Source organism: Nocardiopsis sp. NPDC006938 (genome assembly GCF_042869555.1).
In the GTDB taxonomy this organism is placed as follows: domain Bacteria; phylum Actinomycetota; class Actinomycetes; order Streptosporangiales; family Streptosporangiaceae; genus Nocardiopsis.
On the sequence record NZ_JBIAGA010000011.1, the window covers coordinates 1 to 57,671 of the forward strand.

Consider the following 57,671-nt stretch of genomic DNA (forward strand, 5'->3'; position numbering starts at 1 on the left):
GCCTCCATCTTCACCATCTTCGAGGGCGCCAGCGAGATCCAGAGACTCATCATCGGCCGCACCGTCACCGGCCTCCCCGTCCGCTGACGCACGGGTGAGACCACGGGTGAGCGGGGAGGCTCAGGGGTGAGGAGGTGAGGCCGGTGTTCGCATGGCCCACACTCGGAGTCCTGGTCGGCATCGCCGTCCCCGTGGCGATCATCCTCCTGGTGCTGGCGATCTTCCGCATCGTCCAGGTCCAGGCGGAGCGGGCCGTCCGCTCACCCGACTACTGGAGACGGCTCCCCGAAACGCGGCCCGACCCGACCGAGGAGGAACGGGACGAGGACGACCGGAACGGGGAGCCCGACGGGGACTCCGCCCGGAGGCGGACCGGCGACGACGAGTAGGCCCCGGCGGCCCGGGAACCGCTCACACGGCGCGCGCGACGGTGACGATGTCGTCCTCGGTGCCGGTGAACGGCCCCCGCGCCGCGTCTGCGTACCTCTCCGCCACCTCGAACCCGGCCCCGGCCAGGAACCGGTCGAGTTCCCCGGCCGGGGTGAAGCGCAGCGCGCCCCGGTCCACCCGGAGCGCGGTCCCGTCCCGGGTGGCGACGGTCTCGGTCAGGGTGACCACCCCGTCCGCCACCGACTCCACGCGGTGCTCCACCCGGAGCGCGCGCCCGTGGTGGTCCACCACCTCGGCTGCGTTGTCGGGGACCCACCGCTCCCAGGCGCGCGCCACCGGGTTCCGTGTACCGAACACGAACCGCCCGCCCCCACGGAGCGCCGAGCGCACCGCCTCCAACGACCGGCGCAGCTCGTGGTCGGAGACGAACTCCTGGAAGGCGTTCCCGCCCATCACGGCGAGGTCGAACTCCCCCCGCCGCTCCAGGTCCACCGCACGGGCCTCGACCCACTCCACGTCCTCCCGGGCCCGCGCTCGGCGCAGGGAAGGACCGTCCGGGTCGATGCCGAGGAGCCGTCCCGCGTGCCCCTCCCTCCGGGCCCGTCGCAACAGCTTCCCGGTCCCGCATCCCACGTCCACCACGGCGTCGGCCGTCATCGCGTGGGACAGGAGGAAGTCGTCACCGGGCGCCCAGGGGTTGAGCAGGTCGTAGAGAGCGGCGAGGTCGTCGTCCGAGTAGGAGCGGGGGGAGGTGGCCATACGGGCGAGTATCGCCGCCCGGCCCGCCGACCGCATCCGGTTTCCGGCGCCCCGCTACTCCTTGGAAGCGGTGGCACCCCACCAGATGTTGACGTCGGAGTCGACCGCCCACCGGTCGATGTCGCGCAGTTCCTCGTCGGAGAACTCCGTGTGCTCGACCGCCCGCAGGTTCTGCTCCAGCTGCTCCACGCTGGAGGCGCCCACGAGCGCCGTGGTGACGGTACGCGGGCCCTGGTCGCGCAGCACCCAGGAGATGGCCATCTGCGCGAGGGTCTGTCCGCGCTCGGCCGCGATCTGGTTGAGCGCGCGGGCCCGGCCGAGCACCTCCTCCGTGAGCATGTTCTCCCGCCAGCTGGGGCGCCCCACCCCGGCCCGCGAGTCCTCGGGCACCTCTCCGCCCAGGTAGCGGGAGGTGAGCAGGCCCTGTGCCAGGGGCGAGAAGGCGACCACGCCCATCCCCTCGTCCGACGCCGCCTCCAGCAGGCCGTCCTCGACCCAGCGGTTGAGCATCGAGTAGGAGGGCTGGTGCACGACCAGCGGTGTTCCGAGATCGCGCATGACGGCCGCCGCGCGGCGGGTCAGCGACGGCCCGTAGGAGGAGATCCCCGCGTACACGGCCCGGCCGGACACCACCGCCTGGTGAAGGGCGCCCATGGTCTCCTCGAGCGGGGTGTCCGGGTCCGGCCGGTGACTGTAGAAGACGTCCACGTGGTCCAGGCCCATCCGGGTGAGCGAACGGTCCAGCGAGGACAGCAGGTACTTGCGCGAGCCGCCCCGCTGGTGCGGCCCCGGACCCATCACCCACCCGGCCTTGGTGGTGATCACCAGCTCGTCGCGATAGGCGCCGAGGTCGCGGGCCAGGGCCCGGCCGAAGTTGGTCTCCGCACTGCCTGCGGGCGGACCGTAGTTGTTGGCCAGGTCGAAGTGGAAGACACCGAGGTCGAAGGCGCGGCGCAGGATGCGGCGCTGCCCCTCCAGGTCCCGGTCGTCACCGAAGTTCTGCCACAGCCCCAGCGACAGCCGGGGCAGGTTCAACCCGCTCCTGCCGCAGCCCCGGTACTCCAGAGAGTCGTACCGGTCCGCGTCCGCCACGTACGTGCCCAAACCCGTGTTCCCCCTCCACCCGCCCGGTCCGCCGTCGGACCGGCTGCGCGGTCGTCGCTAGCCGTCGATCGTGAGCTCGCCCATGCGGTCCCAGCCCTCGCCGTCGACCACGCGGCTGACGATGAGCGGGGTCTCCTTCAACAGCGGCTTCATGGCGGCCAGCCCGGCCCGGAAGTGGTCGCTGTTGACGTGGGCCTCGGCGGCCCCGTCCCGGAACGCCTCGACGAGCACGAACTCGTCGTCGCGCTCGACGCTGCGCGACCACTCGAACCACAGGTTGCCGGGCTCGGCGCGGGTGGCCGCGGTGAAGTCGGCGACCGCGTCGAGGAAACCGTCCACGGCCTCCTCCTTGGCCCGGAACTTGACGACGATCAGGATCATGCCGCATCTCCTTCGTTGTGTGCCACGGGGCGCGCGGTCGTCCCGCGCCCCGGCCCCACTCTCCCAGAGCCCGAGGGCCGGGGCCCCGCCGGGCCGGGCACGGGCGGTGTTCGTCCCCTCACCCCGACCCGTGGCGCGCGCCGCACACGGGATCGGTACCGGGGTCGGGTCGTGCGCGCCGTGCCCGGTTGGATCAGGCGCCGCCGAGGGTGGTGCCGGGCAGGCGGGTGGCGCGCCACTCCCCGTCCTCGTCCTCGCGCACCTCCAGGGAACCGAGTTCCTCCTCGGCGTGGACCATCTCGACGTGGGCCACCAGAGTGTTGCCATCCAGGTCGGTGCTCACGGTGACGTCGCCGACCTCGATGGTCTCCGCGTCGGGCAGTCCGGCCGCGTAGGCGGGGAAGGCCTCGACGCAGTCCTGGCCCTCCTCACCCTGACCGGTGATCGCGGCCTGTGCGCTTTCGTCGGCGAAGGTGCAGGCCAGCTCACCGTCCGAGACGACCAGCGCGGCGACCAGGCCCTCAGCCACGGTCCGGGCGGCCCGGGTGGCCTCGGCCGCCTCCTCCTCGCCGGGCTCGCCGCCGCCCCGGGCCTCCTCCTGGACGGCCGCCTCCTCCACGGTCTCCTCGGCGGGGGCCTCGTCCGCTCCCGAGCAGGCGGTGAGCGCGAGGAACAGGGGCAGGGCACACAACAGGGTGCGTCGCATGGGGGTCGCCTTCCGTGGTCGGACTGGGGCCGTGGGCGCCGGGTCAGGAGCGCTCCGCCCCGCCGCCGTGCCCGTGACGCACCATTGTTACCGCATTCACCCGACCGATGACCACGGGTGTCTGCCCACGGCGCCCCGTCGCGTCCACGACCAGGCAAAGCATGGGCGGAGGCGCGGTTCGGCTTGACCCGGACCGGGGCACTCTCCTGCGGCACGCACCGAGCGAACGGGCGCGTTCACACCGGGTGACCAACGGATAGGGTTCCATGACCAGTCCCGACGACGACCGCACGGCCCAGCGGCGATGGGAGGCCCTGAGCCCCTTCGAACTCAAGGGACACCTGATGGATCTGGCCGGGGACGCCTCGCACAAGAGCGCCCACGCCATGCTCAACGCCGGACGCGGCAATCCCAACTGGACCGCCGCGCCGCCCCGGGAGGCGTTCTTCCTGCTCGGCCGGTTCGCCGTCCTGGAGTCCCGCCGTACCTGGAACGAGTGGCCCGCCGTCGCGGGGATGCCCGCCGCCGAGGGCGTCGGCGAGCGCTTCTCGGTGTTCCTCGACCAGAACGCGGGGGAACCCGGCGCCGACCTGCTCCGCCGCGTCCTCAACCGGGTGGAACCGGGTCGCCGCGACGAGGTCCTGCACGAACTGGTCGACGGCGTCATCGGTGACAACTACCCCGTGCCCGACCGCATCCTGCCGTTCGTGGCCGAGTCGGTGCACGAGTACGTGGTGCGCGCGATGGGCGACCGGGCCCCCGCGACCCCCTACGACCTGTTCGCGGTCGAGGGCGGCACCGCCGCGATGTGCTACGTCTTCGACTCCCTCCAGGTGAACCGGGTCCTGCGCCGGGGGGACCGGATCGCGCTGATGACCCCGATCTTCACCCCCTATCTGGAGATCCCCCGCCTGGACCGCTACGACTTCGACGTGGTCGAGGTCAGCGCCTCGCGAGGCACCGAGGGGGGCTTCCACACCTGGGACTACGACGACGCCGAACTGGAGAAGCTGGCCGACCCGTCGGTGCGCCTGGTGTGCCTGGTGAACCCGAGCAACCCGCCCTCGGTGGCGCTGTCCGAGCGCTCGCTGGAACGCGTCCGCGAGATCGTGGAGCACCGCAACCGCGACCTGGTCATCGTGACCGACGACGTGTACGGCACCTTCGTGCGCGGCTTCTCCTCTCTGATGGAGGTGTGCCCGCGCAACACCCTCGGCGTGTACTCGTTCTCGAAGTACTTCGGGGCGACCGGATGGCGGCTGGGGGTGATCGCCCTCCAGCCGGACAACGTGGTGGACGACCTGATCGCCCGCCTGGACGGTGACGACGCCGAGGCGGTACGGCGGCGGTACGCGTCGCTGTCGCTGGACGTGTCGGGGATGAGGTTCATCGACCGCATGGTGGCCGACAGCCGGTCCGTGGCGCTGAACCACACCGCCGGGCTGTCCACTCCCCAGCAGGTGCAGATGGCCCTGTTCGCCCTGTTCGCGCTCACCCACGCCGACGAGGAGTACCACGCGCCGGTCATGAGCGTCCTGGACCGGCGGCTCGCGGCGCTGTCCGAGGGCCTGGGCGTGCCCCTGCCCGCCAGCGGCCGCCGCGCGGGCTACTACGTCGAACTCGACCTGCTGGCCTGGGCCGAACGCCACTGGGGGGCCGAGTTCGCCGAGTGGACGCGCGCGAACTACGAACCGGTGGACCCCGTTCTGCGCCTGGCCCGGGAGGACGGCGTGGTGCTGCTCAACGGCGGCGGCTTCGACGGCCCGGAGTGGTCCGTGCGGATCAGTCTCGCCAACCTCGACCACGGGGCCTACGAACGGATCGGCCGCGTCCTCCGGGAGATCGGCGAGGAGTACCACCAGAGGTACACCGAGGCCACCGCACGCTGAGGCTCCGACCCGAGAGGAGACCGCCGTGGGCGGCTGGATCACCGACCTGTTCGAGAACACCCCGGAGATCGCGCTCTTCACCGCGCTCGCGCTGGGATACGCGTTCGGCCGGGTGCCGTTCGGACCGATCCGTCTGGGCGGGGTGTGCGGCACCCTGCTGATGGCACTGCTGATCCGCTACCTGACCGGCGCCGAACTCAGCTCCGGAGTGCAGAACCTGGCCTTCGCGCTGTTCATCTTCGCCCTGGGGTTCAGCAGCGGACCGCAGTTCTTCGCCAACCTCAACCGGAAGGGTCTGCGCTACCTGGGTTTCCCGATCATCGAGGTGGTCTCGGTGATCCTCGTGGTGCTGGCGTTCACGGTGGTCATGGGCCTGGACCAGGGCACGGCCGCCGGTCTGACGGCGGGCGGTGCCACGGAGTCGGCCGCGCTGGGGACCGCCAGCGAGGCCATCGGGCGGCTCGGGCTGTCGGAAGCGCAGACGCGCACGCTCCAGAACAACGTGGCGACCGCCTACACGGTCAGCTACCTGTGCGGGCTGGTCACCATCGTGCTGCTCACCAGCCAGATCGCGCCCAGGCTCATGCGGTTCGACCTACGTGCGGAGTCCGCGAGACTGTGGCAACGGATGAGCGGCGGGCACGACGACCAGCCCGGCGAGCAGCCCGCCCTGCCGGACCTGGTGGGCCGGGTCTTCCGGGTGGAGGCCGGGGCCGGGCGCACGGTCGACGACCTCACCCACGCGCTCAACGGCGCGGCGACCGTCGAGGAGCTGCGCCGAGGCGACCAGAACATGCGCCCCGAGGCCACGACCCGAGTTCGGGAGGGCGACCTGCTGACGGTGGTGGGCCGCCGGTCCGCCCTGGTCGGCGCGGAGGGGGTGATCGGCCCCGAGCAGGCCGAGGAGCCCGACGTGCGGCTGCGCTCCCTGGACGTGGTCCTCACCCACCGAAACGCGCACAACCTGCCGTTGAGTGGGATCAGGGACGTGCTCGGGCCGGGGCTGCGCGAGTCGGTCTTCGTGGAGAGGGTGACCCGCACCGAGCGGGAGCTTCCGGCCCTGCCCGGTACCGTGCTCCAGGTCGGCGACGTCCTCACGATCCTGGGGGCTCCCAGCGACGTGGAGGCGGCGGAGCGCAGACTGGGCTACCCGGTGGCGTCGCGGTACACCACCGACTTCGTCTACCTGGGTCTGGGCCTGGTGCTCGGCATCCTGATCGGTCAGATCGTGATCCCCGTGGGCAACGCGGAGCTCACCCTGGGCACGGGCGGCGGAGCCCTGCTGGCCGGTCTGGTCTTCGGATACCTGCGGGCCAGGCGGCCCACCTTCGGGACCCTGCACCCGGCCGCCGCGGGCACGATGAAGGACCTGGGGCTGGCGACGTTCATCGCCGCCGTGGGGATGTCCGCGGGGCCGTCCGCGCTCCAGCTGGTGCAGCACTACGGGGTGATGCTGCCGATCGCCGCAGTGCTGACCACGCTCATCCCGGCGACGGTGTCGATCCTCGTGGGGTGGAAGATCCTGCGCGTCGAGCCGCCGCTGCTCATGGGCGCCGTGGCCGGACAGCAGTGCAGCACGCCCGCGATCAGCCAGGTGCTGTCCACAGCGGGCAACTCGGTCCCGATGATCGCCTACACCATCACGTACGCGATCTCGAACATCCTGCTGCCGCTGACCGGCCCGGTCATCGTGGCCCCGGCCGGGATGGTGGTGTGACCGGGACCGGGGGGCTTGTCGCTGGGGGCCGACCTCTGGTCATATGGGGGAGGGTGACCGGCCTCACGGTATCCACTGGCGCACAGAGCACGCGCGGGCGTGCCACGGGCGGTGCGGCGCACGCGCGGGCGTGCCCGGCACCGGCCCGCCGTGCGTCCGCGCCGGAGGTGACATGTCGTACCGACTTCGCGAGGGCGCCCTCGGCGCCCGCACCACGCCCCTTCCCCCCGCCCTGGGAACGGGACTGCGACCCTTGGTGCCGCTCCTGACGGAGGAGGCCGTGGAGGCCGTGCGGCGCCGGTCCGAGGCCCACTCCCAGCCCCTGGACCACGCCCACGCGGAGTCGGTCCGGACCGTCGTCGGGGCCGCGGCGCACGCCTTCCTGGACCGGATCGAGGACGGCTCCGCGAGCGCGGGCCCGGAGGCCGGGGGTCCCGGCGGGTCCCGGGGGATCGTCCAGACCTTCCGGGAGTTCGGCGCCGGGGAGGCCCGGCAGGGGCGCACCCTGGAGTGCCTCCACACGGGGATGCGCGCCTCCTCCTCGGCGGCGTGGCGACGGCTGTCCCGCGCCGACTCCCTGGACCGGGACCAGGTCGCGGCGCTCGGTGAGGCGCTCTTCGCGTTCCAGGAGGAGATCTGCACGGCCGCCGCAGAGGGGCACGCCCGGGTGCGCGGCGCCGGGGTGGAGGCACTCCGCCGGCGCCGCTCCCGACTGTTGGGCGCACTGCTGGCCGAGTCCGGGCCCGGGCCGCAGGTCCGGGCGCTGTCGTCCCTGGCCGGGGCCGCGCGGTGGCGGATTCCCGAGCACGTCGCGGTGGCGTTGCTGCACCGGGTGGGAGCGGACGACCCGCCGACCCCTCCCTCGGACGTCCTGGTGGACCTGGACCGGTCCGAGCCGTGCGCGCTGGTGCCCGACCCCGAAGGGCCGGGCCGACTCCGGTCGTTGGAGCGGTCCCTGCGCGGGTACCGGGCGGTGCTGGGGCCAACCGTCCCGCTGGCACGCGCCCCGGAGTCGTTGGCGCGGGCCCGTGAGCTCGCCGAGCTGGTCGGCCGCGGGGCGGTGCCGGGCCGGGGGGTGCTGCGGTGGAGCGACCACCTCCCCGAGCTTCTGCTCTCGCGGGACACGGAGCTGGTGGCGGAGTTGACCCGCGTCCGGCTGGCGCCGTTGGAGGGGATGCGGGAGCAGCAGCGGGAACGCATGGCCGACACCCTGTTGGCGTGGTTGGAGTCGGGGTTCAACGCCAACGAGGCGGCCGAGCGGCTCCGCATCCACCCGCAGACCGTGCGGTACCGGATGCGACAACTGGAGGAGCTGTTCGGCGCTGGGCTCCGCGAGCCGGGAGCGCGGTTCGAGCTGGAGCTGGTGCTGCGGGCGCGTCGGCTGTTGGGATCGCTGGACCGGGGACGGCCGTTCCCGGGCTGAGCGGCGGCCCGGGAACGGAATACATACCGAACAGTCGGGATGTCACCCGCGCGGAGGAGCGCGGGAGACGTCCCGGACCGGGCCGCCAAGCGGCGGTGTCAGCCCCGGGGCGCCAGTGCGCGGAGCACGGCGGCCGGGTCCGCGCCGGGCGGTCCGATCGGAGCGATGAGCGGGGTGTCCACCCCCGCCTCCTGGTAGGCCCCGATCCGTTCCCGGCAGTACGCGGCCGGACCGTGCACGACGAGCTCGTCCACCACCGCGTCCGGTACGGCGGCGAGCGCCCCCTTGCGGTCGCCCTCCTCCCACGCCCTCCACATGGGTCCGAGCTCCTCACGGCCGAGCCACTCGTGGAAGGCCCGGTAGACGGGCACGTTCAGGTAGGCGCAGATCGCCCGGCGCCCGATCGCCCGCGCGGTGTCGGGGTCGGTGTCCGGGACGGCGAAGATCCGCGCCACGACCTCCTTCTCCTCGTCGGCCCCCGCCTCGCGCACGATCGGAGCGACGGTCCGCACGTCGCCCGCGGACAACCAGTTGAGGATCGCCCCGTCGGCCTCGCGACCGGCCAGGCGGAGCATGCCCGGACGCAGCGCGGCCACCAGGACCGGCGGGACCCGATCGGGCACGGCGGCGAGCGTGAACCCCCGGACGGAGAAGGTGTCGTAGTCCTCCTGGACCCTGCGTCCCGTGAACGCCTCACGGAGGAAGCGCAGGGTGTCCCGGACCCTCCGGTAGGGCTCCTCGAAGGGGAGGGAGTTCCAGCGCTCGACGATCACGTTCGAGGAGGTGCCCACTCCCAGGACGAACCGGCCCGGCGCGGCGGCGGCCATCGTGGCCGCGCTCATCGCCAGGGTGGCCGGGCCCCGGGTGTAGGCGGGGACGATCGCGGTGCCCAGGCGCAGGCGCGGCGCCCAGACGCTCGCGAGGGCGAGCGGGGTGAACGCGTCCGCGGCGTTGGCCTCGGACGACCAGGCGTCGGTGTACCCGAGGTCGGTCAGGGACTCGAAGAGGGGGCGCTGGTCGGCCAGCGGTACTCCCTCGAACGGAACGGTGATGCCCCAGCGGTCGGTCATGGCGGCTCCATGGGTCGGCGAGCGGGCCGAACCGGATTCGGTCCGGTGTGGCACGACCGTACCCCCGTCACCGTCCGTGCGGGAGGCCCGGCGGCCCTTCCGGGGCGTATGTTCGGTGCGGGGCCCGCGCCCGCGGGCCGCAACGGTCGACCCCGAGAACGAAGGAGGCCATCTCCGTGGCCACGCCACCCTCTCCGTACGACTTCCTGCCCGCCGTCAAGGCGTTCACCCTCACCAGCGACGACCTCAGGGACGGCGGGTCCCTGCCCCGGGCGCAGGTCAGCGGGCTCATGGGCGCCGGAGGCGAGGACGTCTCCCCGCACCTGTCCTGGAGCGGTTTCCCCGAGGGGACCCGCAGCTTCGCGGTCACCTGCCTCGACCCCGACGCGCCCACCGCGAGCGGGTTCTGGCACTGGGCGGTGTGCGACGTCCCCGTCGACGTGACCGAGCTGTCGGCCGACGCGGGCAACGGTTCCGGCCTGCCGGCCGGGGCCGTGACCCTGCGCAACGACGCCGGGAGCCACCGGTACGTGGGCGCGGCCCCGCCCGCCGGGCACGGGCCGCACCGCTACGTCTTCGTGGTGCACGCCGTGGACGTCCCGAGCCTGGGCGTCGACGCCTCAGCGAGCCCGGCGTTCCTCGGCTTCAACCTGTTCACGCACTCCCTCGGGCGCGCGACCCTCACCGCGACCCACGAACAGGTCTGACCCGGGCCCGTGTCGCCGGAGGGCGGGTGGCGAACCGAGCGCGCCACCCGCCCTCTGCCCTTCCTCCCGGGGCCGATGAGTACACGCGCGAGGGGCCCGTTCGGTTCACGTGGCAGCCGCATTCGGCCAATCCCGAGCCGTGGGAGCACCTCCCCGTCTAGGCTCGAACCCCATCCCCCGGCCCACTCGGATCTCGCTCGGAAGGTTCACCCGGTGCCACAGCAGACTTCGAGGAAACCGACCGTCGTGGTCACGACGGCGGGCTCCGCCCCCACGCCCGGAACCATCCTGCGCCTGCGGGAGAGCGGATTCCGGGTGGTGGCCACCGACGTCGACCCGACCGCGCCCGGCCTGTACCTGGCCGACCGAAGCCGACTCGTTCCCCCGGGCGACAGCGAGGCCTTCCTGCCTCGGATGCGCGCCCTGTGCGCGGAGGAGGGCGCCGCCGCCGTCGTACCGCTGGTGGACGAGGAACTGGTCCCGGTGGCGGAGCTGGGCCGGGACGGGGTGGCGGTCCTCCTGCCCCGTCCGGACTTCGTCACCACGTGCCTGGACAAGTACGCGCTGATGCGTGAACTGGAGGACGCGGGGATCGGGGTGCCCCGGACCTGGCTGGCCTCGGAGTGGCCCGCCGAGGCAGCCGACCGCTCACCGGGGGGAATGGTCGTCAAGCCCCGCAGGGGCCGCGGCGGCCGCGGCGTGGTCGTGGCCGAGTCCGCCCGCGACACGGCCCGCGCGATCTCCGAGAGCGGGTACGCCGCCGACGAGCTGATCGTGCAGGAGCGCGTCACCGGCCCCGAGTACACGGTGTCCGTCGTGGTGTGGCGCGACGGCGCCGTGCAGGCCGTGGTCCCCAAGGAGGTCCTGCTCAAGCGGGGGGTGACCCGGTACGCCGTCACCCGGCGCCACCCGGGGGTCGCCCGGACCTGCCGGGCGGTCCAGGAATCGCTGCGCGCGGACGGCCCGTTCAACGTGCAGCTGTGCCTGGACGAGCGCGGACGGCCCCGGGTCTTCGAGATCAACCCCCGGTTCTCCTCCACGGCGGCGCTCACCGCGGCCGCCGGGGTCGACGAGGTCACCGGTCTGCTGCGCCAGGCCGTGTGCGACGGGCCCCGGCTCACCGACGAGTGGCGCGAGGGGGTGGCGATGGTGCGCCGCTGGACCGACGAGTTCATGTCCGAGGAGCGGTTCGCCTCGCACGGGATCTCCCCGGCCCCGGCCGCGCGCGTCCCGGGCCCGTCCGGCGCCGTGCTCCCCGCCCCGCCCGTGGGCGCCCCGGCGCGTGCGCGGTGAGCGGTCGGCACGCGTTGTCGCAGGCGGTGGCGACGGCGGTGGTGGAGGTCGGCGGGCTGCTGCGTGACTGGCGCTCGGACCCGGCCGTGCGCGACGGCGTGTGGGAGGGGAGCCAGTTCAAGGCCGAGGCCGACGCCCGGGCGCACCGGGCGCTGTCCGAGCGGCTCACCCGCATCGACCCGGGTGTCCCCGTGGTGAGCGAGGAGGACCCGGGATCGCTCGTCCGGGAACGCCCGCCCCGCTACTGGCTGATCGACCCCATCGACGGCACCGCCAGCTACGCGCACGGGTTCGACGGGTACGTGACCCAGGCGGCCCTGGTGGTCGGGGAGCGCCCGGAGGTGGCGGCGGTCCACGCCCCGGAGCGGGACACCCTCTACACGGCCGTGCGTGGTCAGGGCGCCCGGCGCGACGGCCGGGACCTGCCCCGGCAGCCGCCCGCCCCACCCGGCCGGGGGATGCTCACCGACAACACCCCGGAGCCCTCGGGGGTGGCCCGGCGCGTGTACGAGCACTTCGGGTACGGCGCCTACCTGGAGAGCGGGAGCATCGCGCTGAAGCTCTGCCGGATCGCCGAGGGGGACGCCCAGTTGTTCGTGAAGGACGTCCCGGTGCGCGACTGGGACGTGGCCGCGCCCGGTCTGGTCCTGGCGGAGACGGGGGGTCTGCTGACCCGTCTGGACGGCTCCGGGTTCACCTACCGGGGGTCCTTCGAGCACACCGGCCTGGTGGGGGCGGCCGACCCCTCCACGGGCCGCTCGGTGGCCCGGTGGCTACAGCTCTGACCTGCGGCGAAACCGCTCCGGCACTGGAGGCCGAGGAGCGGTCGCAACTGGTTCTTCCGATCCCTTTCGCGCGCCGGACCCGGCGCGTATCGTGTGGGAACCAACGCGCCTTTGGGGGTGGCAAGTGGAGGCCCAACGTGTGTCGCCGAACCGGATGCGCGCCTCGGACACCGAGCGGGACCTGACGGTCGACCGCCTCGCGGTGGCGTTCTCCGAGGGCCGTCTGGACCACGAGGAGTACGAGCGCCGGGTGGGTGCCGCGCTGAACTCGGTCCTGGTCGGTGAGCTGCGCTCGCTCACCGCCGACCTCCCCGAACCGGTCGTCCCGGCGCCGAGGGCGCACCGCGAGCGCCGCTCCGTCCCCGAACCGACCGGGGCCCCGGTGCCCTGGGAGGAGTGGGGCGAGGAGTGGCGCTGGTGGTGCGGCGTGGCCGGGGTGCTGACGGGGGTCTGGGGCGTGGCCAGCCTGCTCGGCGGCGAGCTCGTTCCGTACTGGCCGCTGGTGCCCCTGGGCATCTGGGCGGCGGTGCTGCTGGCCTCCGCCATCTGGCCGAGCGAGGAGGGCCCGCCCTGAGCGGGCCCCCGGGGCTCAGCCCACGGCGTGCAGCCACCGCACCGGGGCGCCGTCGCCCGCGTAACGGAAGGGTTCGAGTTCCTCGTCCCAGGGGCGCCCGGTGAGCAGGTCGAGTTCGGCGGCCAGGTCGGTGCCCTCGGCGGCCGCCTTGGCCATCGCCGCGCGCAGTCGGCCCTCGGGCACCAGCACCTCTCCGGCCGCGCTGGTGACGGCGGTGAACACGCCGAGACTGGGCGTGTAGCTGTAGCGCGTGCCGTCGCAGCCGGGCGAGGGCTCCTCGGTCACCTCGAACCGCAGGCGCTGCCATTCGTTGAGCGCGGACGCCATCGCCGCCGAGGTCCCCGGCTTCCCCTGCCAGTTGAGCTCGGCGCGGTGGTGGCCGGGGGCCGCGGTCTGCGCGACCCAGTCGAGTTTGACGGGAACTCCAACGACACCCGCGACCGCCCACTCGACATGTGGGCACAGCGCCGCGGGTGCGGAGTGGACGTACAAGACGCCACGTGCGGACACCGAACCTCCTGATACGAACGAGTGCGCTTCCCCGACGCCCTCGTACCACGAGAAGGTTGCATACCCGCCTGAATGCCTTTTGCCCCATTGTGCCCCAATGGCACCCTGGGAACCATCGCGCACGCTGGTATTTTCCAGCGTTCCCACCGCACCCGAGGCACCCAGTGATTAGCGTGTGCCCCAGGCGGCGACAGGAGTCCGATCATAGTGGGGGCGGATGTGCCAGACCAGACTGACGAAGGCCTCCAACCCCCGGAAACCCCCGACACAAACGCCCATCAATACAGTTCAGGGTACGTTTCTACCACTTCCCTCCCGGTTCCGGCCACAACCGGCCCCGTACCGGCGCCCTCCGCCACGGCCGCGCTCTCGGACGCGGACCTCGTCTCGGGCGCCTGCCGGGGGGACGCCCGCGCGTGGGAGGCCATCGTGGACCGGCACCTGGGCATGGTGAACGCGATCGCCCGTTCCTACCGGCTCCCCGCTCAGGACCACGAGGACGCCGTCCAGACGGTGTGGCTCCTTCTCAACCAGCACCTGCCCCGGCTCCGCCACCCCGAGCGTCTCGGCGCCTGGCTGCGCCGCACGACCAACACCGCCTGCGCCCGCCAGCGGCTGCACCGGCGGCGCTTCGTCCCCACCGACCCCGTGGACATGGACGCCCCCGGCCCCTCCCAGGACGATCCGGAGGACCAGTTCCTGCGCGAGGAGCGCCGCACCGAACTCCGCCGGGCCGTCGACGGCCTCACCGACCCGGTGGACCGCCGGGTCGCGGGGTACTACCTCGACGACTCCCCCGACGCCGGACCGGTCTCCCGCCGGGCCACCCCGAACCAGCGGCGGCACCTGTTCCGAGAGCTCCGCCGCTCCCTCCGACAGCGCACCGATCCGAGCGAAAGGCGTGAGTGAGCCGTGCGGAACGACCCAGACCCCCGACGGCACCGAACCGGACGGACCGCCGCGCTGGCCGCCTTCGACCGTTCCCTGGACGGCGCGCGCGGGGCCAGGACCCTCCGCGACGCTCCCCCCTCACCCGACCAGCCGCCCCAACGCGACGGCCTGGAGGTGGCACCGGCGTTCCTGGCGTTCGACCTGGACGGCGTCCGCCTGGACCTCCAGGTGCGGGCACGCGGTGGCCTGCGCGACCTGTCCGGCCTGTTCCAGGGCGACTTCGACCACGTGGACGCGCGCCTACGGCGCCCCGGGGCCACTCTGTCCCTGATCGTCGGGGTGGACGGCCGCTTCGTCGCCGCCGACCAGCCCCCCGGACCGGTCTGCCTGGTCGTGGATCGTCCCGGGCGACCCCTCACGGTCACGGACTGGTTCACCGTCTGAGCCCTCGGGGGTAACGGGCCCGACCCGAACCGGGTTAGGCCCCGGCACCAACACACCACCTTGTGCCCGCCTTCGCCCCGGTTCGTCATGTTCGGTCACCGATCGGTTGTCCACAGGTTGTCCCGGGCCGCCCCCTCCGGGACGAACGCGCTGCTATCACTGGAGTTGACCGCCCCCCTGGCGAAAGAAGGCTGCCGGACGTGCTCCCCAGCGCAACGCCCGCCCCCGCGACCCCGGGCACTCCCCCGGTCGCGGGCCCACCGTTCCCCGCCACCGGACGCGCACTGCTGGACCAGGTCACCCAAGGCGTCCGACTGGCCCGCACCGGCCGCTTCGAGGAGACCGTCCTCCTGATCGACGACACCCGCAGGCGTCTGCGCGGCCACCCCGTGGCCGAGCTCGACCCGGTGGTGCCCGGAGTCCTGACCGACCTCGGGCTGGCCCAGACGCTGTGCGGCCGCTTCGGACCGGCCGAGGACCACCTCAACGAGGCGCGCTCCCTCGCCGACGCGCGCCGTCTCCCGCTCCTCGCCCTCGTCGCCCGGCACAACCTGGGCTGCCTCGACCTGCACCGGGGCGACCCCGCCGCCGCCATCGCCACCTTCCGCGCACTCGCCCCCCACATGCCCGCCGACCGTCAGGGCCCCCTGCGCGTCGACCTGGCCGAGGCCCTGCTCGCGGCGGGGCTCGTGGAGGAGGCCGGGCGCGCGCTCGCCGAGGCCCCGTGGGGCTCCGATCAGGACGGCGTCGCCCGCGTGCTGGTCCAGGCCAAACTCCGGCTGATGGAGGGCGATCCCACGGGCGCCCTCCACCTCGCGCACAGGGTCCGCGCGGAGCTGGGCCCCGGTTCCCTCTGGTTCGGGCTGGCGGACAGAGTGGAGCGTGCCGCGCGGGGCGCCACCCGCGCCCGGCCACCCGCGCACAGGGCGCGAGACCTCCTGGAACTGCGTCTGCCCGCCGTCTCGGACCCCTCGCCGCCCGGAGCCCTCGGGTCGTTCAGGGCGCTCGCGGACGCGCGCCGGGCGCTGGACCGCCTCGACCGGCACGGCGGCACGGCCCCGGGGCCCTGGCTCGGCGCGGCCGGACACGACCCCCACGTGCTTCGGGCCGGACTGGAGGGCTGCCTGGTCTCGGGAGACCCCGCGACCGCCCTGGAGTGGGCCGAACTGGGCCGCACCTGGGCCGACCGCTTCGTACCGGCACCGGAGAGCGCCTCCGCGCCCAGCATGACCGGGCCCACCGGCCGGTACCGCCGCGCCCTGGACCACGGTTCCGAGGAGGAGGCCCGCCGCCAGGCGCGGATCTGGGAGTCCGAGCACTGGCGGGCCTCCTCGGACGGCCTCGAGGCGCGCGGACACCGGCGCCCGGTGCTGGACACCCTGCTGGGGCGCCTGGACGGCCGCGCGTTCGTGCACTACACCGTGGCGGGCTCGGAGTCGGTGGCGCTGGTCGCGGTGTCCGGTCGGGTGCACGCGCGCGCCCTGGGCCCCCTCGTCCGCCTCCGTCGCGCGCTCGGCCGGTTCTCGCACGAACGGACCGCTCCGCCCTACGGCCGCTCCTCGGCTGTCGCCGGTCCGCCCGGGCCACCGGCCGTCGGCGTGGTTCCGGCACCGCGCTCGGAGAACTCCGGGGCCTTCGCGCGGTCGGCCGACGAGCACCTCTCCTCGCTCCTGCTCGACCCCGTCCTCCCCCTGGTGGGCGACCGCCCCCTCGTGGTCACGGCCGACCCCTACCTGGGCGACCTGCCCTGGGGGCTCCTCCCCGGAATGCGCCAACGCCCCGTACGCCTGGTGTCCACGGCACTGGCCTGGGCCGGTCGGCCCGGCACCCGGCCCGGCTGGGACCGCGTACTGCTGGTGTGCGGGCCCGAACCCCGCAGCGCCCGACTGGAGGTCGCCGACCTGGCCGAGGCGCACCCGGGCGCGCGGGTCCTGGTCGGCGCGGGCCGTGAACGGGTCCTGGACGCCCTGGCCCACTGCGACCTGGCGCACCTGGCCGGTCACGGGCGGGTCGGCGACCGCACCCCCATGCTCGCCTGGTTCGACCTGCGCGGCGGCCCGCTACTGGCCTGCGACCTGACAGCCCTGCCCGCGGCTCCGGCCCTCGCGGTGCTCTCCAGCTGTTGGGGAGGGCGCGGTTTCGGCGAGACGCCGGGGCGGCCCGGCGGGTTCGTGGGCGCCCTGCTGGCCCGGGGCACGCGCACGGTGGTCGCCAGCCCGGTACCGGTGGACGACGAGCGGACCGGACCCGCCATGCGCGCCTTCCACCGCGCGCTGACCGGAGGGGCCGAGGTGTCCGAGGCCGTGGCGCGGCACCTCGGGCACCTCGGCTTCTGCTGCTACGGCCCCTGAGGGCGGGGCGCGGCGGTGCGGTCACCGCCGCGCCCCTCTGCCGTCACCAGCCGCGCTCGCGCCACTGGGCCAGGTGCGGGCGCTCCTCACCCAGGGTGGTGTCGCCGCCGTGCCCGGGGTAGACCCAGGTGTCGTCCCCCAGCGCACCGAAGACCCGCTCCGACACGTCACCGAACAGTGTCTGGAAGTCCGCGTCGGACCAGGTCTTGCCGACCCCGCCCGGGAAGAGGCTGTCGCCGGTGAACAGGTGGGTGTGGCCGTCGGGGTCGTCGTAGCGCAGGGCGATCGACCCGGGTGTGTGGCCGCGCAGGTGGATGACGGTGAGTGCGCAGTCCCCGACCGGGACGGTGCCGCCGTGAGTGACGGGCTCGTCGACCGACACCGGCAGTTCGTCGGCGTCGTCGGGGTGGGCGACCGTACGGGCGCCGGTCTGGCCGACGACCTCGGCCAGGGCCTGCCAGTGGTCCTGGTGGCGGTGGGTGGTGACCACGCGGGTCAGCCGGTCCTCACCGACCAGCTCCAGGATGCGGTCGGGTTCGGCCGCCGCGTCGATGAGGACCGCCTCGCCCGTGCTCCGGCAGCGGAGGAGGTAGGCGTTGTTGTCCATCGGGCCCACGGCCAGCTTGGTGATCGTCAGATGCGGTAGTTGGCGAAGGTCGGCGGGGCCGCCGACCTTGGTATCTCCGGAGTAGCTCACACGACCATTGTGGCCTGTCGCGGGGAGCGTACGCACCCGGGTGGGACACCCGGCGATCCGGGTGTCCCACCCCGGGGGCGGGAGGGGGGTTCCCACGGGCGTCAGCGGGCCCAGCGCGGCGGGCGCTTCTCGAAGAAGGAGGCCCGCCCCTCGGCCGCGTCCTCACCGGCGAAGAACTCGGCGGACAGCTCGCCCATCCGGGTGAACATCTCGGTGCGGCGGTCCGGGGCCGCCTGGGCACCGCCGCCCAGCTCGCCCAGGAGTTCCTTGGTGCGCGACAGCGCGCCCGGCGCCGATCCACGCAGTCCCTGGAGGACGGCGTCCACCGCCTGGTCCATCTCCCGGTCGGGGACCGCCTGCGTGAGCAGTCCCGCCCGGGCCGCCTCGGAGGCGTCGAAGAGCTCGCCGGTGAGGAAGTAGCGGCTGAGCTGGCGCGAGTGCATCCGCGCCGAGACGGGGACGGAGATGATCGCCGGGACCACGCCGATCCGTACCTCCGTGAAGGCGAAGGTGGCGCTCTTGGGTGCGATCGCGATGTCGGCGGCGGCCACCAGGCCGATCCCGCCCGCGCGGGCGGGGCCGTTCAGCACGGCGATCACCGGTTTGGGGCCGCCCATGATCCGCTCGAAGATCTCGGGGAGTTCGGGGGCGGACGGTACCGGCATGCCCCGGAGCGCGGCGCCGACCTCCTTCAGGTCGGCTCCGGCACAGAACACGGGTCCGCTGCCGGTGAGCACGATCCCCCGCACGTCGTCGTCGGCCATGGCGTCGGCGAGGGCGGCGTCGAGCCGGGCGCGCAGCCGGGCGGAGAGCGCGTTGCGGTTGCGCGGTGAGTCGAGGGTGATGGTGGCGATGGCACGGTCGACACTCGACCGCACGAGGGGGGCGTCGTCCGAGGGGTTCGGGGGTGTCGGTTGCTGCGTCATCGCGGGCTGACCTCTCTTGCGTCGAACGCGCGGACCGGCCGCGGGACCCGCGCCTCGCTGGTGGCGGGAGCGCGGCGGCCGCGGCCCGCGCCCACCGTGCCGAGTCTGCCGGTTCCGTGTTACGGGCGGGCGCACTGGTGTTACGTGCACCACACGCTAGCGCTCACGCCGGTCGCCGCCCCCACCCGCCCCGCGCTCGGCGGCCGGCGCGCGGATCGGGCCTTCTCGGGCCCGGACCACCACGGGGCCGGGGCGTCCCGTACGCGGAATCGCCCCGGCCCCGCCGGGTGTGCTCCGGTCCCCGCGTTCAGCGCCGGGTCGTCGCGGCGGACAGCGCGTCCGCGAAGTGCAGCATCGTGGTGACGGCCTCGGCGCCGTCGGCCGCCTCGCTCACCCGCAGGGTGAGCGGCTCGGCGGTGAGCGCGCCGGTGTACCCGTGGTCCAGCTCGCAGCTCTCGTCCGCGCAGGAGGCCGGTTCGAGGTCGATGTGGGCGACCGCGCCCCAGTTGACCGACAGGTTGACGCTCAGCACCAGCTCGCTGGGCAGGCTGCCCGCCGTGTACTGGGCCGGGTTGGGTACCACGCGGGTCAGCGCCACCGACTGGATGTTGCCCAGCTGGATGCTGTCGGTCGTGGTGGAGGCGTGCGAGGTCCCGCCGGGCTCGGTGGGCGGGTGCTCGTCGGTGTGGCAGACCACGAGCCGGGTGGCGGTGAGCAGCATGACGGTGATGTGCCGCCGCATCTCCATGGCCGGGTCGAAGGTCGCCTCGTGGTGCACGATGAACGCCTCGGCGGCCTCCTCGCCCAGGGTGGTCGCGACGGCGTCGATCACCAGAGCCGGGTAGTACCCGCTCCGCTCGATCTCCAGGCGCCAATCCGTGGACACGGCACGTGTTTTCCTCATACCCCTATCCTGCCCCCTTCCGGCGACACTTCGCGACCGTCCGCCGAAACGCGACGCCCATTGCCGGATCAGAACGTCACCCCGCGCAGACGACGCGGCCCCACGTCGGGCCGGACCTCGGGGGCCTCGCGCAACCACATGCGGGCGCCCAGGACGTGCGCTCCGGTGGCGTTGACCAGAACCGGGTCCAGGTCCACGTAACCGATCTCGGGAAACGCCTCCACGAGGCGGGACACCCGGATGAGCAGCTCCTCCAGGGCCTCCACGTTCGGCTGCTCGGACAGCGAGGTGGCACCGGCGGGCAGGCCGAACAGCAGCGGCGCCGCCCGCACCGCGTGGATCAGGTCGGCCGCGTCCATGTCGGTCAGCGGCGCCAACCGGAAGGCGCGGTCGTCGAGCAGCTCGGCGGTGACGTCCGCGAGGCCGAAGGAGACCACCGAACCGAAGGACTGGTTGTCGCCCGCGCGCACCACCGTGGGCACGCCCGGTGCGGCCATCCGCTGCACCACCAGCTCCGCCTCGCCGCCGAACCGGTCCTCCAGGGACAGGTAGGCGCTGCGCACGTCCTCGGGGGTACGCAGGTCGGCGCGCACGAACGTGCCCCCGGCGCGGACCCGCAGATCCGGGGCGTCGGCCTTGACCACGGCGGGGTAGCCGAGCTCACCGGCGGCCACCACGGCCTCCTCGGCGGAGGTGACCCTGATGTCCGGGTAGGCGGCGATGCCGTAGCAGGCCAACAGGTCGCGGGCGTCCTCGGAGGAGATCGCCGTCTCCTCGTCGTAGCGGCGCTCACCACCGAACCAGGCGACGTCCTCCTCGGTCGGACCGGCCTTCTTGAGTGCGCGGCCGATCGTGGCGCGCGCCCGGGCGCGGTCGATGTCCGGCAGTTCCGGGTGGCGACCGGGCTTGCGGTTGCGCCACTGCGCGTACCGGGTGGCGTGGGCGACGGCGCGGACCGCGTCCTCGGGCGAGGAGTAGGAGGGGACCGACCCGTGCAGGGTCTGTCCGAGGTCACCGACGTGCCGCAGCTCCTCGGGGATGCCCTGGCGCGCGAGGTAGGTCGTGACGACGGGCTTTTCGGAGTCCAGCGAACGGGCCCGCAGCACGCGGGCCACGTCGTCGCCGATGGGGTGCAGGGCCGGGACGAAGACCACCACGACGGAGTGCACGTCCTCGGCGGCCTGCGCGGTGCGGATCGCGGTGTCGAAGTCGTCGGCGGTGGCCTGCGGACCCAGGTTCACCGGGTCGTGCGGTTTGAGTCCCTGGCGCACGGCGGCGTCCTTGACCAGCAGTTCCAGGGAGTCGGAGTTGCCGATGATCCCCACCCGCGGCCCCTGGGGCAGCGGCTGGTAGGCGAGCACCTGGGCGGCGTCGAACATCTGCGTGATGTCGTCCACCCGCACCACGCCCGCCTGCTGGAACAGCGACGTGACGGCGTAGTCGGGCAGGGCCAGCCCTCCGGCGGCGTGCCCGGTGGGGGTGGTCTGCGCCGAACCGCCGCTGCGCACGGCGACGACCGGCTTCTGTTTGGCCAGGCGCCGGGCGAGCCGGGTGAACTTGCGCGGGTTGCCCAGGGATTCCAGGTACTGGAGGACGACCTTGGTGGCCGGGTCCTCCTGCCAGTACTGCATGAGGTCGTTACCGGACACGTCCGCGCGGTTGCCCGCGGAGACGAAGGTGGACAGCCCCATGCCGCGTTCGGCCACCCGCTGGAGGATGGCGCGGCCGAGGGCCCCGGACTGGGAGAAGAACCCGATGGGGCCCTGGGGCGGCAGGTCCGGGGAGAGGGTGGCGTTGAGCGAGACGGTGGGGTCGCTGTTGGCGATGCCCAGGCAGTTGGGGCCCACCACGCGCATCCCCGCCGCGCGGGCGGTGCGCACCAGCTCGTCCTGGCGGGCGCGCCCCTCGGGGCCGACCTCGCCGAACCCGGAGCTGACTACGATCAGCCCGTGCACGCCCTTCTCGGCGCACTGTTCGACCACGTCGACGACGGTGTCGGCGCGCACGGCGACCACAGCGAGGTCGATCTGGTCGGGGATGTCCAGGACGGAGGGGTAGGCGCGCACGCCCACGACGGCCTTGGCCTCGGGGTGGACCGGGTAGACCGGGCCCTGGAACTCCCCGCCGAGCAGGTTGCGCAGCGCGGTCTGCCCGATGGTGTGGGCTGTGCGGCTGGCGCCGATGACGGCGACGGACTCGGGGAAGAGCAGGCGGGCGATGGAGCGCGACTCGGCGCGCTGCTCGCGGGCGCGCATCACCTCGGTGGAGTCGTCCGTGGGCTGGATGTCCAGGGTGAGCCGGATGACGCCCTCGTCGAAGGTCTGCTGCGCCGTGTACCCGGCCTCGCGGAAGACGTTGATCATCCGCCGGTTCTCCGGCAGGACGTCGGCGATGAAGCGTCGGACGCCGCGTTCGCGGGCGGCGGCCCCGATGTGTTCGAGCAGGACCGAGGCCAGGCCGCGCCCCTGGTGTCCGTCCTCCACGACGAAGGCGACCTCGGCCTCCTCGGGAGCGACCTTGTCGTAGCGCACCACCGCGACCATGGCGTCGGAGATGGTGGCGACCAGGGCCACGCGGTCCTCGTAGTCGACGGTCGTGAAGCGTTTCACGTCCCGGTCGGAGAGCTTGGGGTAGGGCGCGAAGAACCGGTAGTAGATCGTCTCCGGTGAGAGCCGGGAGTGGAACTCGCGCAGCAGGTCGGCGTCGTCAGGGGTGATGGGGCGCAGGTGCGCGGTGCCTCCGTCGGTCAGGACGACGTCGGCTTCCCAGTGGTTCGGGTAGGACTGCACGACTGCGAGACTAGACGACAATCGGCCGAATTCGGAGAAAGTCCATGCGGGGTCACCGAAATCGACCCCGATCGGCCCTCGCGCGAAGGCGAGCCGCACGCGCTCGGACGGGGCTCGAACGACCCGGTCCGGCGAACCGGAACCGGCGGCCTCCGATCCGTGGGACGGGTCGCGTCGGCCGGGGGCGCCGCGACACGGCTGTTCGGACGCGTGCGGCCCGCCGCCCCGGCCCGCCGCCGAGCCGGGCCGGGCGCGCTCGGCGTCCGAGATCACGCCGAGTGCGGATAGGCTTCCCGGGTGGGTCGAAACCCCCTGGTGCGCGGGGCCTGCCGACCCGCGGCGGCCCCGGCGCGACCGCGTGTCCCGGGCGCTGTCAGTTCGTTACCCGACACTGATCGTTAAGCTGTTAACGTCGTGCGGGCACAGATTCTCAAACCCTCGGTGGTGGCTGGCGAAATGACTCGAGTGGTCGTGATCGGTGATCTGATGACCGATGCCGTCGCGCGTGCGTTCCACCCGTTGGCCCGCGGCAGCGACACCCCGGCGTCGGTGATCATGTACGGCGGCGGTTCCGGGGCGAACATCGCCTCGTGGCTCGCGGTGGAGGGAACCGACACCACGTTCGTGGGCCGTCGTGGCTCCGACATCACCGGCCGCACCCGCGAGATGGAACTCATGGGCTACGGCCTGGACTCGCGCATGGTCATGGACCCTGAGCGCCCCACCGGTACCTGCGTGGTGATGATCACCCACCGGGGCGACCGCACGATGCTCAGCGACCCCGGCGCGAACGCCCGCCTCCAGCCCGAGGACCTGCCCCGCGACGTGTTCGGCCCCGACGGCCACCTGCACGTGTCCGGGTACACGCTGATCAACTCCGACTCCCGCCGCGCGGCCCGGGTGGCCCTGCGCATGGCGCGGGAGAGCGGCATGTCCATCTCCGTGGACGGCGGTTCGCACGCCCCGCTGGAGCGCGCGGGCGCGGAGAACTTCCTGGACTGGACGCAGGGCGCGCGGCTGCTGTTCGTCAACGTCGCCCAGGCCAAGGTGCTCACCGGGCGGGACGAGGCCGAGGCCGCCGCGAAGGTGCTCACCGCCTGGTTCCCCAACGTGGTGATCAAGCTCGGCGAGGAGGGCGGCCTGTGGGCCTCCAAGACGCGCGAGGACTGCGTGAGGGCCCCTGCCGAGCCGGTGGAGCCCTCCCCCGGTTCGGTCGGTGCCGGTGACGCGTTCATCGCCGGTTTCCTCCCGGCCTGGCTGGCCGGACGGCACCCCAAGGAGGCGCTGGGCCGGGCCAGCAGGCTGGCGGCGCGTGCCCTGCACCAGCCGGGGGCCCGCCCGGACCTGGGCGAGGGCGAGCCGGTGCGCAGGGGCGCCCCCCGGGGCCAGCGCCTGCGGTAGACCCCGACGTTCCCACGGGCCCCGCCACCCAGAGGTGGCGGGGCCCGTGGCGTGTGCCCCGGCTCAGCCGCCGGTGGTGGCCAGGGTCAGGGGCAGCACCTCCGGGGCACCGGCCCCGCGGAGCAGGGCGGCGCCCACGGTCAGGCTCCACCCGGTGTCGGCGTGGTCGTCCACCAGCAGGAGGGGGCCGGGGGTGTCCCGTTGGAGTCGGGCCACCCGTTCGGTCAGGTCGGGGTCGGCCACCAGCGCCGAGTACACCTGGCCGAGGCGCATGGCGCTGTTGTGGCGGCGGGGGCCCGGCCCCTCGGGGCCGCGGTACGACAGGGAGCCCAGCGGCGCGAGCCTCCCCAGCTCGGCGATACGGGAGGCCAGGTCGGCCACCAGGGTCGGCCGGGAGACCGAGGGCATCGCGACCACTCCGACGGGTCGGTCCCGCCATCCCCAGGCGGCCAGGACGCGCACGACCCCCTGGAGGAGGCGGTCGTCCACCGGGGCGTCCGGCGCGTCCTCGGCGAGGACACGGCGCAGCTCCGTCCCCCACCCGATGTCGGTGAGGCGGCCCAGCGCGCGCCCCTCCCCGGCCCGCAGGTTCTCCGGGATCTTCCCGGACAGCCCCACGCCGAGCGTGTTCATGCCGGTGGGCCACTGCCGTCGCGGTGCGAGGGGGGTTCCAGGCCGGTCCAGGTGGTCGGCAGCGGCCCGGCGCCGTCCGGAGTCGACGTCGGTGGGCCAGTACTGTCCGGTGCACACGTCGCAGCGGCCGCACGGCTCGGCGGCGGGGTCGTCGAGCTGGCGGCGCAGGAACTCCATCCGGCAGGTGCTGGCGGAGACGTAGTCGAGCATGGCGCGCTGTTCGCGCTCGCGGGCCTGGCTGACCGCCGCGTAGCGTTCGGCGTCGTAGGTCCAGGGCTGGCCGGTCGCGGTCCAGCCGCCGCGCACCCGGCGCACCGCTCCGTCCACGTCGAGCACCTTGAGCATCTGCTCGAGGCGGGTGCGGCGCAGGTCCACCCGGGTCTCCAGGTGGGCGGTGGAGAGCGGCTTCCCGGCCTCCTCGAGCACCTGGAGGGTCTGGCGGACGGTCTCCTCCGGTGGGAACGACAACCCGGCGAAGTACTCCCAGATGCGCACGTCCTCACGTCCCGGCAGGAGCACCACCTCGGCCCGTTCCACACCGCGCCCCGCACGGCCCACCTGCTGGTAGTAGGAGATCGGCGACTGCGGTGCGCCCAGGTGCACCACGAAACCCAGGTCCGGTTTGTCGAACCCCATGCCCAGGGCGCTGGTGGCCACGAGTGCCTTGACCCGGTTTCCCAGGAGGGCGTCCTCGGCGAGCGCCCGTTCGTCGGGGTCGGTCTGCCCGGTGTAGGGCAGCACCTCCAGGCCCTGCTCGGTGAGGAAGCGGGCGGTCTCGGCCGCGGCGCTGACGGTGAGGGTGTAGACGATCCCTGAGCCGGGGATCTTGGGCAGGTGCTCGGCCAGCCAGCTGAGCCGCGCAGTGGGGTCGGGCAGTTCGGCCACGCCCAGGCTCAGGCTCTCGCGCTCCAGGCTGCCGCGCAGGACCAGGGTGTCGGCGCGGTCGTCCCCGGCCTGGAGCTGTTCGGCCACGTCGCGGGTGACGCGCTCGTTGGCGGTGGCGGTGGTGGCCAGGACGGGCACCCCGTCGGGCAGGTCGTGCAGGAGGGAGCGGATGCGGCGGTAGTCGGGGCGGAAGTCGTGGCCCCAGTCGGAGACGCAGTGCGCCTCGTCGATCACGACCAGCCCCGCCCCGGCGGCGAGCTCGGGGAGGACGCGGTCGCGGAACTCCGGGTTGTTGAGCCGTTCGGGGCTGACCAGGAGCACGTCCACCAGTCCCTGGGAGACCTCGGCGTAGGTGGACTCCCAGGCGGTGGTGTTGGAGCTGTTGATGGTGCGGGCCCGGATGCCCGCGCGTTCGGCGGCGGCGATCTGGTTGCGCATCAGGGCCAGCAGCGGGGAGACGATGACCGTGGGCCCGGCCCCCTCGGCGCGGCGCAGCGCGGTGGCCACGAAGTACACCGCCGACTTGCCCCATCCGGTGCGCTGGACGACCAGTGCCCTGCGGCGTTGGGCGACCAGGGCGTGGATGGCGGTCCACTGGTCCTCGCGCAGCCGTGCGCCCTCACCCGCCAGGGCGCGCAGGTGCCGCTCGGCGTCGGCGCGCAGGGCGCCGCCGGGGTCGGTGGCGGGGTCGGGGCGGGTGTCGGTCGGTGCGTCGGTGACCGGGACGTCGGGCGGGGTGGGAGTGGCCATGGGTCCTTGGTACCAGAGGTGGCGGACGCGAACGCGGTCGTCCACAGGCGCTCCCGCCTCGGATACCCGTGGAGGAGGGATGGCGCGGCCGCACCGTGCGCGAGCTCTCGGTCTGCCCTATACGCCCGCACCGACCGCGGTAACGGAATGGAAACGTTCTCGCTATGTGCCATTGCGTTCACCGAGTGTCATCTGAACACTCGACGCCAGGGCTCGCGCCCACACGGATGGGAGCGCTCCCGAACCGGGTGGCTCCTCCGAGACGAACACGAAGGACACACGATGGCGCAACCACGAAACCGCCCCAGCGGCGGTTTCCTCCCCCGATCCCCCCGACACGCGCATCCGCGCACCCGCACCTCCCTGGGCCTGCTGGCCGCCGCCTCCGCGCTCGCGGTCGGCGGCGCGACCCTGGCCGTCACCGGTGCCACACCGGCCGCCCCCGCCTCCGCCGACTCAGCGGCGGAGGTCCCGGTCGGCTCCGGCAGCTACACCTCCGTCCGCCCCGAAGGAGCCTCCGGCCCCTCCGACCTCAACGGTGCCCCCGTCTCCCCCAAGGTCACCGACGACCACACCGGCCCGGCCCCCACCAACGAGTGGTGGTCCTCGCTCATCTTCCAGCGCTACCCCGACAACCCCCACGGCGAGAACCTCTTCGCCCACCCCCTGAGCTACAAGCCCCACGAGGGCGGGCTCGACATGGGCTACCCCGACTCCCACCAGCTGGTCGGCGACGACCTCAAGTACGAGTACACCGCCGTCTCCGACCTCACACTGGGCGCGGCCGGGCTCGACTCCCCCGACACCCGCACCGCCGACAGCGGCGACTGGACGGTCACCGCGCACTGGGAGGGCGGCGGCGCCGAGCTGCGGGTCACCATCGGCCAGGGCCTGCCCTTCGCCTACGCCGAGACGGAGGGCGCCGCGGCCGAGGTCACCTTCTCCGACGCCCCCGAGATCTGGCACGAGGACGGCTCCACCGTCGGCGCCACCGTCAACGGCCGGCACTACGCCCTGTTCTCGCCCTCCGACGCGCCCTGGAACGTCTCCGGTGACACCCTCACCGCCGACGGCGGGTACTACTCCGTGGCCGTCCTGCCCTCGCCCGAGGACCTGGACACCTTCGCCCCCTACGCCCACTCCTTCGTCACCGGCTCCGTCGTGGAGTTCGACTACGACGAGGCCGCGTCCACCCTCACCAGCACCTACACGCTGGAGACCGAGGCCAGGGAGGGGACCGAGACCGGGGCCCTCACCGCGCTGTACCCGCACCAGTGGGCCAACGCGACCAGCGACCTCACCGACCTCTCCTACGTCTCTCCCCGAGGCGAGATGAAGGTCTCCGAGGGCGCCTCCTTCACCACCGAACTGACCACCCAGGGCCTCATGCCCAGCCTGCCCACCGTCGAGAGCGCCGACCACGACCGGCTGAGGGCCCTGATCGACGACGTCCTCGCCGAGGAGGAGCTCTTCCCCGAGCCGGGCGACACCTACTGGGACGGCAAGGCCATGGGCCGCCTGGCCCAGCTCGTGCCGATCGCCGACTCCATCGGTCACACCGAGGGCCGTGACGCGCTCCTCTCCCTGGTCAGGGAACGCCTGGAGGACTGGCTGACCGCCGGGGGCACCCGTCAGTTCCACTACGACGAGGAGTGGGGCACGATGCTCGGCTACCCCGACAGCTTCGGGGCCGCCACCGAACTCAACGACCACGACTTCCACTACGGCTACTTCGTCTCGGCCGCCGCCGTTGTCGCCCGCTACGACCGCGACTGGGCCGACGAGGACGCCTGGGGAGGCATGGTCCGCCTGCTCATCGAGGACGTCGCCGGAACCGACGGCGACATGTTCCCGCGCCTGCGCTCCTTCTCCCCCTACGCCGGGCACGGCTGGGCCTCCGGCCACGCCGGGTTCGCGGCGGGCAACAACCAGGAGTCCTCCTCCGAGGGCATGCACTTCGCCGCCGCCACCGCCCACTTCGGAGCCCTCACCGGCGACGAGGAACTGCGCGACCTCGGCGTCTACCTCCACACCACCCAGGCCTCCACCGTCGCCCGCTACTGGCAGGACGCGGGCGGCACGACCTTCCCGGACGACTACCCCGAGGACGTCGTCGGTATGGTCTGGGGCGACGGCGGCGACTACCGCATCTGGTGGGACGGCGGCCACGAGGAGCACTACGGCATCAACTACCTGCCCATCACCGCGGGCTCCCTGTACCTGGGGCACGACCCCGAACACGCCGGGGTGATCTACGAGTCGCTCGTGGACAAGCTCGGCGGGGAACCGCAGATCTGGCGCGACATCCACTGGGCCCACCGCGCCCTCTCCGACGGTGAGGACGCCCTGCGGATGTTCGAGGAGCAGTGGCAGACCTACGAGCCGGAGGCGGGCGGCTCCAAGCCGCACACCTACCAGTGGGTCTCCACCCTCGCCGAGTTCGGCACCGTCGACGTGTCCGTGACCGCCGACACCGCCCACTACGCCGTGTTCGACAAGGGCGGGACCAGCACCTACACCGCCTTCAACCCGGGCACGGGCCCGCTCACGGTCACCTTCTCCGACGGCACCTCCCTGGAGGTCCCCGCCGGGGAGACCGCGGTGACGCGCGGCTGACCCGTAGGCGCGCACCCCCGCCGCACGCCCTCCCCCGACCGGGCGTGCGGCGGGTCCGTCCCGCCCGCGCCCCGGTCGCCGGAGACGGAAATCGGTGTCGAAGACGGTGCGAAACCCCCCAGTCGCACGACTCACACACGCCCAACCACGCGCCCCGGTACGTTTCAGTCCTTGGCACAGGCCAGAATTACGGACATGGCCCGTACTACTTCCCGTCCCCCCGAGGATCTCGCCGAGAAGATCATCGACATCGACGTCTCCGAGGAGATGCGCGGCAGCTTCCTGGAGTACGCGTACTCGGTGATCTACCAACGCGCGCTACCCGACGCGCGTGACGGCATGAAGCCGGTCCAACGGCGCATCCTGTACCAGATGAACGAGATGGGCCTGCGGCCCGACCGCGGCCACGTCAAGTGCGCCCGCGTCGTCGGGGAGGTGATGGGTCGGCTCCACCCCCACGGCGACTCCGCCATCTACGACGCCCTCGTCCGCCTCAGCCAGTCCTTCGCCATGCGCGTGCCGCTGGTCGACGGCCACGGCAACTTCGGCTCCCTGGGCGGCGACGACGCCCCGGCCGCCATGCGGTACACCGAGGCCCGCCTGGACAGCGCCGCCGAGCTCCTGGTCTCGTCCATCGACGAGGACGTCGTGGACTTCAAGCCCAACTACGACGGCCAGGAGACCGAACCCGAGGTCCTTCCGGCGGCCTTCCCCAACCTGCTGGTCAACGGCGCGTCCGGGATCGCGGTGGGCATGGCCACCAACATGGCCCCCCACAACCTGGGCGAGGTCATCGCCGCCGCCCGGCACCTGATCGCCCACCCCGAGGCCACGCTGGAGGAACTCACCGAGTTCGTCCCCGGCCCCGACCTGCCCACCGGCGGCACCATCGTGGGCCTGGACGGCATCCGGGACGCCTACCGCAAGGGCCGCGGCACCTTCCGGACCCGCGCCACCGTGGCCGTCGAGAAGGTGTCCGCGCGCCGCACCGGCCTGGTCATCACCGAGCTGCCCTACAGTGTCGGTCCCGAGAAGGTCATCAGCCGAATCAAGGAGCTGGTGCAGTCCAAGAAGCTCCAGGGCATCTCGGACCTCAAGGACCTCACCGACCGCAACCAGGGCCTGCGCCTGGTCATCGAGCTGAAGAACGGGTTCAACCCCGAGGCGGTCCTGGAGGAGCTCTACCGGCTCACGCCGATGGAGGAGACCTTCGGCATCAACAACGTGGCCCTGGTCGACGGCCAGCCGCAGACCCTGGGCCTGCGCGAACTGCTCCAGGTCTACGTCGGCCACCGCCTCGACGTGGTCCGCCGCCGCAGCGAGCACCGGCGCAAGAAGCGCCAGGAGCGCCTGCACCTGGTCGCGGGCCTGCTCGTGGCGCTGCTCGACATCGACCGCGTCATCGCGCTGATCCGCGAGGCGGACGACACCGCCGCCGCGCGGGAGTCCCTCATGGGCGCCTACGACCTCTCCGAGATCCAGGCGCGCTACATCCTCGACACCCCGCTGCGCCGCCTGACCCGCTTCGACCGGCTGGAGCTGGAGACCGAGCGGGACAAGCTCGACCTGGAGATCGAAGAGCTCACCTCCATCCTGGAGTCGGACAAGAAGCTGCGCCGGGTGGTGTCCAAGGAGCTCAACGACGTCTCCAAGAAGTTCGCGACCCCGCGCCGCACGCAGCTGCGCGAGAGCGACGGCGCGGCCCGCGCCGCCGTCATCCCGCTGGAGATGGCCGACCAGCCCTGCCACGTGCTCTTCGGCGTCGACGGGCACATCGGCCGCACGAAGGGGGCCACCCCGCCGCGTGTGTACACGGGCCTGCGCGCCAGGCACGACGCGGTCGAGGTCTCCGTCCCCACCACCTCGCGCTCGGACATCGGGTTCGTCACCGACCTCGGCCGGATGATCCGCGTGCCGGTGGTGGAGCTGCCCGAGCTCCCCGCGGACGGTGAGGGGGAACCCGAGCGCCCGCCGCTGGCCGCCGGTCTGGACGTCGGCGAGTTCGTCCAGCTCGACGAGGGCGAGCGGGTCGTGTCGATCGTCTCCATGAACACCACGGGGCCCGGGTTCGTCGTGGGCACCGTCGGGGGTGTGGTCAAGCGGGTCGCGCCCGACTTCCCGCCCAACAAGGACGACTTCGAGATCATCACGCTCAAGGACGACGACCGCGTGATCGGCGCGACCCAGTTGTCCACCGGTGAGGAGGACCTGGTCTTCGTCACCTCGGAGGCGCAGCTGCTGCGCTTCTCGGCCACCACGGCCCGGCCCCAGGGCCGCCAGGCGGGCGGCGTCGCCGGCGTGCGGCTCTCCGAGGACGCCCGCGTCCTGTGGTTCGGCGCGGTCTCCAGCCCCGAGGACTCGGTGGTGGTGACGGTGTCCGGCGGCGGCGACGCCCTGGAGGGCACCCAGGCCGGATCGGCCAAGGTCACCCCGTTCACCGCCTACCCCGCGAAGGGGCGGGCGACCGGCGGGGTGCGCTGCCACCGTTACCTGAAGGGCGAGGACACGCTCACCTTCGCGTGGGTGGGGCGCGCCCCGGCCCGGGCCTCCCGGGCGGACGGCAAGCCGGTCCGCCTGCCGGACCTGACCGAGCGCCGTGACGGTTCGGGCGAGGCCCTGACCAGTGCCGTCGTCACGGTCGGCAGCGCGCAGACCGGCTCCGGAATCACCCCTCCCGGAGCCGGGAGCTGAGTTTTCGCGACCGCCGTGCGCACGGGTGTGCTTACCTGTGTGCACGGCCGTCCATGCACACAAACAACACAGGGAGTCACCACAAGTGAGCGACAGCAACGCCACCCCTCCCCCCGGGGCCTTCGACGACGTGTTCGGCGCCAACGCCGCGTACGCCGCGGACTTCACTCTCACCGGTCTCAAGCCGTTGGCCGCGAAGGGTCTGGCCCTGGTCACGTGCATGGACTCCAGGATCGAGCCGCTGGACATGCTCGGCCTCGAACCGGGTGACGCGAAGATCCTGCGGAACGCGGGCGCCCGGGTCACCGACGACACCCTGCGAACCCTGGTACTGGCCGTGTACCTGCTGGGTGTGGACCGGGTCCTGATCCTGCCGCACACCAAGTGCAAGATGGCGTCCGTGGAGAACGACGACGTCGTGCACGACCTCATCCTGAACGACTTCGGGGTGGACACGCGCAGCCTGGAGTTCAAGACCGACAACGACCAGCTGGGCGCCCTGGAGCACGACCTCGAACGCATCCGGCACCACCCGCTGCTGCCCAAGGGCCTTCCGGTGGCCGGCGCGATCTACGACGTGGACACCGGCAGGGTGAAGCCGGTCGACCTCTGACCCGCCGACCCCGCGCGCACGCCCCCGTCCACTCCGGCCGGGGGCGTTCGCGTGCAGGTGTCGCGGCGTTCCCGAGCGGGGATCACCGAGGTGTGTCCTGACCCCGCACCCCAGGGAATGCCGCCGCCCCCTCGACGGTTGTGACGCGGGACGGTGGGACGCCGTTGAGAGGAGCACCGTGGAAGAGAGCACCTACGACACCTTCAACCGAGCCCGCATGTTCATGGAGCTGGGTGACCCGATCTACGCCGCCCAGGTCCTCGAACCGATCGTGGAGAACGAGCCGGGCAGCCGCTCCCTGCTGGAACTGCTGGGGCGCGCCTACTTCCACTCCGCCCAGCTCACCAAGGCCGAGTCGACCTTCCGCAGCCTGATCGAACTGGACCCCGTGGACAACTGGGCGCACATCGCCCTGGCCCGCACCCTGGAGCGGCAGAGCCGTCACGAGGAGGCGGCCACCTACCGCCGCATGTACGCGGTGATGTCCGGCGGTTCCCTGGACTGAGGCGGGCGCCCGGACCCGGGCCAAAGCGAAGCGGAGGCCCACAAAGGCACGACCGAGGCGCCGGAGAAGGTTCTGCAAGAGGAGTCAAGCCGCCAGCGAGGAACGAGCCAGGCACAGACGACGACGAAGAATCCCCCTGCAAAAACGCCGAACCCGTGCCAAAGCGAAGCGGAGGCCCACAAAGGCACGACCGAGGCGCCGGAGAAGGTTCTGCAAGAGGAGTCAAGCCGCCAGCGAGGAACGAGCCAGGCGCAGACGACGACGAAGAATCCCTCTGCAAAGGCGCCGGACCCGGGCCAAAGCGAAGCGGAGGCCCACAAGGGCACGACCGAGGCGCCGGAGAAGGTTCTGCAAGAGGAGTCAAGCCGCCAGCGAGGAACGAGCCAGGCACAGACGACGATGAAGAATCCCTCTGCAAAGGCGCCGAGGTACCCTCCTCACCATGGCTCCCAATCCTGACCCGCCCTGGGTCGACCGGTGTTCCGACAGTGCCCGCGCCTGGGCGGACGAGGCGGTCCGCAGGGTCGTGGCCGACGACACGCGTTCGGCCGACACGCATCTGCACGTGTTTCCGCTGCCCCCGGAATGGGGCATCGACCTGTACCTCAAGGACGAGTCGGTGCATCCGACGGGCAGCCTGAAGCACCGGTTGGCGCGGTCGCTGTTCCTGTACGGGCTGGCCAACGGGTGGATCACGGAGGGCACGACGATCGTGGAGGCGAGTTCGGGTTCCACCGCGGTGTCGGAGGCCTACTTCGCCCAGTTGGTGGGGTTGGACTTCGTCACGGTGGTACCGCGCCGGACGAGTCCGGAGAAGATCGCCCTGATCGAGCGTTACGGCGGGCGCTGCCACTTCGTGGACCACCCGCCGGACATGTACGGGGAGGCCGAACGTCTGGCGGCCGAGTCGGGCGGCCACTACATGGACCAGTTCACGTACGCGGAGCGGGCCACGGACTGGCGCGGCAACAACAACATCGCGGAGTCGGTCTTCGAGCAGCTGGCCATGGAGCGGCACCCCGACCCGGACTGGATCGTGGTGGGCGCCGGTACGGGGGGCACGTCGGCGACGATCGGCCGGTACCTGAGGTACCGGCGCCTGCACACGCGGTTGGCCGTGGTGGACCCGGAGAACTCGGCGTTCTTCCCGGGGTGGGTGACCGGTGCCGCGGACTACTCCACGGGGATGCCGTCGCGGATCGAGGGCATCGGCCGCCCGCGGATGGAGCCGAGTTTCGTTCCGTCGGTGATCGACCTCATGATGCCCGTGCCGGATGCCGCGAGCATCGCGGCGATGCGGCACCTCCACGACGTGACCGGGCGGTGCGCGGGCGGTTCGACCGGCACCAACCTGTGGGGGGTGTGGCACCTGGTCGCCAGGATGCTCCGTGAGGGCCGCAGGGGCAGCGTGGTCACCCTGATCTGCGACGGCGGGGAACGGTACCAGCACAGCTACTACAACGACGCCTGGGTGTCGGAGCGCGGGCTGGACCCCGCTCCCTTCCGTGCGGCGATCGACCGGTTCCTGGCGGACGGGGTGTGGGAGCCGCCGCGGACGCCGTGAGGCGGCAGCAGACGGGAGGGGGCCCGCACCGGTCGGTGCGGGCCCCCTCCCGTGCGCGGTGCCGGGTCAGGCGTCGATGCGCTCCAGGTCCAGTTCCTGCGCGCCCTCCTGGATGAACTTGCGGCGCGGCGCGACCTCGTTGCCCATGAGCAGGTTGAAGACGGCGGCCGCCTCCTCGGCCTGCTCCACCCGGATGCGGCGCAGGGTGCGGTGGCGCGGGTCCATGGTGGTCTCCGCGAGCTGGTCGGCGTCCATCTCGCCCAGGCCCTTGTACCGCTGCACCGGCTCCTTCCAAGAGATCTTGCGCTTCTCCAGGTCGAGCAGGGTGCGCCGGAGTTCGGCGTCGGAGTAGGTGTAGACGTACCGGTCCTCGGGCTTGGCCCCGCGCTTGCGCCGCACGTTGGTGAGTTCGATGCGGTGCAGCGGCGGCACGGCCGCGTACACGCGCCCGGCCTCCAGCATGGGGCGCATGTACCGGTAGATGAGGGTGAGCAGCAGGCACCGGATGTGCGCGCCGTCCACGTCGGCGTCGGCCATGAGGATGACCCGGCCGTAGCGGGCGGCGTCGAGGTCGAAGGTACGGCCCGAGCCCGCGCCGATGACCTGGAGGATGGCGGCGCACTCGGCGTTCTTGAGCATGTCCGCGACCGAGGACTTCTGCACGTTGAGGATCTTGCCCCGGATGGGCAGCAGTGCCTGGAACTCGGAGTCGCGGGCCAGCTTGGCGGTGCCCAGAGCCGAGTCTCCCTCGACGATGAACAGCTCGCTGTGCTCCAGGCCCTCGCTGCGGCAGTCCACCAGCTTGGCGGGGAGCGCGGAACTCTCCAGGGCGTTCTTGCGGCGCTGGGTCTCACGCTGCTGGCGGGCGGCCAGCCGGGCCTTGGCGGCGCCGACGACCTTCTCCATGACCGTGCGGGCGCGGGCCTTCTCGGCCTTCTTGGTGGAGGTGAGGAACTCGCGGAGTTCCTTGCCGACCACCTGGGAGACGATCCGGGAGGCGGCCGAGGTGCCGAGGATCTCCTTGGTCTGCCCCTCGAACTGCGGTTCGGGCAGGCGCACGGTGACGACGGCGGTCAGGCCCTCCTGGGTGTCGTCCTTGGTGACCGGGTCGTCGCTGTTCTTGAGGAGTTTGGTGGCGCGCAGCTGGTCGTTGATCACCCGGACCAGGGCGCGCTCGAACCCGTTGAGGTGGGTGCCGCCCTTGGGGGTGGAGATGACGTTGACGAAGGTGCGCACGGTGGTGTCGTATCCGGTGCCCCAGCGCAGGGCCACGTCGACGTCCAGGCGGCGCTCGACGTCGGCGGGGACCATGTGGCCGGACTCGTCCAGGACGGGGACGGTCTCGGTGAAGTGGCCCGCCCCCTGGATGCGCAGGACGTCGCTGATCGGTTCGTCGGGGGCCAGGAAGGTGCAGAACTCGCCGATGCCGCCGTCGAAGCGGAACTCCTCGGTGAAGGCGGGCTCGCCCTCGGCGCGCTCGTCGCGGACGGCGATGGTCAGCCCGGGGATGAGGAAGGCGGTCTGACGCGCCCGGTCGAGCAGGTTGTCCCGGGTGATCTCCGCGTCCTTGAGGAAGATCTGCATGTCCGGCCAGAACCGGATGCGGGTGCCCGTGATCTTCTTGGCGATCTTGCGGACCTGTTCGAGGCCGGACACCGGGGTGAACTCGGCGTCGGGGCCCGCTCCGGCGAAGCGTCCGGCGATGCCCCGGCGGAAACTGAGGGCGTGGGTGTGCCCCTGGCGGTCGATCTCCACGTCCACGCGGGCCGAGAGGGCGTTGACGACGGAGGCGCCGACGCCGTGCAGGCCGCCGGAGGCGGTGTAGGAGCCGGAGCCGAACTTGCCGCCCGCGTGGAGCTTGGTCATGACCAGTTCCACTCCGGAGAGCCCGGACTTGGGCTCGGTGTCCACGGGGATGCCGCGCCCGTCGTCGCTGACCGAGACGGAGCCGTCGCCGTGCAGGGTCACGTCGATGCGCCCGCAGTGGCCGCCCAGGGCCTCGTCGACGGAGTTGTCGATGATCTCCCACATGCAGTGGGTGAGGCCACGGCTGTCGGTGGACCCGATGTACATGCCCGGCCGCTTGCGCACCGCTTCGAGGCCCTCCAGGACCGACAGGTGCCGAGCGGAGTAATCCTCGGGATCGTGGACGGCTGCGGTCAAGGCGGTCACTCGGACATCTCCTGCGTCTTGAGGGCCATCGTGGCTGTGCGGTGCGTGCCCTTTGTACCGCGCCGCACCGACTGTTGAGGGGGTCAGGCTACGGCGAGCCGGGGACTTTGCCGTGGCACGGCCGTGTGTGGGCGGGGTCGTGTCCCCCGGGTGCGGTCTGCCGGAGTCGACACCGGGTCCGCCGTGACGGGGCTCACGCACCCGTGTGCGGGTGGGAGACCGGCCGGCACGGGGGCGGACGGGGCCTGCCCGCGCGAGACTACCACCTCTGGTGGATGCGACCTGGATACTCCCGTTTTCCGGGGATAGCCGGGCCTTCCCCAGGGGTACAACACCTACGAGGATGCGTGTCCGACGAACATGACCCATTGAGTGCCAGACGGACACGAACCGGGCGGATTCCGCTGTCGGCGTACACGGGAGCCGGTTGGGAACGTCTGGGTCGGGTTAGATGTTGTCAGAGGTGACTAACGCCGAGTATTGAGGATGGCGAAGTGACTGGAACCCTTGCCCCCACTCAGCCGCTGACGGCTGCTGACCGCTGCGACCGCTGTGGTGCACAGGCGTACGTCCGGGTGCTGCTGAACTCCGGCGGCGAACTCCTGTTCTGCGCGCACCACATGCGCAAGCACGACGACTCACTCCGCAAGATCGCCTCGGACATCCAGGACGAGACGGACAAGCTCACCAAGAGTGACAAGGACGCGGAAGAGCGTTAGCCACGACGACCACGAAACGTCGACGGCGGTCCCCGGATTCCGGGGGCCGCCGTCCTCGTTCCCGGCGGGTCGCACGCGACCGCCCGTCCCCTCCGCGGGACGGCGGTCAGCCCGCGAGGACCCGGTTGTGGTAGCGGGCGACCTCGGCGAACCCGGCCCGCCGGTAGAGCCGGAGCGCGGGCCCGTTCTCCGCCACCACGCACAGGTACGCCCGCCGGGCCCCCTTGTCGTGCGCCCACGCGAGGAGGTCCGCGAGCAGGGCCCCCGCGACACCGCGTCCGCGCGCGGCCCGGGCGGTGACCATCGAGCAGATCGCCACCGACTCCCCGTCCAGCACCGCGCAACCCCGCCCGTCGCCGTCCTCGTGGACGCCGTAGGCGGCGGTGACCCGCCCCAGGATGCGGACCACGCCCTCGGCCCACTCCGGAGCCGCACCGGTCTCCGCGAACAGCTCGGTCCAGCGCGGGGTCGGGGCGTCCGAGACCAGGGTGCGGCCCGGCCCCTCGGGTCGCTCCGCGAGCTCCCTGGCCAGGACCAGGGTGGGCTCCACCAGCGCGTAGCCGTGCTCGGCCAGTCGGGCGTCCACCGCCTCCTCACCGGGCCACACCTGCACACAGGGGTTCAGGCCGTGCTCGCGGTAGAACCGGGTGACCTCCACGACGTCGGCCCCCGGGTCCTCCACCAGGGCGCAGTTGGCCCGCTTGGTGAACCCGTCCGCGAGGCCGAACCGCCATCCCGCCCGGGACTCGGTCCGGAAGGCGGGCCAGTCCCTGGACACCCGTTCCGCCCACGTGTGCATGATCGTCCCCTCACTGTCCCGGCTGTCGGAAGCCGCACATCCTATCCGGCCGCGCACGCCCTACCATGGGCACGGTCCCGACCTCACCCCTGACCTGGAGAGTCCATGTTCATCCTGCTCCCGCCCTCCGAGGGCAAGGCCACCTCCGGCGAGGGGCCCGCCCTGGACACCGGGACACTGACCCTGCCGGAGCTGACCGGCGCCCGGGAGCGGGTCGCGGCCGCCCTGACCGACCTCTGCTCGGGGCCCGAGGACACCGCGCGCGAGGTGCTCGGGCTGTCGGTAACCCAGACCGACGCCCTCAAGCGCAACCTGGACCTGGCCACGGCACCCACGCTGCGCGCCGCCGACCTGTACACCGGCGTGCTCTACGACCGCCTCGGACTGCCCGGCCTGCTCGCCGAGCACGGCCGCGCGGTGCGCGACCGGGTCCTGGTCTTCTCGGGCCTGTGGGGCGTGGTGGGGCCGGACGACCGGCTGCCGCCGTACCGGCTGTCCATGGGCGTGAAGCTTCCGCCGTTGGGCGCCCTGGGCGCCTACTGGCGCCGGGCGATGACCGGGCCCCTCGGTGAGCTCACCCGGGACCACCTGCTCGTGGACTGCCGGTCGGCGGCCTACGCGGCGGCGTTCCGGCCGACCGGCGAGGCGGCCGAACGCACCGTGGCGGTACGGGTGCTGCGCGAGCGCGAGGTCGGCGGGCAGACCCGGAGGTCGGTGGTCAGCCACATGGCGAAGGCGACCCGGGGCGACATCGCGCGGTCGCTGGTGAGCGAGGGCGTCGGGGCGCGCACCCCCGAGGAACTGGTGGAGGCCCTGCGCGACCTGGGGCACACGGCGGAGCTGCCGCCGGCGGCGAAGCCGGGGACCGCCCGCACGATGGACGTCGTCGTCCGCGACTGACGCACCGGCCGCCCCGGGTGAGGGAACCCGGGGCCCGGTCCTGACCGGGACCAACGGGACGAACCATGACGGAACCGGGACCAGCTCGCCTTTATCCCACACCTACAGCGCGTGGGGCAGCATGGTGCGCGTCGGAGGGAGATCGGACTCCGTGCGGGGACAGTGAGTACCCGATGCCATGAGGGACACGCGGGCGTCGCCACACCCGTGGGCATGACGGGGGTACGAACACCGGGCGCGCCCTCCCGACTCACCTCGGGGGGACGCGCCCGTTCGTCTTCTCAGCCTGAAGCGTGGGTCCGCTCCTGGACCGGCTGACTAGTCCAGGTAGTCGCGGAGCACCTGGGAGCGCGACGGGTGACGGAGCTTCGACATCGTCTTGCTCTCGATCTGCCGGATGCGCTCACGGGTGACCCCGTAGACCTTGCCGATCTCGTCTAAAGTCTTCGGCTGACCGTCGGTGAGCCCGAAGCGCATGGAGACCACACCGGCCTCGCGCTCGGACAGGGTGTCGAGCACCGAGTGCAGCTGCTCCTGGAGCAGGGTGAAGCTGACCGCCTCGCCCGGCTGGATCGCCTCGGAGTCCTCGATGAGGTCGCCGAACTCGCTGTCGCCGTCCTCGCCCAGCGGAGTGTGCAGGGAGATCGGCTCGCGGCCGTACTTCTGCACCTCGACGACCTTCTCCGGGGTCATGTCGAGTTCCTTGGCCAGCTCCTCCGGGGTGGGCTCGCGGCCCAGGTCCTGGAGCATCTGGCGCTGCACGCGGGCCAGCTTGTTGATGACCTCGACCATGTGCACCGGGATACGGATGGTGCGGGCCTGGTCGGCCATCGCCCGGGTGATCGCCTGCCGAATCCACCACGTGGCGTACGTGGAGAACTTGAAGCCCTTGGTGTAGTCGAACTTCTCCACCGCGCGGATCAGACCCAGGTTGCCCTCCTGGATCAGGTCCAGGAACAGCATGCCGCGGCCGGTGTAGCGCTTGGCCAGGGAGACGACCAGACGGAGGTTGGCCTCCAGCAGGTGCTTCTTGGCGCGGCCGCCGTCCTCGGAGATCCACTCCAGCTCGTCGCGGAGCTCGAAGGTGAGGACGTCGCTCTCCTCGGAGAGCTTCTCCTCCGCGAACAGGCCGGCCTCGATGCGCTTGGCGAGCTCGACCTCCTGCTCGGCGTTGAGGAGCGGGACCTTGCCGATCTGCTTCAGGTAGTCCTTGACCGGGTCCGCGGTGGCGCCGGCCGCGACCACCTGGGCGGCGGGGGCGTCGTCGTCATCGTCGTACAGGACGAAGGAGTCGTCGTCCTTGCTGGGCTTGACGGGCGCGCCGACCGTCTCGGGCTTGGCGGGCTTGGTCTCCTTCTCCGGCTCGGCCGTGTCCTCGACCAGCTCCAGCTCGGCGCCGGTGTGCTCGAGGTCGTCGTCCAGGCCGTCCTCGGCGAAGTCGCCCTCGCCCGAACCCGAAGCGAGTTCGAGGTCCTTCTTCGTGGACTTCTTGGTCGCCGCCGCCTTCTTGGCCGGGGCCTTGGCCGCGGGCTTCTTCGCCGCGGCCTTCTTGGGGGCGGCCGCCTTCTTCGCGGTCGCCGCCTTCTTGGCCGGGGCCTTCTTCGCGGTCGTGCCCTCCGAGGCGTCGACGACGGCGGTGACCGTCTCCGGCTGGTCCTGGGCGGCCGCCGCACGGGCGGGCTTGGCGGCCCGGCTCGTGGTGGTGGTCGAGCGGGTGGTGGTGGTGCTGGACCGAGGGGTCGCCGACTTGCGCCGCGTGGTCTTGCGCCGCGAGGAGGCCGACTCGGGAACGAGTACGGTCACGCCCTCCTTGGCGAGGCTGCGGAGCACGGACTGCGCCTGCGACATCGGGATTTCGGCCTCTTCGAAGGCACGGCGCACGTCCTCGGGCTCAAGAAAGCCCTGGGACCGCCCACGCTCGATCAGCTGCTGAATGACGGGCTCTTGCAGTGACTCGGACTGCTTCGAGCGAGTCGAACTGGCAGATGACACAAACACCTCTCGAACGGACGTGTGGCGAGAATTGATCGGACCCGGTGGTCCGGTTCGGCCGGGACCGGGCACTGCACCCTCTCCCACCTGCGGCCTGGGATCGTCCCCACTGGGCGGGGAAGCCGTGGTCACCTCCGCTTCGCGGGGCGCGGTGGCTTCTTCACTGTAGGCAAGGCAATGGACTTGTTCGTACGGTCTACCGCTCCGACGCGGAATCGATCACCGGAAGCTGAACGGCGAGCAGAGTGACATCATCGTCCTGCTCATACCCATCGAGCATGCTCTCAACAAGGTACTCCAGCATCTGCTGTGGATCGCCCACCACCTCGGGACGCGCCTGCAGGGCGGACGCGACCCTGACGAGCTCGTCCAGACCGGCGTCGACGGATCGTCTGCGGTTCTCAACCAGTCCATCGGAGTAGAGGGCGACGGTGTTACCGGGTTGCACGAAGAATTTGTGGTGGCCCCTCGGAGAGCTGACGCCGAGCGGGGTGTCCGGCTCGGTCTCCAGCAGCGAGGGCCCCGCGTTCCCGGCCACCACGAGCGGCGGGAGGTGGCCCGCGTTGCTGAGGTCGAGCTGTCCGGTGACCGGGTCCAGGACGAAGTAGACCAGGGTCGTCACCTGGTCCCACGTCTCCGTGGCCGAGAACATGCGGTCGAGCCCGGTCAGCACGTCGGCCGGCTCGGGCATCGAGAAGGCCAGCCCGCGCAACGCGTTGCGGATGCGGCTCATTCCCGCCGCGGCGTGGATGCCCTTGCCCATGACGTCGCCGAGGACCCCGGCGACCCGGCCGTCGGGCAGGGGGAAGGCGTCGTACCAGTCGCCGCCCACCTGCACGTGCTGGGAGCCCGACCGGTAGTAGGCGGCCAGTCGTACGCCCGGGACCTCGGGGAGCTCCTCGGGCAGGAGGCTGCGCTGGAGCTCCTCGGCGGTGTCGTGCTCGCGTTCGTAGACGATGGCCCGCCCGATGGCCAGGGCGCACTGTCCGGCGAGCGCCTCCAGGAAGACCCGCTCCTCGTCGGTCACGTCCCGCTGGGAGCGGAAGGAGAAGCGCAGGGCGCCGATGGGGCGGCCCGCGACCATCATCGGCAGCGCGACCCAGGCGCGTTCGGCCGTGCGCTCCAGCAGCTCCTCGACCTCGGGGGCGTGCTCCATCAGCTCGCGCAGGTCGGCGGGGCTGGCGGCCAGACGGGGCGCCCGGGAGGCCACGGCGCGGGCCGCGACGTCGGGGTAGTCCAGGGAGAAGCCGCGTTCGGGCAGGCCCGCGCAGCCGTCCGCGGAGAGGATGCGCAGGCGCAGCCGGTCGCGGTCGTACAGGGCCACGGAGGTGTGGTCGGCGCCCACGCCGGAGCGGCCGATCTCGGACATGGCCTGGACGACCTCGTCCGCGGTGAGCGCCTCCGCGAGGTCGGAGGTCGCCTTCTGGAGGCGGGCGGTGCGCATGGCCGCCTCGCTGAGCTGCTGGTTGAGGCGTTGGCGGAGTTCGTCGGCCTCGCGCTCGTTGGTGACGTCCACCAGGGTGCCGAGCCACTCGGCGGCCCCGGAGCCGTCCGTGACCGGGTTGGCCCGGGCCCGGTAGTGGACGTGCCCGCCCGCGCGGCTGCGCACGCGGAACATGGCGTCGAAGGGGGTGACGTCCAGGACGGCGTCGTCCCAGGCGCGTTCCACGCCGGGCCGGTCGTCGGGGTGCAGGGCGTCCAGCCAGCCGCGCCCCAGGTAGGCGTCGAGGTCCTGGCCGGTGACGGAGCGCCACTGGGGGCAGTCCTCGCTGACGTCGCCGTCGGCCCCGGCCGACCAGACGATCTGGTTGCCCGCCTGGAGGAGGGCGCGCAGTCGCCGCTCCTCGCGGTGGGCCGCGCCGCCCTCGTGGTCGTGGGCGGCGATGAGGGCGACGTGCCGGGCCCCGTCGGAGGGGTCGTCGACCGGGAACCAGGTGAGGTCCCAGACCTGGCCCGAGGCGGTGCGGTGACTGCCGCGCACGGAGTGTCCGGTCTCGCGGACCCTGGCCGCGGAGGCGAGGTGGGCGGCCGCCCCCGCCGGGTCGTCGGTCCGCTCCCCCACCTCGGCGGGGGTACGGCCCAGACAGTGGTCGGGGGTGCCGCCGAGGACGGAGGCCATCCGGGTGTTGATCGAGACGAAGACGTCGTCGGGGTCCAGGAGGGCGAAACCGATGGGGGCGTCGGTGAGGAGGGACTTCACCGCGTCCGGCAGTTCCGCCGCGTTGATCCTGGGCGGGGGAATGGACGTCTCGGCGCTCAACTGCTCGACACCTCCGGAACCTTCGGATTCCCCAGCCGGGTTTCGATGGGGGGTTGGTGGACCGCGTGGTCCCCTGCGCACCGTGCCCGCCACCCGTGCGCGGTGGCGTTCCGGCGCGGGACGCGCGGCGCTGATTCCGGTCGGGGGGCTCCGCGGCTCCCAGGAGTCACGCTCCATGACTCCTCTCGGCCGCTGTCACGGCTCAAGCATAAGACACACCCGCCGACGCGCAACGGCCACCGGGGAGCGGCCGGTACCGCGGGTGGAAGGTAAATGTTAGGCCACGGCACCGTCCCGGCACAGGCGACCGGGGGCTTTGCGGGCGTGTTTTCCCATAATTGCCGATGGAGGACGAGGGGGCACGGTTTGCGGGTAACCGTTCGGAACGGGAACGTTATATGTCCGAAACGCCCATTTCGCATCGGCGACCCCCGGTGACCGGGCCCTCCGGGTAAACGGCGCCCCCTCCAGGTTTTATCAACAGCGTGCCGCGACGAGGGTTGACTGTCCGCTCAGAACAAGTGGAATAGGTGGAGGTCACCGTCCCGACCCATCCATCAGCCAGGAGTGTGAGCGAGAATGCTCCAGACCTTCCCGGTCCAGGATCTCAGACAGATCTCGGCACGGCTTCACGACGAGTTCAGCGGGCTGTCCCCCCGCCGCGTCGAGCGCTGTGTCACCGATACCTGGCACTGCGCCGAACACCTGGGCATCACGGTCACACCGCACCTCGTCGAGCGGGTCGCGCGCGAGCACCTGGAGGCCGTGGTGAACTCCGTGCCGCCCTCCGCCGTCCGCAGGGCCGCCCGCCGCTCGGGGACGACGCTGTTCACCGGCCACCGCGCGGTCCCGGAACCGCGCTGAGCCCGGTGGCGTGACGGCCGGGCACGGACCCTCACGGGAGCCGCGCCCGGCCGTCGCGCCGCCCGGTCCGGGCCGCGTCCGTACCCGCTCTCCGGGGCGCGGCCTCCTCCGGGGCCCGGTCGCCACGTGAGGCGGACCGAGGACCCCGCGCCCCGCCGACCGGTTGCGCACAAGCGGGAGCGGACCCGCCGCCCCCTGGCATACGCTTCAGTTCGTGCCATCCCCTTCGCCCTCACCCACAGGCCCCGACGTCCCCGCAGCCGCCTTCGAGGAGATGCTGCGCGCGGCCAGAGCCCTGCTCGCCATGCGGCACCCGCTCGACGCGGAGCTGGCCTTCAGCGCCCTCCTGGGCTCCTGGTGGGGTGAACGACTGCCCGGTGTGGACGTGGAGCGGCTGCTCGGCGAGGGGCTGATCACGCACGCCACCGCCTCCGGCCGACCGGCGGGGCTGGGAGTGCTGGCCGCGATCACGGCGCTGGGCACCTCCCCGTCCCAGCGCGAGCTGGCCGAACAGGGCATGATCGCCCTGCGCGAGCGGGGGCTCCAGGCCCCGGCGTGGGCCTCGCAGCTGGGCGCCGTCTCCCCCGTGGCCGTCTACGTGAACGGCGACCGGTTCGGCGACACCGACGACGTCGTGTGCGTGTTCAGCCGAGACGCGCCCGACCGCACCGGATCGATGCCGGCCGAACACGCGCTCATCCTGGTCCTGGACCACAACAGCGGCGGGCTGCTGCGGGACGCCTGGGTCACGACCAAGGTCGACCTGCTGCTGGAGCAGTGCCGCGAACGCGCGGACGGCGACGACCTGGCCCGCTTCGACCGCCTGGAGCTGACCGAGGCGCGGGCCCTGCTCTCACGTGCGCTCGAACGCACCGAACGGGTGGTCACCGGGGTCCGCGCGGACCCGTCCGCCGGACCGACCGTGGAGCCGGTGGGGATCTCCTCCGCCGACCTCACCGGGGGCTCGCTGGCCTCGCTCTTCGCTCTGGCCGCGGCCCGGGTGCAGCGGCTCCCCCTCCCTCCGGACGGGGTCGTGCTCTCCCCGGTCCCCGTGTGGCGGCGCGACCGGCGCGCGGTCCTGGCCGCGCGCTTCCTCGCCTCGGACCAGGCGGCCGAGCTGTCGGACTCCTACGCGGCCAGCCGTTGCGTGGACCACATCATCGCGCACGGCTGCGACGTCGACTCGGGGCGGCCGCTGCGGGTGAGTCCCCGCAAGGTGGAGTCGTTCCTGCTGCACTGGCTGCCCGGCCGGGTCGTGCTGCTGCCCGAGGAGCAGGAGGCCATGCCGCACGTCCTCGCCGCGTGGGTGCGCTGGGCCGGGGCCCGTTCACAGCTCCCGGAGGTGGCGGTGGCCGCCACCCTGGACGCGGTGTGGGAGACCATCTCGGCCTTCGCCGCGACCTACCGCGACCCGGCCCGTCCCCTGGGGCTGCGCCAGGAGGCGGTGCGGCGCCTGCTGCCGGACGGCGACTTCGCGTCCCTGGCACGGCGGATGTTCGCCTTCCCGCTGCTGGCCAGCGAGATCGTCACCGGCGCACCGGAGGAGTTCGCCCCGGACACCTCCCGGGGGCGTCGCGCCCTGTTGAGACTGGACCACTACGGCGAGTACGAGGCCGCCACCCCGCACAGCGGCCGCCACCACTCCACCGGACAGGACCGCTGGTACCGGCCGGTCACCGGTACGGACGCCCAGCGGGAACGGGAACTGGACCGGCACGAGCGGCTGGCGAAGCGGCTCTGGGACGGCCGCCCCGCCAACCTGTGGACGGCCGCCCGCCGGATGCTCGACCGGGGACAGGACCGCCCGACCGTGCTGGCCGTGCTCACCGAGGTGCTGTTCAGCGCCACCAGCGAGAGCGACCTGCGCCGCCGCCTCGACGCCCTGTAGCCGCGGTCAGTCGAGCATGCGGGTCCGCAGCGCCTCCAGGGTGCCCTCGGACAGTTTGAGGCCCTGGGCCACGTACGCGTCGAAGGAGCCGTACACCTCGTCGACGCGGTCGAACGCGGTGTCCAGGTAGGCGGCGCGGACCCGGGTCATGGGCTCCACGTCCTCCCACGGGAGCTGGCTGTCCTTGGACAACTGGCGCATCCAGCGGTCGGTGTTGGCCTGGCGCGCGTTGCTGACCAGGAAGTCCCCGGTGACCGCCGCACGGTCGACGCCGAGGAGGGTGAGCAGCAGCGCCGCGCCCCAACCGGTGCGGTCCTTGCCCGCGCTGCAGTGGAAGACCAGGGACGTCGGCCCCTTGGCGGCGCGCTCGACCAGTTCGCGGTAGCCGTCCAGGGCCTCGGTGTCGGAGACCAGGGCCCGGTAGACCTCCCGCATGAACCGTTCGGCGGCCCCACCGCCGAACACGGCCCTGGCGCGGTCCGGGTCGGAGAGCAGGTCGACGAAGTTGGCGCCCGCCGCCTCGGCGTTCTGGACGCCCACGACGGCGTACTCGGCCCCTTCCGGGACCACGTCGGGCAGGCGGTCGCGCTCGTGGTGGGTGCGCAGGTCCACCAGCTGGCGGAGGCCGAGGCCCTGGTAGACGTCCAGGTCCGGCCCGGTGATGGTGTGCAGGGCGTCGGAGCGGTAGATGAGGCCGCTCCGAACGGTACGGCCTTCCCTCGTGCGGTGGCCGCCGAGGTCACGGAAGTTGGGGGCACTGGGGAGGAGGAAACCGTCATTCGTCACGACGCAGACGATACCCACCGACCCGGCGCCCCGTCACCACGTGGCCGGCACCGGACGCGCCCTCAGCCCGCGTCCCCCCGCAGGGCCTCGATCTCGGCACCGGCCTCCTTGACGTCCTTGGCGGTGTCGACCCCGCGCCAGAACCCGTCGATGCGGTAGGCGGCGAGCCGCCCCGCCGCGGCCAGGTCGGGGAAGGTCGAGGACTCGTGGTCGCCCTTGACGGGCAGCAGCGGGGTCAGGCCGGGCTCGAACAGGTAGACGCCCGCGTTGATCCACACCGGCAGCAGCGGGCTCTGGGTGAACCCCTCCACCCGGTCGTCGGCGTCGACGTCGACGATGCCCCAGGTGGTACGGAACTGGGCCAGGGCCAGGGTGCCGAGCCCGCCCTTGGCGCGGTGGTGGTCGGTGAGCTCGTCCAGCGGGAACCAGGTCAGCACGTCGCCGTTGAGCGCGAAGTACGGCGCCTCGGGGTCGCGGAGCCCGGTCGCGGCGTAGCGCAGCGCTCCGCCCCGGCCCAGCGGCTCGTCCTCGACCAGAAGGGTGATCTCGGGCCCCTCCCGCCGCTGGCCCAGGTGCTCGCGCAGGACCTCGGCCTTGTAACCGCAGGAGACGACGACCTGCTCGACACCGTGCGAGGCCAACCACTCCAGCTGGTAGTCGACGATGGGCCGTCCGGCCACCTCCACCATCGCCTTGGGGCGGGTGTCGGTGTAGGGCCGCAGCCGGGTGGCCTGTCCTCCAGCGAGGATCAACGCCTGTCTGACGGGGGACTCGGAGGATGTGCTCGCAGCGGTCATGTACTGGACAGTAGCAGGAGGGGGACGGGGATTCCCTAGCGCTGCTGGGTGGCGTCGGCGTAGGCCAGGCGCACGTCTTCGCTGGTGACCACGGTCAGCTCGGCGGCGGTGGCCGACTCCCCCACCTCCTGGGAGACCCGCAGGTCGCGGTGGGAGCAGGCCCGCTCGTAGAGGGAGCGCGCGAAGCGGCCGTTGCCCAGCTCGTCGATCCACCCGGTCTCGCACACGTGCGTGAAGATGCTGTGGAGGTCCTCGCGCGCCGTGTCGTCGAAGACGTCCCCCGTACGGGCCGCCACCGCGTCCGCGATCTCGGACAGCTCTCCCGGCTCGTAGGACGGGAACCGCACGCGGACGTTGAACCGCGAGGACAGCCCGGCGTTGGAGGCCAGGAACCGGTCCATCTCGTCGGTGTAGCCCGCCAGGACCACCACGAGCCGGTCGCGGTCGTCCTCGGCGCGCTTGAGCAGGGTCTGGATGGCCTCGGCACCGAACGCGTCACCACCGCTGTATCCGGGGTTGACCAGGGAGTAGGCCTCGTCCACGAACAGCACACCGCCCATGGCGCGGTCCACCAGGCGGTTGGTCTTGACGGCGGTGGCGCCCAAGTGCTCACCCACCAGGTCCGCGCGCTGGGCCTCCACCACCTCGGAGCGGCCCAGCATGCCGAGCGCGGAGAAGACCCGGCCGAGCACGCGCGCGACCGTGGTCTTGCCGGTGCCGGGCGGGCCGGTGAAGACGAAGTGGCGCATCGGCGGCTGGTGCGGCAGGCCCTGTTCCTCGCGCAGCCGCGCCACGCGCAGCTGCGCGACCAGCGAGCGCACCTGCTCCTTGACCGGTTCCAGACCGATCATGCCGTCGAGTTCGGCCATCGCCTCCTCCAGACCGGGGGACTCCCCGAAGCCGGGGAGGCGGGAGGTGAGTTCGGCGTAGGCGGTCTCGACGTCCGCGGCGAGCACGGTGACCAGGGCGTCCGCGCTGGGGCGCAGGGCGGGCGCGTCGCCGTCGGTCCCGGAGGTGACGACGCGGACGTCGCGGGCCTGGGAGGCCTTCTCCACCAGGGAGCGGGCGAAGCGGCCGTTGCCGAGCTCGTCCACGGCCTCGCGCTGCACCGCCTGGTCGAAGCGGCGGCGCAGGGTGCGGGCGGCCTCGGGGTCGAGGTAGTCGCCGCGCTGTCCCACGAGGTTCTCGGCGATGCGCAGGAGTTCGGCGGAGGAGTAGCTGGGGAAGCTGATGCGGGTGGAGAACCGGGACGCCAGGCCGGGGTTGGTGGCCAGGAAGGCGTCCATCTCCTTCTCGTATCCCGCCAGGATGACGACCAGCTGGTCGCGGTCGTCCTCGGCGCGCTTGAGCAGGGTCTGCACGGCCTCGTTGCCGAACCGGTCGGCCTGTCCGTCGCCTTCGTTGACCAGCGAGTACGCCTCGTCGACGAAGAGCACGCCGCCCAGGGCCCCGTCGATGAGCTCGTTGGTCTTGATGGCGGTGGCGCCGAGGTACTCGCCGACGAGGTCGGCGCGCTGGGCCTCCACCACCCGTGAGCTGGGCAGGAGGCCGAACGAGTGGAAGATGGTGGCGAGGGTGCGGGCGACGCTGGTCTTGCCGGTGCCGGGAGGCCCGGAGAAGACCAGGTGGCGCAGGGGCCGCTCCACGGAGAGCCCGGCGTCCGCCCGCAGCCGGGCGGCCTCGATGGAGGCGGCGATCCCCCGGACCTGCTGCTTGACGGGTTCCAGCCCGATCATGTTCTCCAGCTCGGCCAGGGCCACGTCGACGGGGACGGGCTCCTCCTCGGTGTCGTCGCCCCCGGGGGCGCCGCCCCCGCGCGTCCCGTCGGAGCCCCGGCCGCGCAAGCCCTGGCGTCCGCCCTGGTTCCCGGCCCGGTCGGCGCCGGCGGGCGCGTTCCGCCCCGTCCCCGCCGAGGGCTCGCCGGACCCGGGCCCGGATCTGGTGCCGTTCCCGCGCTTCTCGTCGTTCTCCCGGCTCTCCCTGGCCACCTGTCCGGAGGCGAGCAGCCGCCACAGCAGGCAGGCCCCGGCCGCGGCGTAGAGCACCGCGATCCCGGCCCCGGCGGGGAAGGATTCGACGATCATGCCGACCAGCGCCACGGAGAACCCGGAGACCAGACCGGCGGTGAGCGAGAGCAGCGCGGTGTGCCAGGCGGGGAACTCCCGGGCCCGCCCCGCGGCCAGCACCACGAGCAGGGGCAGCGGCAGGACGAGCAGGGTGACCGGTTCTCCGGTGAGCGGGATCTGGAACAGCGGGACGGCGACGGCCAGCCACACCACCGAGACCACCACGGTGAGGAAGGAGTCGAAGGAACGCATCAGCGCGGCGAACGCCACCAGCACGAGCAGTGTGCCGACCAGGACGTTGACCACCGGCAGGCTCAGCACGAAGGCCGCGACCGCGGCCACGGTGAGCACCACCAGCCCCGCCGCCAGGCGCTGCCCGAGGGGGAGCCCGCGGTGGACGGCGCGCAGGCGGTCCAGCGCGGAGGCCCGGTCGGGTGGCGCGGCGGCGGCGGAACGCGTCTGGCGCGTCATCCCTAGCCCCTTCCTGCGTGGGGGTCGCGTGGTCGGCCCGGGGGCGGGCCGGGGTCGGAGGGGAACGGCGCCCGGGCTCCGGCGGTCGGGCCGGGGCGTCGTCCCGGAGTCGGGTCGAAGGGAGCGGTCCAGGGAACAGCCTTGCCCCAAGGGGGGTCGGATGTCCAGTGCGGGGTGGCGTGTCGCGGGCCGCCCGGCGCGGATCAGAGGCGGATCAGAGCAGGGGGATCTGTCCTCCGGGGGCGGGTCGGACCCGGCGCAGGTGGCTCCAGCGGGGCAGGTCGTCGAGGTAGGACCAGCTCACGCGGTGCTGCGGGGTGGGGCCGTGCTCGGCCAGGGCGGACTTGTGCACGGGCGAGGGATAGCCCGCGGCGCGCTCGAACCCGTACCCGGGGTGCTCGTCGGCGAGTTCCGCCATGAGGGCGTCGCGCCGGACCTTGGCCAGGATCGCGGCGGCGGCCACGCTCACGCAGTGCAGGTCGCCCTTGACCTGGGTGCGCACCCGCCAGGGCCGACCGATGAAGTCGTGGCGGCCGTCGAGGATCACGGCGTCGGGGCGGGGGTCGAGGGCGTCCAGGGCCCTGCGGGCGGCGCGGTGCAGGGCCTCGGTCATCCCGACCTCGTCGATCTCGGCCGCCTCGGACCAACCGAAGGCGTGGTCGGCGACCCAGGGCTCGATCCGGGCGGCGAGTTCGCGGCGCCGTTGGGGGGTCAGTCGCTTGGAGTCGGTGAGTCCGGCGGGCGGCGCGTCCTCGCCGGGGATCGCGGCGCAGACCAGGAGGGGGCCGGCCCAGGCGCCGCGGCCCACCTCGTCGACGCCCGCCACCACGCGCGCGCCGTGGGAGCGGAGCTCGTTCTCGACCTCCAGGGTCGGGGCGGGGGTCGGGTCGCCCTTCGGGGCGCTGTTCTTCGGGGTTGTCGTCGTCGGCACGCCACAACCCTAGGGCGGCCGGGGGACCTCCGGGGCCGGTTCCGCACCCCTTCCGGACGCCCCTCTGATGGGTATTGTGCGACTCACCGTGCGTGACAACCAGTCATGGAGCGTGACTTTCGGTAGTTTCCGCTTGTTGGGACCGCCGTGCCGGGCCGCCGGAAGGAATGGACATGCAGCACACCAGGCCGAGAACACGGCCCGTACCCCCGCCGCGCACTCCGGCCCGCCCCGCGTCACGGCACCGGCCCGGTCCCCCGTTCCTGCACGGTCGCCTCTACGACGTCATCGCCGCCGCCACCCGGGTGGGGGTGGGCTGGGTGTTCGCCGAGTACGGACTGGCGCTGCGCGGCCGGGAGGCCCTGGTCACCGAGCGGCTGGCCGACTCCGGGGTGCCCGCCGCCTCCCTGGTCGCGCCCGTGGTCCCCGCGCTGCTCGTCGCGCTCTCGGTCTCCTTCGCCGTGGGTCTGCTCACATGGCTGACCGGGCCGCTCCTGGCCCTGTCAGCCGTGGTCGGCACGCTCGCCACCGCGGCCTCCGAGTCCTCCCCGTTCGGCTCCTGGGGAGCGACCGCGCTGGTCACGGCGGTGTGCGTGCTCATGGCGGTCGGCGGGGGCCGGTGGTCGTGGGACTACCTCGTCCTCACTCCCCGGCCCCGCGGACACCGCCAGGTCAGCCGCCGTGGCGTCTCCGCCAGGCGGGGACGGACGTCCGCTCTTTCCCCCCGTCGCCCCGAACACGCCCCTCCTCTGCTCTATCCTGTGGAGCAGGCCGCACCGCGTCGGCCGAATCGACTGTGACGCGGCCCGTTCGAGCCCCTCGGCCGCCCATCGGGCCCGCGTCGCCGTGACCCGGATTCGATGGAAGGATCGCCATGTCCGCCTCGGCTTCCGGCCCGAACCCCGACGGGTCCGTGGCCAAGCTGATCGAGATCGCCGAGAAGCCGACGCTGGGCCAGCGGCTGATCAGCTGGGCCTCCCGTCCCCCCGGCCGGCTCTACATCCCCGCCTGCGCGGTGATCGGGCTGGCCCTGCTCTTCGAGGACAGCGTGCCCGCCGGGCACCTGCCCACGTTCGTGATCGGCCTCGGCGGCGGGCTCCTCCTGGCCGGGATGGGCGCGCTGCGCCTCGGGATCGCGCTGGCCGTGGCCCGGCCGATGATCCGCCACTACTGGCTGCGCTGGATCTCCGCCCCGCTCATCGCCTTCCTGGCGCTGGGCCTGGCCGTCGCCGACGTGCCGCTCAAGACACGCGTGGCGGGTTCCTCCGAGCAGCTCCTGGAACTACGCGACGAGGTGGCCGACCCCACGACCATCCCCCGCAACGGGGAGTGGACCGGCCTCTACCCGTTGCGCAGCGTGTCCGTCACCGGCGACGTCACCCACTACGAGGTGGAGAAGGCCGGGCTGTTCTACCCGGCCGGACTGGCGCACAGCACCGAGGAGATCCCCGTGGGGGTCTTCGTTCCCGGCCAGGGGTCGCGGATCTACGAACACGTCTCCGGCGACTGGTACGTGTGGGTGGACCACTAGGACGGGGAGCGGGTGGGACCGGCGCTTTACCCGGCGCTGTCCCGCTCCAACCCGGCTCTCACCCTCGGCGTGTAGACAGGGACGGTCCCCCGGGAGACACCCTCACGGTTCTCCCCCACCGCAGTCTCGTCACCCGAGAAGAGGAACCATGCGCGAGTTCGCGCTCACCCTTCACCTGCGTCTGCACGACTCCCTCACCGCGCTGCGCCGCGCCCACGCCGTCGGAGACGACGACCTCGCCAAGGCGCAGGCCGGAGAGGTCGAGGACCTCGTCGAGATCGCCGCACGGCACGGCATCGACATCGCCGGATACTCGGGGCTGACCCTGCACCCGGCCCTGACGACCGCGAGCTGAGTTCGCGCACGGTACGCGCGCGACGGGGCCCCGCCACCCCCCCGGAGTCCGGGAGGGCGGCGGGGCCCCGTGCGTTCCGTCGGCGGTGGCCGGCCGGTCCGGGATCAGCGACCCCGGCGACCGCCCTGGCCGCCCCCGTACCCGTCACCGCGCTCGAACTGCTGGCGCATCGCGGTGTCCTGCTGGCTCTGGTACTCCTCGGCCATCTGCTGCTGGCGGGCCGCGGCCGCCGCCACCGAACCCTGCACGCCCTCGAAGGCCTCGTGCGCGGCGGAGGCTCCCAGCGAGCGGGACGCGCCGCCGCCGTTGTCGAGCACCTGGGGCAGCAGCTGTGCGGTGAGCAGGGTGGACAGCGCGGAGCCGTCCCCGGAACCGCCCTCCGTCTGCACCACGACCGGACGCGGGGCCCGCTCGGCCAGCGCGGCGCCGACGTCGAGGCGGCGTCGGGCCAGCTCGTACTCCAGCACGGCCCGGTTGTCCCGGTAGGCCGTGGCCAGCCGGTGCTGCGCCTTGGCCTCGTTCTCGGCGGCGACCAGGTCTGCCCGCCCGCGCGTCTCGATCTCGTACCGCACCCGCTGGGCCTCGGTCTCCTGCTCCTCCAACATCTGGGCCACGTCCTTGCGCGCCTTGTTCAGGGAGGCGTTGACCTCGACGATCTTCGCGTCACGGGTCTTCTTGGAGCGCTCGATGTCCATCAGCAGGGTGTCGATGCGGCGCTTGCGCGTGAGCTCCCACTCCTGCTCGTAGGCGACCAGTTCCTTGGCGACCCTCTCCCGGGTGGCCAGGTGCTGCTGGTACTGGCTGGGCAGCTGCACGTCCGGGATGTTGCAGCCGGTGATGGTCACGCCGTACTTGTGCAGCTGCGTGTTGAGCAGGCTGCGCATGTCCTCGACGTTGGAGCCGCGCAGGTCGTAGGCGGACTCGGTGTTCACCATGCGGCTGCGCTGGCGGATGGCGTCCTGCACCGCGCTGGACAGCACCAGGTCGAAGTTGCTCGCGCCGATCGAGGTGACGAACCGGTACGGCTCCTCGATCCGGAACTTCAGGAAGAACTCGATCGACTTCAGCGGCACGTTCTCCCGCGTGGGGCAGGCCAGTACGGGCGCCGTGTAGGGGATCTCCGTGCGCGTGTCGACCACGAAGTCCACCCGCGCCCACGGGTGCCACAGGTAGTGGCGGCCCGGGCCGATGCTCTTGGCGAAGGCGCCGTACTTGGTGAGGATGCCGGTGGTGCCCTCCTCGATCTCCACGATCGAGCCGCGCCACCACCACAGGCCCGCCGCCAGCACGCTGAGCACGCCGACGAGCAGGGTCGGCACGGCCAGGGTCCCGTAGGCGAGACCGGCCACGGCCCCGCCGAAGGCGACGTGCAGCGACATCATCAGGGCGGAGGTGATGGCGAACAGGCCGAACCAGACCAGGATGGTCCAGCGCAGGCCGCGGGTGTCGCGCGGGATGACGACGGGGACGATCGCGCCCTGGTCGCCGCCGCGCAACAGGCCCGCGAGGTCTCCCCACGAGGCCAGGGACTCCTTGATGTTGGAGCCACCGCCGGGGTTGAAGGACTCACTCATCTACTGACCTCCCGGGAACTGGCCCTGCGAACCGCCCTGCGACCACGGGGGCAGCGGCGGGTCCTGCGGGTTCTGGAACGGGGCGCCGGTCGGCGGCGGGGCGTCGGACGGGGACCGCGTCGCGGACGTCGGAGCCGTGGTGTCGGCGGGGGCGTCGGCGGGCGCGGCCTCGGAGATGCGTTCGTCGATGGCGTCGTCGCTCACCGACTGGCGGATCTCCTCCACGAGGTCCTCACCCGGGTCCTCCGCTGTGGGGCGGCGGCGCTCGCCCGCCTCGTCCTCGACGATCGCGTCGATCTCCTGTTGGCGCTCGGCGATGCGGGAGTTGATGTCCCCCAGGCGCTCACGGATCGCGGCCATGTCGGCGTCGGAGAACAGGGCCGCGTCGGTCTGGCCGATGATCTCCTGGGCGATGCGCAGGTAGTCGACGCTGGCGCCGTCACCGGAGCCGATCCTCAACACCTGCGGCAGGCTGTCGGCGACCGACTCCAGCTTGTCCAGGAGGTTCTCCCGGAACCGGTAGTTGAGGATCTCGGGGGCCTCGGCGGCGCTGACCGCGCGGATGTCCAGGGCCTGGGCCTGGAGGAGCGCCGCGTTGGCGTTGGCCTCGGACTCGGCCTCCACGAAGCGCTGCCGGGCGGTGGCGCGGGCGCGGTTGGTCTCACGCTCGAGAGCGGTGTCCATCTGCGCCTGGTACTGGGCGATGTCGGCCTGGATCGCGGAGAGCGTCTCGTTGAGGGTGGCGAGCTCCTTGTTCAGGTCACCCTCGTTCTGTTCCTTGCGGAGCTGGAGCTCGTACTCGAACGTGTAGGCGTCCTTGGCCACGCGGACCATCTCCGGCGCCGCCAGGTCCATCCGGTACTCCTGGCTGGAGGGCTCGGCATGGGTGATGTTGGCGCTGGTCAGGACGACGATGCCGCCGAACTGGCGGTTCAGGGAGTCCAGCAGCGCCTGGGTGCTCTCGCCGACCATGTCGTAGATCGCCGAGGCCTCCTGCTCGTAGATGAGGCTGCGGGTGGTCTCGCTGATGGCGTTGTTGAGCTTCTCCTGGAAGCCCGGGACGCCGCCGAGGGTGTAGACGAAGTCGGTGGCGTTCTCGATCTTGAACTGCACGAAGAGGTCGACCGAGGCCTGGACGCCGCTCTTGGTGGGGGCGGAGCGGATCGGGGCGTTGAACGGGTACTCGCGCGTGGTGTTGACGATGTAGGAGACGCGCTTCCAGGGGTTGAACAGGGTGACCCTGCCCGGCTGGTAGAGGTTCTCCATCTTGCCGAAGCGGGTGACGATGGCCTGGCAGCCCTCCGGCACCATGACCATGCCCTGGCGCCACCACATGAAGCCGGTGACGGCCGCGGTGATGATCCAGTAGTGGACGCCGAAGAAGGGGTTGAGCAGGGGGTTGGCTCCGGTGACCATCGCCGTGGCGGCGGCGGTCGAGAAGCCGATGACGCCGATGACGACCAGGGCGATCGCGGGGAGCATCGTCACGAAGGTGCGTCCCCGGGGGATGACCATCGGGCAGATGACGTGGACGGGGCCGCCCCGGCCGCGCTCGTAGTAGCTGCGGTTGAGGGCCTCGCCCGCGGTGCTCAGCGAGGTGGTCTTCTGTTCGATCCGGGTGTCGACGGAGGCGCCCTGTTCGCGTGCCGCCACGAAGTCCCGGGGATCGAGACCGCCCTCCGAACTCTGACCGGCCCGCTGACCGGAACCCGGTCCGGTCATCTGGCCCGCGGCCTGTTGGACTGCGTCGGTCACGGCCTGGCGCGGGTCGCCCCCCTGGGCTACCGCGCTGGCCGCGCCGCGCACCGTTTGCGCGAACGACATAGGCATGCACTTCCTTCGACGAATCAGCGGGAACTATCGGGTTCGACGTGGCGTACCGAGATCTGGTTCCAGGTCGGGACGGGTTCATCGCCGGACAAACCGGTAGTGGTCTGCACCTAGCTTGTCACGGGGGCAAGCCGAAACCCATCGGTCGTGTCCCGAGCGTGACGCGAAACGGGCCGCACGGTGACCCCGCGCCGATCCGCCCGCTGACCAGGGCGCCCTCCGCCGCACGCGTGCCGGATGGCGCCGCCCCGGGGGCGGGGCTAGCCTCGACGTGACCGCATCGCGCAGAACGGGGAGCCCTCGATGTCCGCAGTACCCAGTGCCGTCCTGACCACCGCCGGACTGATCGGCGGATACTCGGTGGCCCGCGCCACCGGCAACCGGCCGCTCGGTGGCGCGGTACTGGCCGGTTTCGGCGCGGCGGCCTTCGAGACCACGCGCCGCGGTTCCGGGATGGGCGCCGCGGTCGCCCTCACCACCGTGTACGTCGCGGCCTTCGGCCTGTCGCACCCGCTGGCCAAGAGGGTCGGGGCCTGGCCCGCCGTGCTGGGCGTGACCGCGGCGACCGCCGCCGTCGCCGTGGCCGCCGGAGACCGCTCCGAGGCCTGACCCTCAGCGCGGGGGGCGGTGGCGGCCGTGGATGTAGGCCTCCAGCTGCTCCCGGTCGTCCTCCAGGACCCGCACACGGCTCTTGACCAGGTCCCCGATGCTGACGATCCCGGCCAGCCGACCCTCGGAGGTCACCGGGACGTGCCGGAACCGGCGCACGGTCATGCGTTCGCTGACCTCCTCCACAGTGTCCTCGGGAGTGCAGGTCACGACGTCGGCGGTCATGATGTCGGAGACCGGCGCGGACAGCACGGCGGGGCCCCGGCGTTCCAGGTGACGGACCACGTCCCGCTCGGAGACGATCCCCACGAGGGTGTCGTCCTCGGCCACGACGACGGCGCCGATGTTGTGACGGGCGAGTTCGGCGAGCAGGTGGGCGACGGTCGACTCGGGAGCGACGCGCACCACCTCGGGCCCCTTCGCCCGCAGGATCGCGGCGATCAGCATGGGCACCACCTTCTCCCGGTCCTCGACGGGTGCCGAAGGGTTACCCACTCCCCGCCCCCGTCAACCACGGGGTCCGCGCCGCGCACGGGCACGGGGTCACCCGCTCCCCCGCTCCGGCAGGAGGACGGCGCGCCCCAGCCGCCTCAGGGTCCGCCACGTCTCCGGGCGATCGCGCGGGCCCGGGGTGCGGGCGATGTCGTTGGCCACGTTCAGCACGATCGCCACGCGGACCTCGGCCTCGGCCTCGGTCATCCCGGGGACGCTGGCCAGCACGAGCGCGACCCACTCGCCGACGTACTCGCGCTGCGTGCGCCTGGTCCGCTCACGGTCGCTCCCCTCGCAGTGCCGGGAGTCGCACAGCAGGACGGTCACGTAGTCGTGGTGCCGGGCCACGAAGTCGACGTAGGACGCCAGCAGCCGCCGGAGTCCGTCGGCCGGGTCCCAGGCCCCGCGCAGGGCGCGGTGCATGTCGTGGCGCAGCCACTCGTCACCCCGGTGCAGCAGGGCCGCCAGCAGATCCCTCTTGGACTCGAACTCGCGGTACACGCTGGAGGTGGACAGCCCCGCCCGGTGGCGGATGTCGTCGATGCCCACCGCCGGGTACCCGTGTTCGGCGAACAGGGCCAGGGCGCCCGCGAGCAGGCGCTCGCGCCTCGCCGTCGGCACCAGCCCCGTGGGGAGCCGGGCGGGCGCGCCCTCTCCCTCCGCCGGT

The 57,671-nt window shown here is 72.5% G+C and carries 48 protein-coding genes (1 of these 48 running past the window's edge); 25 read left to right on the top strand and 23 right to left on the bottom strand.

Annotation, left to right across the window (positions count from 1 at the left end; genetic code table 11):
• Positions 1 to 143 precede the first annotated feature (143 nt).
• Positions 144 to 389: a hypothetical protein gene (locus ACFYL4_RS17235; RefSeq protein ID WP_387519211.1), complete on the top strand. Its 246-nt coding sequence runs from the start codon at positions 144 to 146 to the stop codon at positions 387 to 389.
• 22 nt (positions 390 to 411) lie between these two features.
• On the opposite strand, the gene ACFYL4_RS17240 is transcribed toward ACFYL4_RS17235, so the two are convergent.
• From ACFYL4_RS17240 to ACFYL4_RS17255, 4 genes are all read right to left on the bottom strand, one after another.
• A complete protein-coding gene (locus ACFYL4_RS17240; RefSeq protein ID WP_387519213.1) occupies positions 412 to 1,149 on the bottom strand; it encodes a class I SAM-dependent methyltransferase in 738 nt (245 codons plus the stop codon).
• A gap of 54 nt (positions 1,150 to 1,203) precedes the next feature.
• Complete coding sequence (locus ACFYL4_RS17245; protein WP_387519215.1) at positions 1,204 to 2,253, bottom strand: aldo/keto reductase; 1,050 nt, start codon at positions 2,251 to 2,253, stop codon at positions 1,204 to 1,206.
• Positions 2,254 to 2,310: 57 nt separating this feature from the next.
• Positions 2,311 to 2,634, bottom strand: a complete 324-nt coding sequence (locus ACFYL4_RS17250) for a putative quinol monooxygenase (protein ID WP_357761359.1) — start codon at positions 2,632 to 2,634, stop codon at positions 2,311 to 2,313.
• A 193-nt stretch (positions 2,635 to 2,827) separates the two neighbouring features.
• Positions 2,828 to 3,340 (bottom strand): lumazine-binding domain protein, encoded by a 513-nt coding sequence (locus tag ACFYL4_RS17255; protein ID WP_387519217.1) that lies wholly within the window; start codon positions 3,338 to 3,340, stop codon positions 2,828 to 2,830.
• Positions 3,341 to 3,606: 266 nt separating this feature from the next.
• On the opposite strand from ACFYL4_RS17255, the gene ACFYL4_RS17260 reads away from it, so the two are divergent.
• The 3 genes from ACFYL4_RS17260 to ACFYL4_RS17270 all read left to right on the top strand — a co-directional run bounded on the left by ACFYL4_RS17260 (position 3,607) and on the right by ACFYL4_RS17270 (position 8,369).
• Positions 3,607 to 5,229, top strand: a complete 1,623-nt coding sequence (locus ACFYL4_RS17260) for a bifunctional aspartate transaminase/aspartate 4-decarboxylase (protein WP_387519219.1) — start codon at positions 3,607 to 3,609, stop codon at positions 5,227 to 5,229.
• Positions 5,230 to 5,254: 25 nt separating this feature from the next.
• Complete coding sequence (gene aspT / locus ACFYL4_RS17265; protein ID WP_387519221.1) at positions 5,255 to 6,946, top strand: aspartate-alanine antiporter; 1,692 nt, start codon at positions 5,255 to 5,257, stop codon at positions 6,944 to 6,946.
• A gap of 172 nt (positions 6,947 to 7,118) precedes the next feature.
• On the top strand, positions 7,119 to 8,369 hold the full coding sequence (locus ACFYL4_RS17270; protein WP_357761348.1) for a helix-turn-helix domain-containing protein: 1,251 nt from the start codon (positions 7,119 to 7,121) through the stop codon (positions 8,367 to 8,369).
• Positions 8,370 to 8,467: 98 nt separating this feature from the next.
• On the opposite strand, the gene ACFYL4_RS17275 is transcribed toward ACFYL4_RS17270, so the two are convergent.
• Positions 8,468 to 9,439, bottom strand: coding sequence for an LLM class F420-dependent oxidoreductase (locus ACFYL4_RS17275; RefSeq protein WP_357761345.1), 972 nt, complete (start codon positions 9,437 to 9,439; stop codon positions 8,468 to 8,470).
• Between the two features lie 176 nt (positions 9,440 to 9,615).
• Here ACFYL4_RS17275 and ACFYL4_RS17280 point away from each other — a divergent pair, with 176 nt between their 5' ends.
• From ACFYL4_RS17280 to ACFYL4_RS17295, 4 genes are all read left to right on the top strand, one after another.
• Entirely contained in the window at positions 9,616 to 10,146 is a 531-nt protein-coding gene (locus tag ACFYL4_RS17280; RefSeq protein WP_387519224.1) for a YbhB/YbcL family Raf kinase inhibitor-like protein, read from the top strand.
• Positions 10,147 to 10,392: 246 nt separating this feature from the next.
• Positions 10,393 to 11,439, top strand: coding sequence for an ATP-grasp domain-containing protein (locus tag ACFYL4_RS17285; protein ID WP_357761493.1), 1,047 nt, complete (start codon positions 10,393 to 10,395; stop codon positions 11,437 to 11,439).
• The gene (locus ACFYL4_RS17290) at positions 11,436 to 12,224 is read left to right on the top strand and encodes a 3'(2'),5'-bisphosphate nucleotidase CysQ (RefSeq protein ID WP_387519226.1); all 789 of its coding nucleotides are present in this window, start codon (positions 11,436 to 11,438) and stop codon (positions 12,222 to 12,224) included. Before ACFYL4_RS17285 ends, ACFYL4_RS17290 begins: the two co-directional genes overlap by 4 nt.
• 124 nt (positions 12,225 to 12,348) lie before the next feature.
• On the top strand, positions 12,349 to 12,798 hold the full coding sequence (locus ACFYL4_RS17295; RefSeq protein WP_357761336.1) for a DUF1707 domain-containing protein: 450 nt from the start codon (positions 12,349 to 12,351) through the stop codon (positions 12,796 to 12,798).
• Between the two features lie 15 nt (positions 12,799 to 12,813).
• On the opposite strand, the gene ACFYL4_RS17300 is transcribed toward ACFYL4_RS17295, so the two are convergent.
• Positions 12,814 to 13,308 (bottom strand): DUF3145 domain-containing protein, encoded by a 495-nt coding sequence (locus tag ACFYL4_RS17300; protein WP_357761334.1) that lies wholly within the window; start codon positions 13,306 to 13,308, stop codon positions 12,814 to 12,816.
• 429 nt (positions 13,309 to 13,737) lie between these two features.
• Between ACFYL4_RS17300 and ACFYL4_RS17305 the strand changes: the two genes are divergently transcribed.
• The 3 genes from ACFYL4_RS17305 (at position 13,738) to ACFYL4_RS17315 (ending at position 16,994) form a co-directional block, all read left to right on the top strand.
• Positions 13,738 to 14,217, top strand: coding sequence for an RNA polymerase sigma factor (locus ACFYL4_RS17305; protein WP_387519228.1), 480 nt, complete (start codon positions 13,738 to 13,740; stop codon positions 14,215 to 14,217).
• A 3-nt stretch (positions 14,218 to 14,220) separates the two neighbouring features.
• Positions 14,221 to 14,643 carry a carboxypeptidase regulatory-like domain-containing protein gene (locus ACFYL4_RS17310; RefSeq protein WP_357761327.1) on the top strand — a complete coding sequence of 141 codons (423 nt, stop codon included), beginning with the start codon at positions 14,221 to 14,223 and terminating at the stop codon, positions 14,641 to 14,643.
• A 200-nt stretch (positions 14,644 to 14,843) separates the two neighbouring features.
• A complete protein-coding gene (locus tag ACFYL4_RS17315; protein WP_387519230.1) occupies positions 14,844 to 16,994 on the top strand; it encodes a CHAT domain-containing protein in 2,151 nt (716 codons plus the stop codon).
• A 43-nt stretch (positions 16,995 to 17,037) separates the two neighbouring features.
• Here ACFYL4_RS17315 and ACFYL4_RS17320 read toward each other — a convergent pair whose 3' ends face one another.
• From ACFYL4_RS17320 to ACFYL4_RS17335, 4 genes are all read right to left on the bottom strand, one after another.
• Positions 17,038 to 17,691 (bottom strand): MBL fold metallo-hydrolase, encoded by a 654-nt coding sequence (locus ACFYL4_RS17320; protein ID WP_357761321.1) that lies wholly within the window; start codon positions 17,689 to 17,691, stop codon positions 17,038 to 17,040.
• Positions 17,692 to 17,792: 101 nt separating this feature from the next.
• Positions 17,793 to 18,617: an enoyl-CoA hydratase-related protein gene (locus tag ACFYL4_RS17325; RefSeq protein ID WP_357761318.1), complete on the bottom strand. Its 825-nt coding sequence runs from the start codon at positions 18,615 to 18,617 to the stop codon at positions 17,793 to 17,795.
• Between the two features lie 307 nt (positions 18,618 to 18,924).
• A complete protein-coding gene (locus ACFYL4_RS17330) occupies positions 18,925 to 19,503 on the bottom strand; it encodes a DUF5998 family protein (protein ID WP_357761491.1) in 579 nt (192 codons plus the stop codon).
• Between the two features lie 86 nt (positions 19,504 to 19,589).
• Entirely contained in the window at positions 19,590 to 22,310 is a 2,721-nt protein-coding gene (locus ACFYL4_RS17335) for a GNAT family N-acetyltransferase (RefSeq protein ID WP_387519232.1), read from the bottom strand.
• Positions 22,311 to 22,775: 465 nt separating this feature from the next.
• Between ACFYL4_RS17335 and ACFYL4_RS17340 the strand changes: the two genes are divergently transcribed.
• On the top strand, positions 22,776 to 23,711 hold the full coding sequence (locus ACFYL4_RS17340) for a sugar kinase (protein ID WP_357761488.1): 936 nt from the start codon (positions 22,776 to 22,778) through the stop codon (positions 23,709 to 23,711).
• Positions 23,712 to 23,774: 63 nt separating this feature from the next.
• Here ACFYL4_RS17340 and ACFYL4_RS17345 read toward each other — a convergent pair whose 3' ends face one another.
• On the bottom strand, positions 23,775 to 25,979 hold the full coding sequence (locus ACFYL4_RS17345) for a DEAD/DEAH box helicase (protein ID WP_357761312.1): 2,205 nt from the start codon (positions 25,977 to 25,979) through the stop codon (positions 23,775 to 23,777).
• A gap of 282 nt (positions 25,980 to 26,261) precedes the next feature.
• On the opposite strand from ACFYL4_RS17345, the gene ACFYL4_RS17350 reads away from it, so the two are divergent.
• The 5 genes from ACFYL4_RS17350 to ACFYL4_RS17370 all read left to right on the top strand — a co-directional run bounded on the left by ACFYL4_RS17350 (position 26,262) and on the right by ACFYL4_RS17370 (position 33,968).
• Positions 26,262 to 28,595 carry a glycosyl hydrolase gene (locus tag ACFYL4_RS17350; protein WP_357761309.1) on the top strand — a complete coding sequence of 778 codons (2,334 nt, stop codon included), beginning with the start codon at positions 26,262 to 26,264 and terminating at the stop codon, positions 28,593 to 28,595.
• Positions 28,596 to 28,790: 195 nt separating this feature from the next.
• Positions 28,791 to 31,286 (top strand): DNA topoisomerase IV subunit A, encoded by a 2,496-nt coding sequence (locus tag ACFYL4_RS17355; RefSeq protein WP_357761306.1) that lies wholly within the window; start codon positions 28,791 to 28,793, stop codon positions 31,284 to 31,286.
• Between the two features lie 85 nt (positions 31,287 to 31,371).
• On the top strand, positions 31,372 to 31,899 hold the full coding sequence (locus ACFYL4_RS17360) for a carbonic anhydrase (protein WP_357761304.1): 528 nt from the start codon (positions 31,372 to 31,374) through the stop codon (positions 31,897 to 31,899).
• 178 nt (positions 31,900 to 32,077) lie between these two features.
• Positions 32,078 to 32,404, top strand: coding sequence for a tetratricopeptide repeat protein (locus tag ACFYL4_RS17365; RefSeq protein WP_357761301.1), 327 nt, complete (start codon positions 32,078 to 32,080; stop codon positions 32,402 to 32,404).
• 442 nt (positions 32,405 to 32,846) lie between these two features.
• Positions 32,847 to 33,968: a PLP-dependent cysteine synthase family protein gene (locus ACFYL4_RS17370; protein WP_357761298.1), complete on the top strand. Its 1,122-nt coding sequence runs from the start codon at positions 32,847 to 32,849 to the stop codon at positions 33,966 to 33,968.
• 66 nt (positions 33,969 to 34,034) lie between these two features.
• On the opposite strand, the gene ACFYL4_RS17375 is transcribed toward ACFYL4_RS17370, so the two are convergent.
• Positions 34,035 to 36,140, bottom strand: a complete 2,106-nt coding sequence (locus tag ACFYL4_RS17375; protein WP_357761295.1) for a DNA topoisomerase IV subunit B — start codon at positions 36,138 to 36,140, stop codon at positions 34,035 to 34,037.
• A 494-nt stretch (positions 36,141 to 36,634) separates the two neighbouring features.
• Here ACFYL4_RS17375 and ACFYL4_RS17380 point away from each other — a divergent pair, with 494 nt between their 5' ends.
• The gene (locus ACFYL4_RS17380; protein ID WP_026129396.1) at positions 36,635 to 36,859 is read left to right on the top strand and encodes a hypothetical protein; all 225 of its coding nucleotides are present in this window, start codon (positions 36,635 to 36,637) and stop codon (positions 36,857 to 36,859) included.
• 106 nt (positions 36,860 to 36,965) lie between these two features.
• Here the strand turns inward: ACFYL4_RS17380 and ACFYL4_RS17385 are convergent, their stop codons facing one another.
• Entirely contained in the window at positions 36,966 to 37,658 is a 693-nt protein-coding gene (locus ACFYL4_RS17385; RefSeq protein WP_357761292.1) for a GNAT family N-acetyltransferase, read from the bottom strand.
• 105 nt (positions 37,659 to 37,763) lie between these two features.
• Between ACFYL4_RS17385 and yaaA the strand changes: the two genes are divergently transcribed.
• A complete protein-coding gene (yaaA, locus tag ACFYL4_RS17390; protein WP_387519237.1) occupies positions 37,764 to 38,558 on the top strand; it encodes a peroxide stress protein YaaA in 795 nt (264 codons plus the stop codon).
• A 318-nt stretch (positions 38,559 to 38,876) separates the two neighbouring features.
• On the opposite strand, the gene ACFYL4_RS17395 is transcribed toward yaaA, so the two are convergent.
• Positions 38,877 to 40,550, bottom strand: coding sequence for an RNA polymerase sigma factor (locus ACFYL4_RS17395; RefSeq protein WP_387519239.1), 1,674 nt, complete (start codon positions 40,548 to 40,550; stop codon positions 38,877 to 38,879).
• Between the two features lie 196 nt (positions 40,551 to 40,746).
• Complete coding sequence (locus ACFYL4_RS17400) at positions 40,747 to 42,810, bottom strand: SpoIIE family protein phosphatase (protein ID WP_387519241.1); 2,064 nt, start codon at positions 42,808 to 42,810, stop codon at positions 40,747 to 40,749.
• A 579-nt stretch (positions 42,811 to 43,389) separates the two neighbouring features.
• Here ACFYL4_RS17400 and ACFYL4_RS17405 point away from each other — a divergent pair.
• Together ACFYL4_RS17405 and ACFYL4_RS17410 are read left to right on the top strand one after the other, a co-directional pair.
• Complete coding sequence (locus tag ACFYL4_RS17405) at positions 43,390 to 43,674, top strand: three-helix bundle dimerization domain-containing protein (protein ID WP_387519243.1); 285 nt, start codon at positions 43,390 to 43,392, stop codon at positions 43,672 to 43,674.
• Positions 43,675 to 43,948: 274 nt separating this feature from the next.
• Positions 43,949 to 45,562: a hypothetical protein gene (locus ACFYL4_RS17410; protein ID WP_387519417.1), complete on the top strand. Its 1,614-nt coding sequence runs from the start codon at positions 43,949 to 43,951 to the stop codon at positions 45,560 to 45,562.
• 6 nt (positions 45,563 to 45,568) lie between these two features.
• Here the strand turns inward: ACFYL4_RS17410 and ACFYL4_RS17415 are convergent, their stop codons facing one another.
• The 4 genes from ACFYL4_RS17415 to ACFYL4_RS17430 form a co-directional block, all read right to left on the bottom strand.
• Positions 45,569 to 46,366 carry a tyrosine-protein phosphatase gene (locus ACFYL4_RS17415; RefSeq protein WP_387519245.1) on the bottom strand — a complete coding sequence of 266 codons (798 nt, stop codon included), beginning with the start codon at positions 46,364 to 46,366 and terminating at the stop codon, positions 45,569 to 45,571.
• Positions 46,367 to 46,410: 44 nt separating this feature from the next.
• Positions 46,411 to 47,145, bottom strand: a complete 735-nt coding sequence (locus tag ACFYL4_RS17420; protein ID WP_387519247.1) for an NDP-sugar synthase — start codon at positions 47,143 to 47,145, stop codon at positions 46,411 to 46,413.
• 35 nt (positions 47,146 to 47,180) lie between these two features.
• On the bottom strand, positions 47,181 to 49,682 hold the full coding sequence (locus ACFYL4_RS17425) for an AAA family ATPase (protein WP_387519249.1): 2,502 nt from the start codon (positions 49,680 to 49,682) through the stop codon (positions 47,181 to 47,183).
• Positions 49,683 to 49,896: 214 nt separating this feature from the next.
• Positions 49,897 to 50,613 (bottom strand): ribonuclease HII, encoded by a 717-nt coding sequence (locus ACFYL4_RS17430; protein WP_357761272.1) that lies wholly within the window; start codon positions 50,611 to 50,613, stop codon positions 49,897 to 49,899.
• A 173-nt stretch (positions 50,614 to 50,786) separates the two neighbouring features.
• Here ACFYL4_RS17430 and ACFYL4_RS17435 point away from each other — a divergent pair, with 173 nt between their 5' ends.
• The 3 genes from ACFYL4_RS17435 (at position 50,787) to ACFYL4_RS17445 (ending at position 52,499) form a co-directional block, all read left to right on the top strand.
• Positions 50,787 to 51,413: a DoxX family protein gene (locus ACFYL4_RS17435; protein WP_357761269.1), complete on the top strand. Its 627-nt coding sequence runs from the start codon at positions 50,787 to 50,789 to the stop codon at positions 51,411 to 51,413.
• Positions 51,414 to 51,487: 74 nt separating this feature from the next.
• On the top strand, positions 51,488 to 52,144 hold the full coding sequence (locus ACFYL4_RS17440; RefSeq protein ID WP_357761267.1) for a hypothetical protein: 657 nt from the start codon (positions 51,488 to 51,490) through the stop codon (positions 52,142 to 52,144).
• Positions 52,145 to 52,292: 148 nt separating this feature from the next.
• Positions 52,293 to 52,499 (top strand): hypothetical protein, encoded by a 207-nt coding sequence (locus tag ACFYL4_RS17445; RefSeq protein ID WP_357761265.1) that lies wholly within the window; start codon positions 52,293 to 52,295, stop codon positions 52,497 to 52,499.
• A 104-nt stretch (positions 52,500 to 52,603) separates the two neighbouring features.
• Here ACFYL4_RS17445 and ACFYL4_RS17450 read toward each other — a convergent pair whose 3' ends face one another.
• Positions 52,604 to 54,073: an SPFH domain-containing protein gene (locus ACFYL4_RS17450; RefSeq protein ID WP_387519251.1), complete on the bottom strand. Its 1,470-nt coding sequence runs from the start codon at positions 54,071 to 54,073 to the stop codon at positions 52,604 to 52,606.
• Entirely contained in the window at positions 54,074 to 55,897 is a 1,824-nt protein-coding gene (locus tag ACFYL4_RS17455) for an SPFH domain-containing protein (protein WP_357761259.1), read from the bottom strand.
• A 309-nt stretch (positions 55,898 to 56,206) separates the two neighbouring features.
• Between ACFYL4_RS17455 and ACFYL4_RS17460 the strand changes: the two genes are divergently transcribed.
• Positions 56,207 to 56,512, top strand: coding sequence for a hypothetical protein (locus tag ACFYL4_RS17460; protein WP_387519253.1), 306 nt, complete (start codon positions 56,207 to 56,209; stop codon positions 56,510 to 56,512).
• 3 nt (positions 56,513 to 56,515) lie between these two features.
• Here ACFYL4_RS17460 and ACFYL4_RS17465 read toward each other — a convergent pair whose 3' ends face one another.
• Positions 56,516 to 56,959 carry a CBS domain-containing protein gene (locus ACFYL4_RS17465; RefSeq protein WP_387519419.1) on the bottom strand — a complete coding sequence of 148 codons (444 nt, stop codon included), beginning with the start codon at positions 56,957 to 56,959 and terminating at the stop codon, positions 56,516 to 56,518.
• Between the two features lie 96 nt (positions 56,960 to 57,055).
• Positions 57,056 to 57,671, bottom strand: partial view of a TetR/AcrR family transcriptional regulator gene (locus tag ACFYL4_RS17470; RefSeq protein WP_387519255.1) — the 3' portion only. 581 nt of this gene lie beyond the right edge of the window; only the last 616 of its 1,197 coding nucleotides appear in the window; its start codon lies off the right edge, out of view — the gene reads right to left on this strand; its stop codon occupies positions 57,056 to 57,058.

Coding starts and splice junctions, on each gene's coding strand:
- ACFYL4_RS17240 (WP_387519213.1), bottom strand. CDS start 1,149: ATGGCCACCTCCCCCCGCTCCTACTCGGACGACGACCTCGCCGCTCTC.
- ACFYL4_RS17250 (WP_357761359.1), bottom strand. CDS start 2,634: ATGATCCTGATCGTCGTCAAGTTCCGGGCCAAGGAGGAGGCCGTGGAC.
- ACFYL4_RS17255 (WP_387519217.1), bottom strand. CDS start 3,340: ATGCGACGCACCCTGTTGTGTGCCCTGCCCCTGTTCCTCGCGCTCACC.
- ACFYL4_RS17260 (WP_387519219.1), top strand. CDS start 3,607: ATGACCAGTCCCGACGACGACCGCACGGCCCAGCGGCGATGGGAGGCC.
- ACFYL4_RS17270 (WP_357761348.1), top strand. CDS start 7,119: ATGTCGTACCGACTTCGCGAGGGCGCCCTCGGCGCCCGCACCACGCCC.
- ACFYL4_RS17275 (WP_357761345.1), bottom strand. CDS start 9,439: ATGACCGACCGCTGGGGCATCACCGTTCCGTTCGAGGGAGTACCGCTG.
- ACFYL4_RS17325 (WP_357761318.1), bottom strand. CDS start 18,617: ATGACGCAGCAACCGACACCCCCGAACCCCTCGGACGACGCCCCCCTC.
- ACFYL4_RS17345 (WP_357761312.1), bottom strand. CDS start 25,979: ATGGCCACTCCCACCCCGCCCGACGTCCCGGTCACCGACGCACCGACC.
- ACFYL4_RS17350 (WP_357761309.1), top strand. CDS start 26,262: ATGGCGCAACCACGAAACCGCCCCAGCGGCGGTTTCCTCCCCCGATCC.
- ACFYL4_RS17355 (WP_357761306.1), top strand. CDS start 28,791: ATGGCCCGTACTACTTCCCGTCCCCCCGAGGATCTCGCCGAGAAGATC.
- ACFYL4_RS17370 (WP_357761298.1), top strand. CDS start 32,847: ATGGCTCCCAATCCTGACCCGCCCTGGGTCGACCGGTGTTCCGACAGT.
- ACFYL4_RS17385 (WP_357761292.1), bottom strand. CDS start 37,658: ATGCACACGTGGGCGGAACGGGTGTCCAGGGACTGGCCCGCCTTCCGG.
- yaaA (WP_387519237.1), top strand. CDS start 37,764: ATGTTCATCCTGCTCCCGCCCTCCGAGGGCAAGGCCACCTCCGGCGAG.
- ACFYL4_RS17405 (WP_387519243.1), top strand. CDS start 43,390: ATGCTCCAGACCTTCCCGGTCCAGGATCTCAGACAGATCTCGGCACGG.
- ACFYL4_RS17410 (WP_387519417.1), top strand. CDS start 43,949: ATGCTGCGCGCGGCCAGAGCCCTGCTCGCCATGCGGCACCCGCTCGAC.
- ACFYL4_RS17420 (WP_387519247.1), bottom strand. CDS start 47,145: ATGACCGCTGCGAGCACATCCTCCGAGTCCCCCGTCAGACAGGCGTTG.
- ACFYL4_RS17425 (WP_387519249.1), bottom strand. CDS start 49,682: ATGACGCGCCAGACGCGTTCCGCCGCCGCCGCGCCACCCGACCGGGCC.
- ACFYL4_RS17435 (WP_357761269.1), top strand. CDS start 50,787: ATGCAGCACACCAGGCCGAGAACACGGCCCGTACCCCCGCCGCGCACT.
- ACFYL4_RS17440 (WP_357761267.1), top strand. CDS start 51,488: ATGTCCGCCTCGGCTTCCGGCCCGAACCCCGACGGGTCCGTGGCCAAG.
- ACFYL4_RS17445 (WP_357761265.1), top strand. CDS start 52,293: ATGCGCGAGTTCGCGCTCACCCTTCACCTGCGTCTGCACGACTCCCTC.
- ACFYL4_RS17450 (WP_387519251.1), bottom strand. CDS start 54,073: ATGAGTGAGTCCTTCAACCCCGGCGGTGGCTCCAACATCAAGGAGTCC.
- ACFYL4_RS17455 (WP_357761259.1), bottom strand. CDS start 55,897: ATGTCGTTCGCGCAAACGGTGCGCGGCGCGGCCAGCGCGGTAGCCCAG.
- ACFYL4_RS17460 (WP_387519253.1), top strand. CDS start 56,207: ATGTCCGCAGTACCCAGTGCCGTCCTGACCACCGCCGGACTGATCGGC.
- ACFYL4_RS17465 (WP_387519419.1), bottom strand. CDS start 56,959: ATGCTGATCGCCGCGATCCTGCGGGCGAAGGGGCCCGAGGTGGTGCGC.